The 41,882-nt window shown below is 69.3% G+C and carries 32 protein-coding genes and 2 pseudogenes; 17 read left to right on the forward strand and 17 right to left on the reverse strand.

What is annotated here, in order from left to right; all coding sequences use genetic code 11:
- The coding region (locus AB1634_04235; GenBank protein ID MEW6218729.1) for an ankyrin repeat domain-containing protein at window positions 1-457 on the forward strand (457 nt) is incomplete at its 5' end.
- A 20-nt stretch (window positions 458-477) separates the two neighbouring features.
- Here the strand turns inward: AB1634_04235 and AB1634_04240 are convergent.
- Together AB1634_04240 and AB1634_04245 are read right to left on the reverse strand one after the other, a co-directional pair.
- Entirely contained in the window at window positions 478-1,674 is a 1,197-nt protein-coding gene (locus AB1634_04240) for an ATP-binding protein (GenBank protein MEW6218730.1), read from the reverse strand.
- Between the two features lie 71 nt (window positions 1,675-1,745).
- A complete protein-coding gene (locus AB1634_04245; GenBank protein ID MEW6218731.1) occupies window positions 1,746-3,698 on the reverse strand; it encodes an ATP-binding protein in 1,953 nt (650 codons plus the stop codon).
- A gap of 208 nt (window positions 3,699-3,906) precedes the next feature.
- Here AB1634_04245 and AB1634_04250 point away from each other — a divergent pair, with 208 nt between their 5' ends.
- Window positions 3,907-5,613, forward strand: coding sequence for a glutamine--tRNA ligase/YqeY domain fusion protein (locus AB1634_04250; protein MEW6218732.1), 1,707 nt, complete (start codon window positions 3,907-3,909; stop codon window positions 5,611-5,613).
- A gap of 52 nt (window positions 5,614-5,665) precedes the next feature.
- On the opposite strand, the gene AB1634_04255 is transcribed toward AB1634_04250, so the two are convergent.
- Window positions 5,666-7,585, reverse strand: coding sequence for an ATP-binding protein (locus AB1634_04255; GenBank protein ID MEW6218733.1), 1,920 nt, complete (start codon window positions 7,583-7,585; stop codon window positions 5,666-5,668).
- A 275-nt stretch (window positions 7,586-7,860) separates the two neighbouring features.
- On the opposite strand from AB1634_04255, the gene groES reads away from it, so the two are divergent.
- The 6 genes and pseudogenes from groES to AB1634_04285 all read left to right on the forward strand — a co-directional run bounded on the left by groES (window position 7,861) and on the right by AB1634_04285 (window position 15,897).
- On the forward strand, window positions 7,861-8,148 hold the full coding sequence (gene groES, locus AB1634_04260) for a co-chaperone GroES (protein MEW6218734.1): 288 nt from the start codon (window positions 7,861-7,863) through the stop codon (window positions 8,146-8,148).
- 19 nt (window positions 8,149-8,167) lie between these two features.
- Window positions 8,168-9,793 (forward strand): chaperonin GroEL, encoded by a 1,626-nt coding sequence (gene groL, locus AB1634_04265; protein MEW6218735.1) that lies wholly within the window; start codon window positions 8,168-8,170, stop codon window positions 9,791-9,793.
- Window positions 9,794-10,127: 334 nt separating this feature from the next.
- Window positions 10,128-10,574 (forward strand): hypothetical protein, encoded by a 447-nt coding sequence (locus tag AB1634_04270; GenBank protein ID MEW6218736.1) that lies wholly within the window; start codon window positions 10,128-10,130, stop codon window positions 10,572-10,574.
- A 973-nt stretch (window positions 10,575-11,547) separates the two neighbouring features.
- On the forward strand, window positions 11,548-12,369 hold the full coding sequence (locus tag AB1634_04275) for an AAA family ATPase (protein ID MEW6218737.1): 822 nt from the start codon (window positions 11,548-11,550) through the stop codon (window positions 12,367-12,369).
- A 621-nt stretch (window positions 12,370-12,990) separates the two neighbouring features.
- Window positions 12,991-15,300 (forward strand): formylglycine-generating enzyme family protein, encoded by a 2,310-nt coding sequence (locus AB1634_04280; protein ID MEW6218738.1) that lies wholly within the window; start codon window positions 12,991-12,993, stop codon window positions 15,298-15,300.
- 261 nt (window positions 15,301-15,561) lie between these two features.
- Window positions 15,562-15,897 (forward strand): annotated as a pseudogene (locus AB1634_04285) (hypothetical protein).
- A 44-nt stretch (window positions 15,898-15,941) separates the two neighbouring features.
- Here AB1634_04285 and AB1634_04290 read toward each other — a convergent pair.
- Window positions 15,942-16,640, reverse strand: a complete 699-nt coding sequence (locus AB1634_04290) for a Uma2 family endonuclease (protein MEW6218739.1) — start codon at window positions 16,638-16,640, stop codon at window positions 15,942-15,944.
- A 134-nt stretch (window positions 16,641-16,774) separates the two neighbouring features.
- On the opposite strand from AB1634_04290, the gene AB1634_04295 reads away from it, so the two are divergent.
- A complete protein-coding gene (locus AB1634_04295; protein MEW6218740.1) occupies window positions 16,775-18,370 on the forward strand; it encodes an ATP-binding protein in 1,596 nt (531 codons plus the stop codon).
- 135 nt (window positions 18,371-18,505) lie between these two features.
- Here the strand turns inward: AB1634_04295 and AB1634_04300 are convergent, their stop codons facing one another.
- Complete coding sequence (locus tag AB1634_04300) at window positions 18,506-19,453, reverse strand: nitrous oxide reductase accessory protein NosL (GenBank protein ID MEW6218741.1); 948 nt, start codon at window positions 19,451-19,453, stop codon at window positions 18,506-18,508.
- Between the two features lie 521 nt (window positions 19,454-19,974).
- Between AB1634_04300 and AB1634_04305 the strand changes: the two genes are divergently transcribed.
- The 6 genes from AB1634_04305 to AB1634_04330 all read left to right on the forward strand — a co-directional run bounded on the left by AB1634_04305 (window position 19,975) and on the right by AB1634_04330 (window position 27,381).
- Window positions 19,975-20,916 carry a phosphate ABC transporter substrate-binding protein gene (locus tag AB1634_04305; GenBank protein ID MEW6218742.1) on the forward strand — a complete coding sequence of 314 codons (942 nt, stop codon included), beginning with the start codon at window positions 19,975-19,977 and terminating at the stop codon, window positions 20,914-20,916.
- 241 nt (window positions 20,917-21,157) lie between these two features.
- Window positions 21,158-23,410 carry an ABC transporter permease subunit gene (locus AB1634_04310; protein MEW6218743.1) on the forward strand — a complete coding sequence of 751 codons (2,253 nt, stop codon included), beginning with the start codon at window positions 21,158-21,160 and terminating at the stop codon, window positions 23,408-23,410.
- 68 nt (window positions 23,411-23,478) lie between these two features.
- A complete protein-coding gene (pstA, locus tag AB1634_04315; protein ID MEW6218744.1) occupies window positions 23,479-25,092 on the forward strand; it encodes a phosphate ABC transporter permease PstA in 1,614 nt (537 codons plus the stop codon).
- Between the two features lie 41 nt (window positions 25,093-25,133).
- Window positions 25,134-25,922 carry a phosphate ABC transporter ATP-binding protein PstB gene (gene pstB, locus AB1634_04320; GenBank protein MEW6218745.1) on the forward strand — a complete coding sequence of 263 codons (789 nt, stop codon included), beginning with the start codon at window positions 25,134-25,136 and terminating at the stop codon, window positions 25,920-25,922.
- Window positions 25,923-25,963: 41 nt separating this feature from the next.
- The gene (phoU, locus tag AB1634_04325) at window positions 25,964-26,665 is read left to right on the forward strand and encodes a phosphate signaling complex protein PhoU (GenBank protein ID MEW6218746.1); all 702 of its coding nucleotides are present in this window, start codon (window positions 25,964-25,966) and stop codon (window positions 26,663-26,665) included.
- Window positions 26,666-26,685: 20 nt separating this feature from the next.
- Window positions 26,686-27,381, forward strand: coding sequence for a response regulator transcription factor (locus AB1634_04330; protein MEW6218747.1), 696 nt, complete (start codon window positions 26,686-26,688; stop codon window positions 27,379-27,381).
- Here the strand turns inward: AB1634_04330 and AB1634_04335 are convergent.
- Both AB1634_04335 and AB1634_04340 read right to left on the reverse strand, forming a co-directional pair.
- The gene (locus AB1634_04335) at window positions 27,371-27,796 is read right to left on the reverse strand and encodes a TraR/DksA C4-type zinc finger protein (GenBank protein MEW6218748.1); all 426 of its coding nucleotides are present in this window, start codon (window positions 27,794-27,796) and stop codon (window positions 27,371-27,373) included. The two genes, AB1634_04330 and AB1634_04335, sit on opposite strands and share 11 nt — an antisense overlap.
- A 30-nt stretch (window positions 27,797-27,826) precedes the next feature.
- On the reverse strand, window positions 27,827-28,045 hold the full coding sequence (locus AB1634_04340) for a hypothetical protein (protein ID MEW6218749.1): 219 nt from the start codon (window positions 28,043-28,045) through the stop codon (window positions 27,827-27,829).
- A gap of 310 nt (window positions 28,046-28,355) precedes the next feature.
- Between AB1634_04340 and AB1634_04345 the strand changes: the two genes are divergently transcribed.
- A complete protein-coding gene (locus tag AB1634_04345; protein ID MEW6218750.1) occupies window positions 28,356-29,681 on the forward strand; it encodes a PhoH family protein in 1,326 nt (441 codons plus the stop codon).
- A gap of 194 nt (window positions 29,682-29,875) precedes the next feature.
- Here the strand turns inward: AB1634_04345 and metK are convergent, their stop codons facing one another.
- The 7 genes from metK to AB1634_04380 form a co-directional block, all read right to left on the reverse strand.
- A complete protein-coding gene (gene metK / locus AB1634_04350; GenBank protein ID MEW6218751.1) occupies window positions 29,876-31,099 on the reverse strand; it encodes a methionine adenosyltransferase in 1,224 nt (407 codons plus the stop codon).
- A gap of 24 nt (window positions 31,100-31,123) precedes the next feature.
- The gene (locus AB1634_04355) at window positions 31,124-34,207 is read right to left on the reverse strand and encodes an HAD-IC family P-type ATPase (GenBank protein ID MEW6218752.1); all 3,084 of its coding nucleotides are present in this window, start codon (window positions 34,205-34,207) and stop codon (window positions 31,124-31,126) included.
- Between the two features lie 6 nt (window positions 34,208-34,213).
- The gene (locus AB1634_04360; protein MEW6218753.1) at window positions 34,214-34,960 is read right to left on the reverse strand and encodes a hypothetical protein; all 747 of its coding nucleotides are present in this window, start codon (window positions 34,958-34,960) and stop codon (window positions 34,214-34,216) included.
- Between the two features lie 56 nt (window positions 34,961-35,016).
- Window positions 35,017-35,568 (reverse strand): HMA2 domain-containing protein, encoded by a 552-nt coding sequence (locus AB1634_04365; GenBank protein ID MEW6218754.1) that lies wholly within the window; start codon window positions 35,566-35,568, stop codon window positions 35,017-35,019.
- Window positions 35,552-35,905 carry a DUF5132 domain-containing protein gene (locus AB1634_04370; GenBank protein ID MEW6218755.1) on the reverse strand — a complete coding sequence of 118 codons (354 nt, stop codon included), beginning with the start codon at window positions 35,903-35,905 and terminating at the stop codon, window positions 35,552-35,554. Before AB1634_04370 ends, AB1634_04365 begins: the two co-directional genes overlap by 17 nt.
- Window positions 35,906-36,173: 268 nt before the next feature.
- The gene (locus tag AB1634_04375; GenBank protein ID MEW6218756.1) at window positions 36,174-36,545 is read right to left on the reverse strand and encodes an HMA2 domain-containing protein; all 372 of its coding nucleotides are present in this window, start codon (window positions 36,543-36,545) and stop codon (window positions 36,174-36,176) included.
- Window positions 36,546-36,549: 4 nt separating this feature from the next.
- Window positions 36,550-36,882, reverse strand: coding sequence for an Insertion element protein (locus AB1634_04380; protein MEW6218757.1), 333 nt, complete (start codon window positions 36,880-36,882; stop codon window positions 36,550-36,552).
- Window positions 36,883-37,090: 208 nt separating this feature from the next.
- On the opposite strand from AB1634_04380, the pseudogene AB1634_04385 reads away from it, so the two are divergent.
- A pseudogene (locus AB1634_04385) lies at window positions 37,091-37,210 on the forward strand (PIN domain-containing protein).
- Window positions 37,211-37,213: 3 nt separating this feature from the next.
- On the opposite strand, the gene AB1634_04390 reads toward AB1634_04385, so the two are convergent.
- The 3 genes from AB1634_04390 to AB1634_04400 are packed head-to-tail and all read right to left on the reverse strand — an operon-like array spanning window position 37,214 to window position 41,744.
- Window positions 37,214-38,269: a prolipoprotein diacylglyceryl transferase family protein gene (locus tag AB1634_04390; GenBank protein ID MEW6218758.1), complete on the reverse strand. Its 1,056-nt coding sequence runs from the start codon at window positions 38,267-38,269 to the stop codon at window positions 37,214-37,216.
- Window positions 38,266-39,309 (reverse strand): phosphatidylserine decarboxylase, encoded by a 1,044-nt coding sequence (locus AB1634_04395; protein MEW6218759.1) that lies wholly within the window; start codon window positions 39,307-39,309, stop codon window positions 38,266-38,268. Before AB1634_04395 ends, AB1634_04390 begins: the two co-directional genes overlap by 4 nt.
- A gap of 32 nt (window positions 39,310-39,341) precedes the next feature.
- Entirely contained in the window at window positions 39,342-41,744 is a 2,403-nt protein-coding gene (locus tag AB1634_04400) for a hypothetical protein (GenBank protein MEW6218760.1), read from the reverse strand.
- Window positions 41,745-41,882: the final 138 nt, after the last annotated feature.

Genomic DNA, 41,882 nt, shown 5'->3' on the forward strand with positions numbered 1-41,882 from the left:
GGAGGCCCTCACCGCCGCCGATCCCGGGGGCCATGCCGCCGCGGCCCGGGCGCTTCTGGCCAGCGGGCCACCGGGGCCGGCGTCTGCGCCGGCGACGGCTGAGGACCTGATCCAGGCGGTCCGGCAGCAGCCGGTGCCGGAGGTGGTGGCCATCCTTGCCCAGGGCGTCGATGTGAACGTGGCCGGGGAGGGTGGGCTCACACCGCTCATGGCGGCCGCCAGCCGCCGGCGGGTGGAGGTCATCAATCTGCTGCTGGCCTGTGGCGCCCGGCTGGACGCCCAGGATGATGCCGGCTTCACTGCCCTGATGCACGCTGCCCGGGCCGGCAATGAGACCGGGGCCGGAATCCTGCTGGATCGCGGGGCCAGGCGCGACCTCCGGGACCGGGCCGGCCGGACGGCCTGCGAGCTGGCCCTGGTCCACGGCCATCACGGCATGGCCGACCTGCTCCGGTAGCCGGTGCCGGCGAGGTGCCGTCAGGTCACCTGGAACCAGGGCCGGACCAGGAGATTTTCCCGCCAGTACAGCGCGTCCCCGCCGTGCACCAGCATCCCGACTTCTGCCGCCGGGGGCCCCAGGGCGATGAAGTACCTGAGGCCGTCGAACAGGGAGCGGTCGACGGTTTCGCTCGATTTCACCTCGATGGGGATGAGACGGGTGCCAGCGTCGATGACCACGTCGACCTCATGCCCTGCCTGATCCCGCCAGAAGTAGAGCGGTGGCACCTCCCCCCGGTGGGTGAAGGCCTTGAACAGCTCGGCGAGGACAAAGGTCTCGTGGATGGCCCCTTTCATGGGGTGGAAGACCAGGTCGGTCGGCTCCCGCACCCTGAGCAGATAGCACAGAAGACCGGTGTCCAGGAAATAGAGCTTGGGACTCTTGATGAGCCGCTTGGAAAAGTTGGCATGGTGCGGCGGCAGGAGATGGATGATGAATCCGGCCTGCAGGATGGATAGCCAGCTGCGCACCGTGGTGTGGGAGACACCGGTGTCCTGGGCCAGGGAGGAGAGGTTGAGCAGCTGGCCGCTGCGTCCGGCACACAGGCGCACAAAGCGCTGGAAGGTCTCCAGGTTGCCGATGGAGGCCACATCCCGCACATCCCGCTCCACGTAGGTCCGGTAATAGGCGGACAGCCAGTCCTGGGGGGTCAGGCCCTTGTCATGGATACGGGGATAGAGCCCCTGGTAGGTGATCTCTTCCAGACTGAATGAAGGCTTGGCCAGCGGGGCAGGCAGCTCAGGGAGCCGCCACGGGTCGGATCCTTGGCGCCCCAGCAGCTCGTCCAGGCTGAAGGGCAAGAGATTGACCAGCGCCGTCCTGCCGGCCAGGGTCTGGGTGACCTTTTCCAGGACCTGGAACTGCTGGGAGCCGGTCAGAATGAAGCGGCCGGGCGCGTCCTCGCTGTCGACGATTCCCTGGATGAAGGAGAGAAGGGCCGGCGCCCGCTGGATCTCGTCCAGGATCACCCCACTTGAGAAGCGGCGCAGAAACCCTTTGGGGTCAGCGCCAGCAAATTCCCTCTCGTGGGGATCCTCCAGACTCACATAGGCGTGCTCGGCGAAGACGGCCTTGGCCAGGGTTGTCTTCCCGGACTGGCGCGGGCCGGTGATGGAGACCACCGGGAACTGTCGCGCCAGCCCGGCGAGCTTGTCCGTGAGGGTACGCCTGATCATGGCTCCAGCCTAATGGCCAGCCGGGTGCCCTGTCAATTTGAACCTCCCACTTTCAATCGGTCAGGGTTCCGTCAGGCGCCGCGGTCCAGGATCCGGCGGACCATGGTGGCGAGGTCGGCCCGGGTCCAGGGCTTGGTCAGGAGATCCCGGGCGCCCAGGGCCCGGGCATGGCCGGCGTTCAGCTCCTGGCCGTGGCCGGTGGACAGAATGATGGGCAGGTCGGACCGCAGGGCCAGGAGATGGCGGACGAGGTCCTCGCCCCGCATCTCCGGCATGGCAAGGTCACAGATCACCAGGTCAAAGGCCTCCGGGTGGTCCTGGACCAGGGTGAGGGCTTCCGGGGAGCGGGTGCAGGCGGTGACCTGGTAGCCCAGCCGGCCCAGAGACAGCTGGCCCAGGGCGGCCAGGCTGGCGTCGTCGTCCACGAACAGGATCCGCTCGCTGCCGCCCTGGGTGGCCTCCTCGGTGGCCGGGACCTGGGCGCTCTCCGGCTCGGCGGCGGTGGGCAGCCACACCCGGAAGACCGAGCCCTGGCCGGGTGTGCTGTCCACGGTGACAAAGCCCCGGTGGCTGCGGGTGATGCCGCCCACCACCGCCAGTCCCAGACCGGAGCCCTGCCCGGCCTCTTTGGAGGTGAAGTAGGGCTCGAAGATGCGATCGCGGATGGCGGGGTCGATGCCGCAGCCGGTGTCAGCCACCGCCAGCTGCACATACTCCCCGGCCAGCACACCGTGGCGGCTGGCCTCCTCAGGCCCCACCTGCTGGGCCGCCAGGCTGATGGTCATGACCCCGGTGTCGCCCATCGCCTGGACGGCGTTGGTGGCCAGGTTGATGAGCACCTGGTGGATCTGCACCGGATCGGTGCGCACCGGCGGGCAGTCGGCCGTGATCCGCTCGACAATGGAGATCGAGGCCGGCAGGGTGGAGCGCAGGAGCTTCAACGCCTCCTTGACGATGAGCTGCAGCCGCAGGGGCAGCAGATCCGCCTGCGAGCGGCGGCTGAAGGTGAGGATCTGGCGGATGAGGTCCCGGGCCCGCAGGCAGGACTGGACCACCATGCGCAGATGGCCCCGGGCCGGGTTGTGGGCCGGCACCAGCTGCTCCGACAGCTCGGCGAAGCCCAGGATCGCGGCCAGGATGTTGTTGAAGTCGTGGGCGATGCCGCCGGCCAGGGTGCCGATGGCCTCCATCTTCTGGGCCTGGTGCAGCTGGCTCTCCAGCCGGTGCCGCTCCTCCTCGCTCCGCCGCTCCTCGGTGACGTCCCGGCCCACCGTGTAGACGGTACCGGTGAGGGGGTCGGGGGTGGCGGTCCAGGATACCTGGCGCGTGGAGCCGTTGGGGCAGCGGAGGCGGTTCTCGAAGCGGACCACCGGCTCCCCATCGGCCAGGGTCCTGATCTTGGCCGTTGTTGCCGCCTGGTCCTCGGGCAGAACGAAATCCAGCAGCGGCCGGTTGCAGAGCTCCTCGGCAGGGGCGCCCAGGAGCCCCTCCATGGTCGGGTTGACGGACAGCAGGCGGCCATCGAGATCGCACACTGCCAGGAGGTCTCCGGACAGGGCAAAGAAGTTGTTGAGCGTCTCTTCGGTGCGGCGGCGTCTGGTGATGTCCGAGCAGACGATGGCGAAGCGGCCGGGGGCGGGAGAGAAGGCGGAGATGTGCAGGTGCTTGTGCAGGGGCCGGAAATAGGTCTCGAAGACCGTGGGACCTTCGCCAGCGGCGACCTGGGCGAAGGTTTCGAGAAAGGGGGCGCTGCCGGTGCCGTAGACGCGGCTGGCCTTCTTGCCCACCGCCTGCCGCCGGCTCAGCCCGCAGATGGCCTCGAAGGCCGGGTTGACATCGTCGATCGAATAGTCCTTGGCCCGGCCCTTGGCGTCGAAGAGGATGGTGCTGATGGCCACCCCTTCCCGCATGGTGTCGTAAAGACGCTGGAAGGTGGTCTCCCGGGCGGCCGGCGGCACGGCGCCCGCAGGGCGGCGGTCAGGCGGCCGCGGGGAAGGGCCTTCGGGGATGAGGGGCTTGTCCATGACTCCTTGCCGGCATGACGGGGCACAGCCCCGGCTCGGTTGCGAGCAGCCTAGCGCAAAAGGCGGGTGCACGTCAAAGAACCTTTTTGCGAGCCCGCTTGCGGCTGGCCCAGGGGCGAGCGCCTTGCTGGCGGCGGGCCGATCCGCTACAATGCCGCCAGCCGCCGTCCGGCGGTCTTGGTTCGACCCTATCCCCAGGAGGGCTGTTATGAGCGAGCGCGAGCTGTCCCCGGCGGCCAATTTCATCGCCCAGATCGTGGCCGGCGACGTGGCGGCAGGCAAAAACGGCGGCCGGGTGGTCACCCGCTTCCCGCCGGAGCCCAACGGCTATCTGCACATCGGCCACGCCAAGTCCATCTGCCTCAACTTCGGCCTGGCCCAGGCCTTCGGCGGCCGCTGCCATCTGCGGTTCGACGACACCAACCCCACCAAGGAGGAGCAGGAGTACGTGGAGTCCATCCAGGAGGACGTGGCCTGGCTGGGCTTCTCCTGGGGCGAGCATCGCTATTTCGCCTCGGACTACTTCGAGGAGCTGTACCGCTACGCCGTGCTCCTCATCGAGGCCGGCAAGGCCTACGTCTGCTCACTTTCCGCCGACGAGATCCGGGAATTCCGGGGCACCCTCACCGAGCCGGGCCGGGAGAGCCCCTACCGGAACCGCTCCGTGGCCGAGAGCCTGGACCTTTTTACCCGGATGCGGGCCGGTGCGTTTCCCACCGGCAGCCATGTGCTGCGGGCCAAGATCGACATGGCCTCCGGCAACCTCAACATGCGGGATCCGGTCATCTACCGGATCCTGCACGCCAGCCACCACCGCACCGGCGATGCCTGGTGCATCTACCCCATGTACGACTTCGCCCACTGTCTGTCCGACGCCATCGAGGGCATCACCCATTCCATCTGCACCCTGGAATTCGAAGATCACCGGCCGCTCTACGACTGGATTCTGGACCAGCTGCCCGTGCCGTGCCATCCCCAGCAGATCGAGTTTGCCCGCCTGAACCTGACCTATACGGTGATGAGCAAAAGAAAGCTCCTGCGTCTGGTCGGCGACGGCCATGTGGCCGGCTGGGACGATCCCCGGCTGCCCACCATCTCCGGGCTGCGGCGGCGGGGCTATCCGCCGGCGGCCATCCGCGCCTTTTGCGAGCGGATCGGCGTGGCGAAGAAGGACTCCATGGTCGATCTGGCCCTCCTGGAGCACTGCGTCCGGGAGGAGCTCAACCGCACCGCCCCCCGGGCGATGGCGGTCTTAAGGCCGGTCAGGGTCGTCATCGAGAACTATCCGGAGGGCCAGGTGGAGGAACTGGCAGCGGTCAACAACCCGGAGGATCCGGCGGCCGGCAGCCGCACGGTGCCCTTCTCCCGCACCCTCTACCTGGAGGCCGAGGACTTCATGGAGGAGCCGCCCAAGGATTTCTTCCGTCTCGCCCCGGGCCGGGAGGTGCGGCTGCGCTGGGCCTACTTCATCCGTTGTGTGGGCGTGGTCAAGGATCCGGCGACCGGGGCGGTGGTGGAGCTGCGCTGCACCTATGACCCGGAGACCCGGGGGGGCAATGCCCCGGATGGCCGCAAGGTGAAGGCCACCCTGCACTGGGTGTCGGCGGATCAGGCGGTGCCGGCGCAGGTACGGCTCTACGACACCCTGTGCCGGGTCGAGAATCCGGCCGCCGCCGGCGACGGCACCGACTTCACCAGCCTGGTCAACCCCCGCTCCCTGGAGGTCCTGGACGGCTGCCGGGTGGAGCCCAGCCTGGCCGCCGCAGTCCCGGGCAGCCGCTGGCAGTTCGAGCGCCTGGGCTATTTTTGCGCCGACCGCCGGGACAGCCGGCCGGGTGCCCTGGTCTTCAACCGCACGGTCACCCTGCGGGATCCCTGGGCGAAGATCCAGAAGAAGGGAAGAACCGCAGAATAACGAACAAGGAATGTCCAACCGAAGAAGGGGCCGGCAGGACTGATCCGAAACGTCAACTACCGGTCCCTTCGAGATTCGAAATTCCTTGTTCGATATTCGACATTCGTCCCTCCCGGGGCAGCAGCACGGTGAAGGTGGCGCCCTGGCCAGGCGTTGATTCCACCTCGATGCGGCCGCCGTGGCGTTGGATGATGCCGTAGCTCACCGACAGGCCCAGGCCGGTGCCTTTCACCGCCGGCTTGGTGGAGAAGAACGGCTCGAAGATCCGGTGCTGGTCCTCGCTCCTTATGCCCCGGCCGTTGTCGGTGAAGGTGACTGCCACAAACGCCCCCCGGGTCTCGGCCCGGATGGCGATCCGACCATTCCCCTCGCAGGCATCCACCGCGTTGTTGAGGAGGTTGAGGAAGACCTGCTGCAGCTGATCGGCTACCGCCGGCACGGCCGGCAGATCGGCAGGGACGTCGCACGCCACCTGGATGCCGTGCCGCTTGAGATCCGCCCGGTACAGGCCCAGAAGCCCTTCCAGGAGCGGCGGCAGGGAGACCAGGGCCAGACGCCCCGAGCTGGGGCGGTGGAAGTCCTGGACGTCTTGCACGAGCTTGCGCATCCGCTCGCACTCCTTGAGGGCCATGGCCACCAGCTCGGCGTCCTCCGGCTCCAGCACCGCCCGCCGCTGGATGCCCCGGATCACCCCCATCACCCCCTGGAGCGGATTGTTGAACTCGTGGGCGAAGGAGGCGGCGAGCCGGCCCACCGCGGCCAGCTTCTCGGCATGGAGGAGCTGGCGGCAGGTGGTCTCCAGGGCCTCGGTCCGCTCCTGGACCATGACCTCCAGCTCGGCGTGGGAGCGCTGCAGGGCGGCCTCCGCCTCCTTGCGCTCCGTGATGTCGTAGGCGATCTCCAGGCGTACCAGCCGGCCGTCCAGCCAGGGGATGACCCGGTCCTGGGCGTCATACCAGCGGCCGTTGACGGAATTCCTGACCTCCCAGCGCAGGACCCCGGCCGGCCGGCCTTCGCTGTCCAGCAGGCGGTCGTTGGTGCAGAACGGGCAGGGGCCGCTTTGGCCGGCCTGCAGGACCTCCCAGCAGCGGCGTCCGGCCGGTTCGCCGAACCGGGCCTGCAGGTACCGGTTGGCGAAGAGCAGCCGATGATCCTGCATGTCCGCCACGTAAACGAGTGCCTCCAGGCTGTTGAGGACGGTGAGCAGACATTCCTGGGAGGCGGCCAGGGCGCCTTGCACGGCGGTCCGGCGGAGGATCTCGGCGCTGGTCTCCTGGCGCATGGCGTTGACGGCCTCCAGGAGCGCATCCAGCTCGTCGGGCTCGGAAGGCGCGCCTGGCCGCCGCAGGGTCAACGGCCGGGACAGACTGGCCACCCCGGTCTGCCGGGCCTGGCCGGCCAGCTCCTCCAGGTGTCGCCCCACCAGGCGGTGGTGGAGGACAAAGACCAGGGTCGCCACGCACAGGACCAGAACCCCGTTGCTGGCGGCGATCTCCAGGGCCCGGGTCAGGGACAGGTGCACCACCTCTTCCAGATCCGCCTCCACCACCAGACGGCCCAGGGGCACCACGTGGTCCCGGTACGGGTAGGAGAGGGGATATTCCCGGCGCAGGACCCGGCCGGCGGGGCGCGAGCCCACCGCCAGGACGGCCGCGTCCGAGTCGCCGGTCAGCTCCAGATAGCGCAGATGGGGACTGGCCAGGAGGCCCTCCATCTGGGCCTGCAGGAGCTGCCGGTTGGACAGCCACAGGGAGGTGCTCATGGCCGGGGCGTGCACCAGGCGGATTTCTTCCAGATGCTCCTGCACCCGGCGGATGCCGGCCCGGATATCCATGGCCACGTGCACGGCGGACAGGGCAGAGGTGAGAGCCAGGCTGGCCAGGAGGATCTGCCGGAGGAGGCGGCCGGCCAGACGGCGGGGGTGGCGGCTGCCAGGGGCCTGGCTCACGGGACTGGTGGGGCTCGCTGCCATCGTCTCCGGCATCTCCCGGCCCATGGCCGAACAAGGTGAGGTCCGCCTTCAGGGACCTGAAGGCCGCGGTGCAGGGCGCTGCCCCATGGACAGAAGCCTCATCATTGGTAAGCCATGGACCCGCTGGCCGTCAAGGCGGAAGCCAGGGCCTGCCTTGACATCCGGCAAAAGCGGTTTATCGTTTCGCCGATTTTTTGTGGCCGGCCCCGGTGCGGTTCCTGGCACCGCAGGCTCGGGCCAGTCCTGAACGGAATCCATCGCAAGGAGAAGAAGGCATGAAGCTGAAACCGTTGAACGACCGCGTCGTGGTGTCCCGGGTAGAGAAGGAGGAGAAGACCGCCGCCGGCATCATCATCCCGGACAGCGCCAAGGAGAAGCCCCAGGAGGGCAAGGTCATCGCCGTCGGACCCGGCAGCCGGGACGAAGCCGGCAGGCACATGGCCCTGGACGTCAAGGAGGGGGATCGGATCCTCTTCTCCAAGTACGCCGGCACCGAGGTGAAGATCGAGGGCGAGGAGCTCTTGATCATGCGGGAGAGCGACATCCTGGCGGTTCTGGACTGATCGAAAGGAGGAAGACGAGATGGCAGCCAAGATGATTGCTTACAGTGCCGAGGCCCGGGAGCACATCCTCAAAGGGGTCAACGTCCTGGCCGACGCGGTGAAGGTCACCCTGGGTCCCCGGGGCCGCAACGTCATCATGGAGCGCTCCTTTGGCGCGCCGGTGATCACCAAGGATGGCGTCACGGTGGCCAAGGAGATCAGCCTCAAGGGCAGGTTCGAGAACATGGGCGCCCAGATGGTGCGGGAGGTGGCCCAGAAGACCAACGATGTGGCCGGCGACGGCACCACCACCGCCACGGTCCTCGCCCAGTCCATCTACAGCGAGGGCCAGAAGCTGGTGGCCTCCCGGGTCAACCCCATGGATCTCAAGCGGGGCATCGACGCCGGGGTGGCGGCGGTGGTGGAGGAGCTGAAGGCCATCTCCAAGCCCATCCAGGACAAGACCGAGATCGTCCAGGTGGGCACCATCTCCGCCAACGGCGAGGAGACCATCGGCCAGCTCATCGCCGACGCCATGGACAAGGTCGGCAAGGAAGGGGTGATCACGGTCGAGGAGGCCAAGGCCATGGAGACGACCCTGGAGGTCGTCGAGGGCATGCAGTTCGACCGGGGCTACATCTCGCCCTACTTCGTCACCGATGCCGAGAAGCTGGAGGCGGTGCTGGAGGATCCCTACCTCCTGCTCTGCGAGAAGAAGGTGAGCGGCATGAAGGATCTCCTGCCTCTCCTGGAGGAGATCGCCCGCTCCGGCCGGCCCCTGGTGATCATCGCCGAGGATGTGGAAGGCGAGGCCCTGGCCACCCTGATCGTCAACCGGCTGCGGGGCACCCTCAAGGCCGCCGCTGTCAAGGCCCCGGGCTTCGGAGACCGGCGCAAGGCGATGCTGGAGGATATCGCCATCCTCACCGGCGGCACGGTGATCAGCGAGGACCTGGGCATCAAGCTGGAGAACGTCCGCACAAACGACCTGGGCACGGCCAAGAAGGTGCGCATCGACAAGGACAACACCACCATCGTCGAGGGTGCCGGCGCCCGGGACAAGATCGAGGCCCGGGTGAAGCTGATCCGCCGCCAGATCGATGAGACCACCTCCGACTACGACCGGGAGAAGCTCCAGGAGCGCCTGGCCAAGCTGGCCGGCGGCGTGGCGGTGGTCAAGGTGGGCGCCGCCTCGGAGACCGAGATGAAGGAGAAGAAGGCCCGGGTGGAGGATGCGCTCAATTCCACCCGCGCGGCGGTCGAAGAGGGGGTGGTGCCCGGCGGCGGCGTCGCCCTGGTCCGGTGCCTGGCGGCCCTGGACCGCCTGGCGGCGGCCGGCGAGCAGCGCTACGGCCTGGACATCCTCCGTAAGGCCCTGACCTCCCCCTTGCGGCTGATCGCCGCCAACGCCGGCTACGAGGGCTCGGTGGTGCTGAACAAGGTCGTGGAGGGCAGCGCCGACTTCGGCTTCAACGCCGCCACCGGCGAGTACCAGAATCTCTCGACCGCCGGCATCGTTGACCCCACCAAGGTGGTGCGCTCCGCCCTGCAGAATGCCGCCTCGGTGGCCGGCCTCCTGCTCACCACCGAGGCGGTGGTGGCCGAGCAGCCCAAGAAGGAGAAGAAGGGCGCTCCGGCAGCGGAGGACATGGACGACGACTACTAGGCCCACCGGTCTTCCCGTGGTGGCCCGCGGCCCGGGTCAGGCAGCCCCATGCCTGGTCCGGGCTTTTTTTTGCCTCCGCACCTCCCCCCTCGGTCTCGGTATCGGTATCGGTCTCGGCTTCTGGCATGTATTCCCCATGGCCCCTGCCCCCCGTCGGTTGGCCCCTTGTTGCCGCCGGCATCCCCCGGGTCGAGATGCCGAGCAAAATCGTTGAGCGTGTCCCCGCCCGTCGGCTACAGTGGAGCCGGCAGCCAACCGCGCATTGCCCCCATTCCCGCCCCCGTTGGCACTGGGCTGACACGCCGTCAGGCGGATGCCCCTTTGGGAGGAGCCCATGGCCCCATACCGAGTTTCGGCAGCCGAAAAGGAGGCGATCGTTGCGTCCATCCGCGCGGTTTTGCTCCAGGAGCAGTGTGTCGTGGGACTCCTCTTCGGCTCCTTTCTCACCGGCGACGAGCTCAGGGATAATGACCTGTGTGTGGCCTGGGACCAGGCGCCGGCGGCCGACTCCACAAGGACGTCCGAACTGGCGGCGGTCCTGGAAGCCGCGCTCCCCTTCCGGTTCGATGTCGTGCCCCTGAACGTTGAGGACGTGCTCCTGCGCGCCTCCATCGCTACCCGCTTCCAGCCCATCGTCGATGTGCGTCCTGATCTGATCGATGCCTTTGTCTTCGAGGCCTGGATCGACATCCAGGACTTCCGTCCCAGGATTGAGGCCTTCTATGCCGAACGTTTCGGGGTTGAACAAGGACAAGCTGCTGCGGCTTTCCGGGACTCTTGACGAGGCCTTGGGGGAGCTGGCCGAAATAGCCAGGATCGAGAAGAAGGCCGTGCTGGCATCCCGGGACCGGTTTGCCCTGGAGGATCTCTGGTACCGCGTGGCCATGGCCACCATCGACCTCTGCTTCCATCTGGTGGCCAAAGGCTACGGCAAGGTTCCTGGCAGCTACCGGCCGGTGCCGCCTATCAGGGCAGCAGGTGGGCCCAGCATTTCGCCTTCTTCCGCTTCGATCTGGGCGACTCCCGGATCCTGCCCACGGTCTATGCCTACAACAAAGACGCCGGCTGCTGGGATCCGCAGCCGGGCCCTTCCAAGGATCTGGTGACCCGGCTGCCGGAAAGGCCCAGGCGCACAACCGTCACCCATGTGCCAGCCACCGGTTTTGATGAGGTCATCAAGAAGAACATCCGTGAGGCCCTGGCAGAGCAGGAGCAGACTACCCTGGCGAATCTCCTGTGTCGGGAAGCCGAGCGGGACGGGGCTTCCCTGGGCACCGGCGATCTGGCCGACCTGCTCTGTGCGCCCGGGCAGGCCCTGGACCGGGCGATTGCCTGGCTCACCCTGACGGCCCGGGAACGGTTGAAGGGGCTACAGAGTCGGGAGCCCGGCGCAGTCCCGGCCTGGCGGCAGCAGCTGCGGGAGGTGCTGGGCTGGCTCGTGTTGCGGGCGGTGGCTCCCGACTGGCTTGCCACCCATCAGGCGGCCTTGCAGCGGGCTGGCGGTGTGCGGGTGGAGGTGTTTCTCCGGAAGCCCAGCTGTATCGAGGTGATGGTGGCGCGGCTGGAAACCAGGGCCGCTTGCTTCCGGACCGTTGCCGACGACGGCAGTCGGTTGGGGGAGTGTGCCATCTCCCTGGGCGGCGAGGCAGATCCCGAGCCCGGGGCCACCCTCCAGGAGGCCTACAAGGCCATCTGGCGGGTGGTGGTCCGTCGGGCCGTGCCCGAGCCAGCTGGCCCGGGCCGCGGCCCAGCAGATGGGGCGCCTGTTCGTGGCCGAGGTGGTGCATGCCCGCAGCGAGAGCCAGGACCTGCAATGGCATTTCGACGCCATCGGCCGGCTGGGGGATGCCCAGGCCCTGGGGGCGGCATGCCGCCCCGGGCTGGAGGTGGACGTGAAGGCGATGCTGGCCCCGGCACAGTATCTCGCTCCAGGCGCGCTGTGGTGGGTGTTCGACTGGCAGGGTGCCCTGGGCCAGGCCGCAAACTGCAAGTGCAAGCACCGGCAGCCGGTACCGCCTCTTGGCTGGGAGCCGGGCAAGGGCAGCGTGCTTCTCATCGACGAGATCGACAAGGCCGAGGCGGATCTGCCCAACGGCCTCCTGGAGACCCTGGGCAACGGCGGCTTTGCCGTTCCCTACCTGGACGAGCCGGTGGCAATCCCGGAAGGGGTGCCGTCGCCCCTGGTGGTCATCACCACCAACGAGGAGCGGGAGCTGCCGGCTGCCTTTGTTCGCCGCTGCCTGGTGCTGCACCTGCGGCTGCCGGACGGCGATCCCGCCCGCCGCGATCAGCCGGAAGCGGTGCGCCGGCAGGACCTGGTGGACTGGCTGCTGGCTCGGGGAAAGGACCATTTCGGCCAGCGGATTGACTGCGAGGTGCTGGAGCAGGCCGCCCAGCAGCTCTGGACCGACCGCCAACAGGCCCGGAATCTCGGGCTCTCTCCGCCCGGCCAGGCGGAGTACCTGGACCTGCTGCGGGCCCTGGACAGGCTGGCCCACGCTGATGCCGCCGGTCAGAAGGACCTTCTTGTCCGCATCCAGGGCTTCGCCCTGCGCAAGTTCGCCGGCCTGTGCTGAGCCAGCCCCCGCTGCCGGACCATCCCTTGCCCACGGCCGAACGGCTGCGGCGCGCCGCCGTCTCCCGGGCAGAGCTGCTCTACTTCGCCGACGCCAGCGGTCCGGAGGCCTTGCGCCGGGCCGCGGAAATCTTCGGCTTCCGGGCGCCGGTGGAGGAAGAGGAGGAGACGGCCCCGCCAGCTGCTGACCGCTCGCCGAGGGTATCTCCGACTCCAGCCCCCGCGCCGGTCCAGGCTCCGGAAACAGCGATTCCCGTTGCGGCTGCGCCGTACCTGCGGCTCTGGCGCCGCCAGCGGGTCCCGGACCAGGAGCGGCGCACCGAGGCGCCGGCCCGGCTTGCCGCCACGCCGCCCCTCAGCCCCGGGTCCGGCCCGCGGGACCTGCCGCCGGACCCGCCCCCCCTCACCCCCTGGCGGCGGCTCTGGCCCTTCCTGCGGCTGGCCCTGGGCAGCTGCGGTCCGGGCCGCGCCCTGGATATCCCCCGGCTGGTGGCCGATCTCAGCCAGGGCCGCACCTGCCGCCAGCTGCCCCGGAAGGTCCGCCGCTCCTGGGCGCCTTTGGCCCAGGTCATCGTGGACCAGGATCTCGGCCTCTTCCCTTTCTGGCAGGATTGCGAAGCTGGTGGCCGGCCTGCGGGGCCTCAGGGGCAGCTCCGGTCTGTCGGTGGTGGGCTTTCCCGAGGGGCCGGACCGGGAGGCCATTCCCTGGGCGCGGGACCGGGAACGGGCGCGGCGGCGCCGGCCGGAGCCGTACCGCCTGCCCGATCCCGGCACCCCGATCCTCATCCTCGGCGACTGCGGCTGCCTGGCCAAGAGGCCCGGCCCCTGGCTGGCCTTTGGCCGCCGGCTCAAGGCGGCCGGCTTCCGGCCGGTAGCCCTGATGCCCTGTCCGGCCCGTTACTGGGACCAGGAGCTGGGCCAGCTCTTCCTGCCGGTGCTGTGGGACCGCCAGGCGCGGCTGCCCCGCTGGCTGGACGCCGGCCAGCCGCGGCCCGAGGCTGCCGCCCCGGATCCGGGCCTGGAGCAGCTCCTGCGCCTGGTGGCCTGGGCGGTGCGGGTGGAGCCCGGCCTCTTGCGGGCGCTCCGCTTCCGCCTCGGCGCCAGCAGGGCCGACGTGGGCACCGAGGCCGCGGTGTGGCGGCATCCGGATGTCCGGGATGACGGCCCGACCTGCACCATCCGGCCGGAGCGCCTGGCGGCCATCCGCCAGCAGGCGGTCAAGGAGCTGCAAGAAGGAGGGCCGGAGGTTCAGGCCCTTTACGCTGACGCGCACCGCTTGCTCACTGCCTTCCACCAGGGGGCGCATCCCACCATCCAGGCCCTGGAGGAGATCGTGCGCGCCCAGGCCCTGGCCGTGCCCCCCGCCCCCGAGGCCCTGCACCGCCTGTGGCAGGTGGCAGCCACCCTGGACCGGCCCGGGGGGTATCCCTATCTGGCTCGGCTGCAAGCCTGGGTGCTGCGCATGCAGGAGCGTCTGGAGCCGGCCTTCTGGGGCAGTGACACCGCCGAGCCGGTGGCTATCGCCCTCGCCACGGTGAAGACGGCCTTGGCAAGGCGCCAGATCGAGATTGCCCTTCCGCCTGGCTTTGACATCAAGCGAGTGCTCTGGGCCCTCGGTGCCACAGGGCTCCAGTCCTACGAGCTGCGCCAGGAGGTGACCCCCCAGGGCGAGCGGCGGCTGGTGCTCACCCCCCCGGGACCGCCGGCAACCGATGGCCCGTCGGGTCGTGGGAACATCCTGGTGGCGCCCCTGTCCCTGGCTGCCTCCAGCCTGGAGTGGCAGCATCAGGATGACGCCGGCCCGGCCGGCCCCGTCCAGGTGCTCGATATCCGGCAGGAGCAGGCCATCCCGGTGCCGCCAGCCGGCCGCCTCCGGATCGACAGCGACTACGAGCACCTGGAGATCGATCTCCTGGACAAGCCCGCCTGGGCGCTCCGCATCGAGCAGGGCCGCAGCCCAACCGGCGAGGACCGGCTGATCCTCACCCCCCGGGACCGCCCCGACCGTCCCCTGTGGTGGCTGCCACCGGCGGACTATCCTGTCCTGGACCGAGCCAACCGGGTAGTGGGTCAGCTGCCGATCACCGAAGGCCGCTGGGTCAGTTCTGAGACGTACCAGGAGCTGCGGGGCGTTGGCCTGCGCCAACCCGACTGGGCCCAGGCCATCGGCCAGGACCAGTACGGCCTCTTTGCCGATTGGGTGTACCAAGGCGTCACCCAACGCTTCCGCTGGATCCCGCCCGGGCAGTTCCGGATGGGCTCACCGGAGGATGAGCCGGAGCGCTGGCAGGACGAAGGCCCCCGGCACGAGGTCTTGCTCACAGAGGGCCTCTGGCTGGCGGACACCGCCTGCACCCAGGCCATGTGGCAGACGGTGATGGGGAAGAACCCGAGTCGTTTCCAGGGCGCCGACCGGCCGGTGGAAAAGGTGAGCTGGAATGACGTGCAGCGGTTCCTGGAGCGGATCAACAGGGAGTGGCCGGGGTTGGAGCTGCGGCTACCCTCCGAGGCGGAGTGGGAGTATGCCTGCCGGGCCGGGACCGAGACGCCCTTTCCCTTCGGGACCACCATCACCCCGGAGCAGGTGAACTACGACGGCAACCGCCCGTATGCAGGGGGCGAGAAGGGGCTGTACCGGCAGGAGACCGTGGCGGTGCAGGCCCTGCCCGCCAACGCCTGGGGGCTCTACCAGATGCACGGCAATGTCTGGGAATGGTGTGCCGACTGGTACGGAGCCTATCCGGCCGGGCCGGTGATCGACCCCGCGGGGCCGGAACGAGGCACCGAGCGGGTGCTCCGTGGCGGCTGCTGGATCTTCTACGCCAGGAGGTGCCGTTCGGCCCTCCGGTACTGGTTCGGGCCCGGCAGCCGCTTCGTCATTACCGGCTTCCGCCTTGCCCGAGGTCAAACAGGGAAGCAGGCAGGGCGGTAGCCGGGGGCGCAGGGCCGCCGGACAGCCGCCGTCGCGGAGCAGGCGGCGGTCAGGCGGGCCGGCGACCCCGGCGGAGCGGCTGGGCACGGAGGGCTTCGCGCGGGGCGCACCCGAATGGGTGCAACGCCGGAAGCTGGCCATGGTGGCCTCCCATAAGTCCCATAGGTCCTGTAAGTCCCATGGGTCCAAGAGAGCCATGGGAGCTATGGGAATCATGGGATTTGTGGATTGCCATGCGCGGGGCGCACCCGAAGGGGTACCATGCCGGAAGTCCGCCCTGAAGGCCGTTGTTTCTTGAGAGCCTCGCGCAGCGAGAGCAGATACGGTAGCCGGGGGATTCATCCCCCGGCAGGAGGCGCCGGCGACAACCTCGACCGCCGCACCCCCCCGGTGCCGGACACACCCCCTTGCGGCCGGACACCCTGGCGGGCATCCGCCGCACAGGCCGAAACCGCGGCGGCTGCCGGGGGGCGTGGCCGGTGCTTCCCGGCCGGCCTTGAAAGGCCGGCCAACCACGCTGGGGGGAAGAAGGGGCGTTACCGGCAGCAAACCGTGCCAGTGCAGGCCCTGCCCGCCAACGCCTGGGGCCTCTACCAGATGCACGGCAATGTCTGGGAATGGTGTGCCGACTGGTACGGAGCCTATCCGGCCGGGCCGGTGACCGACCCTAATGGGCCGGTGGGGCTCATCCCCACCCGCGGCCGCTGCGGTGGCCCGGGACAGTGGCTGGCAGCTGTGCCCTCCCCGCGGCCGGCGCAGCACAAGCCCTGGCAGGCCATCAGGACCCCCGGCAGGCGGTCCTCCAACCAGAGGTTGGCCAGGTCGATGTCGATCTCGGAGAACGGCTCGGCGCGCACCTTGTCGTCTTCGGCAAAGTCGCCAAGGGACAGCCAGCGCCCGGCTTCGAGCTTGAAGACTTGCAGCAGCCGGTCCCGCGGATCGATCAGCCACAGATACGGAATGCCGTGCCTGGCGTAGCTTCGGGCCTTGGTTATGCGATCATGGCGAATACTGCCCGGAGAGAGAATTTCGCATATCCAGTCGGGGAACGGCAATCCAGTTCTGTCCTTTCTCCAGCCGGAGATGTCGGGAGCAAACAGATCGTCCTCAAGTCTCACTTCCACTTCCCCGAGGATGATCCAGCCGCCTGGCCCGCCTTGACCGAACCGGTACGGCGGCACCAGGGCGCCACCGAGATTTGAAGCAGCACCGCAGTCGCTCCCCTGCGGCGCATCTTCCGCTGGCGGCGGGGTCACCAGGATGCGAGCCTGGCAGGGACAATTAACCCAATTCTCACATTCCCCCTCCATAATGGTGGTGTGCTTCTGTGCCAGGGCCAAGCCAGGCCCGCCGGCAAGGCTCTTCTGTTGTCGAGGCGAGGAGCCGCCGCCGGGCCCGGTTCCGGCAGCCCGGACCGGGTGGCGATGCCCGCCGCCGGGCGGACCAGCGCCGCCTTTGTCCAGGGGAGACCTCGATGGACCACCTCGATCTCGCGCCATACATCGCCGCCGTGCGGCCCATCTCCGCTGCCATGGACATGCACGAGGTCTTCGCCCGCTTCCGCAGCGACAAGACCTCGTCCTTCTTCCCGGTGGTGGACCTCACCGGCCGGCCCCTGGGCATCGTCCGGGAGCTGGAGCTCAAGGACTACGCCTACGGCATGTTCGGCCGGGAGCTGATCAAGCGGGAAAGCGTCACCGCCTTTGTGCGGGGCTGTCTGACCGTCGAGTACCAGACCCCCATCGATGAGATCCTGATCCGGCTGGGTAGCCAGCCTCTGAGCGACGGCATCCTCATCACCAGGAATGGCATCTACGCCGGGGTCGTGTCCAACCTCTCGCTTCTCGCCCTCTATGAGCAGGTGCGCATCCGGATGCAGAGCCAGCTCTCCCAGGTCCAGAAGATGGAGGCCATCGGCACCCTGGCCGGCGGCATTGCGCACGATTTCAACAACATCCTTCTGCCGATCATGGGCTATGCCGAGCTGATCAAGAAGCTGTTGGGGGTGGAGCAGCCGGCGATTGTGGGCTACGTCGATCAGATCCTCACCGCCTCGAAGCGGGCCAAGGAGCTGGTGCGGCAGATCCTGACCTTCAGCCGCCAGCGGAGCAGCGAGCGGGTGCCGATCAGCCTCGCTCCCGTGGTCCGGGAGGTGATGCAGCTCTTGCGCTCGTCGCTGCCGGCCACCATCACCATCGCCACCGAGGTCCTGATCGAGGAGGCCACGGTGGTCATCGATCCGGCCGAGGTGCACCAGATCCTCATGAATCTGTGCACCAACGCCGCCCACGCCATGCGGGGGGGGGGCGGCCGGTTGACGGTCTCCCTCCGGGAGGCCAGCGGCCCGATGGTCGATCACGATGGCGGTGCGCTGCTGCAGGAGCGGCCCTGCGTCCGGGTTTCGGTGCAGGACACCGGCCACGGCATCGAGCCGGCGCATCTGGCCCGGATCTTCGAGCCGTTCTTCACCACCAAGGGGCCTGGCGAGGGCACGGGCATGGGGCTGTCCGTGGTGCATGGCATTGTCACGGGTTGCGGCGGCGGCGTCAGAGTCGAATCCGCACCAGGCCAAGGCAGCACCTTTCACATCTACCTGCCGCTGTCGCGGCGCATGACCGACCATCCCGCGCTCGTCACCAGCGGCCGGCCGACCCATGGCGGCGGCATCCGGGTTCTCCTGGTGGACGATGAGCACATGATCACCGAGCTGGCCTCCGCCTACCTGGCGGAGGTTGGCTTCCGGGTCACCGTCAAGAGCAGCAGCCTGGAGGCCCTGGTGCACCTCCGGGCGAGGCCTGGGGACTTCGATGTGCTGGTGACCGACCAGACCATGCCGGAGCTGACCGGGATCAAGCTGGCCCAGCGGGCCCTGGAGGTCCGTCCCGACCTGCCGATCATCCTGGTGACCGGCTACAGCGACATGGTGTCCGAGGATGTGGCCAGGGCCTGCGGGGTCCGGGAGTATATGCTGAAGCCGTACACCTTTGGTCTCCTGGCCTCCAAGGTGGTTGCCCTGGCCGGGTCCGACGGGGCGAAGGGAGGGGCAGCCGTAGCCGGCGCCCGGTGCTGATCGCCTGGCCGGGCGGGCGGCGGTGCCTGGCGCCACCGGGGCGTCTCTCGCGCCCAGCGCGCCGATGCCGGCAGCCCCCGGTGCACAGGGCCTGCCGGCATCGGGCCGATCGCCCGCAAAGGACCGGGGCTTGGCCTACTTGCCGTTCCGGATCATAAGCGAGGTGAGATCCTGGAAACGGACCACCTGGCCGCCTTTCTCCTTGGCCAAGGCCTCGGCAGCGGCCTTGAGGCGGAAGGGCAGGGCCTCCGGACCCATGCTGCCCATGACCGAGGAGCCGACCAGGTAGTAGAGCCCGGACGCGTAGTCAAAGCCGCCCTCCGGATAGACGGTGACCCAGGCGTCACCAACCTGCTCCTTGGCGCCGCCGAAGTCGGCCGGGTTGTCCAGGTAGCGGACCAGGCAGCTGGTGGAGCAGAAGTGCAGGCGCTGGCCATCCCTGGTGATGAGCTGGCAGCTGTGCTTCGGGAACTGGGCGGGCTTCATGCCGCAGGTGACGCAGGCGTCCTGCAGGGTCGCCTCCACGATCTTGCCCTTCTTGAGCCGGTTGGCGGCAATGGTCAGCCGCTCCTCGGGCAGCGTCGTCATGGCCTTGTCCAGGGTCGCAGCGAAGCCCTGCACCTCCCCTCCGTACTCCTTGCTGAAGGCCTCGGCCTCGTCGCGGCTGGCAAAGGCGATCTTGGAGACCATGCTCATGGTGCCCCTGGCTGTTGAGCCCACCACGTAGCTGGCGCTGGCGGCATCCACCATCTTCTCCGGCGCCAGATAGACCGCGGCCATGACCGCCTGCGGCTTCTCCCCGGCCTTGGCGGAGACGTCGGCCAGACAGTGCAGGGAGCAGACGTGGTGCTCGCCATCGGCGATCCTGAAGCTGTGCCTGGTGCGGGCCCACATGTTGAGCCCCATGCCGCAGTTCTCGCACTTGCCTTTGTCCGTGAACATGGCCGGCTTCATGATGGGGTGCTCCACATCCGGCACCCTGGGGTCTTCGGCCTGCACCCAGGTGCCGGACAGCACCGCCAAACCCACCACGAGCAGCACGGTCACGACCATCCCCACCAGCCTTCCGTTCCAGTCCGTCATCGTCATCGCCCTCCCTCATTGGCTCTTGTTGCCGCCCCTGGGGCCTGTCCCCCTTCCGGGCCCACCGGCGCCGTGCGGCCGCCGGGCATCGGGTGACCCGGCCAGCGCTCCGCCGTTCGAGATCATCGCCAACGCGGGGGTTGGGTGTCAATGGCAAAACAGGGCAGACGGCCCGTTGTGCCCCCATCTGCTCCGGGATGCTGGCGGCTTTTTGGGCCGGGTGGGGGCGACGCATGCGTCGCCCTGCGGACTGGACCTCTGCTTATCGAATATCCGGACGCAATCCCGGCAAGCGGCGGCCGGGGCCAGCCGGGCCGGCACGTGGCTGCCGCTTTTACGGAATGCTCACAACATCTTCATCAAATCGTAACGGATCCGGTCTATCCTTGTCCCAGGCACGACACGGGTGCGGGTGGCGCGGGCACGCGGCTCCCGGCCCGGGCACCCATCCATTCACCCTGTTGGAGGAATCGATCATGATGAAAAGCGTGTTGGCGAGAACGGCGATGGTCGCGGGAGCCATGCTCCTGACCGGCCTGGGGGGAGGCGCCGCCCAGGCGGCCGAGGTCAAGGTGGATGCGGCCATTCCGGCGTACCAGCAGGCCACCGGCGTCGCCGGCAACCTCAACTCCATCGGCTCCGACACCCTCAACAACCTCATGACCTACTGGGCCGAGGGCTTCCGCAAGGTCTATCCCAACGTCAACATCCAGGTGGAGGGCAAGGGCTCCAGCACCGCCCCCCCGGCCCTGCTGGCCGGCACCGCCCAGCTGGGCCCCATGTCCCGGCCCATGAAGGCCTCGGAGATGGAGGAGCTGGAAAAGAAGTACGGCGCCAAGCCCACCAGCATCGGCGTGGCCCTGGACTCGCTGGCGGTGTTCGTGCACAAGGACAACCCGGTGCAGGCGCTGTCCCTGCCAGCGGTGGACGGCATCTTCTCCAAGACCGGCAAGAGCGGCCATGCGCCGGTGAATACCTGGGGCGAGCTGGGGGTGACCGGCGAGCTGGCCGGCCGGCCCATCAGCCTGTACGGCCGCAACTCTGCCTCCGGCACCTACGGCTATTTCAAGGAGCACGCCCTGGCAAAGGGTGACTTCAAGGATACGGTGAAGGAGCAGCCGGGGTCGGCGGCAGTGGTCATGGCGATCACCGAGGACAAGGCCGCCATCGGCTACTCGGGCATCGGCTATCTGACCTCCGGCGTCAAGGCCCTGGCCCTGTCGGCGGCCGACGGCAAGCCGGCCTTCGAGCCCACCTACGACAACGTCCTGTCCGGCAAATACCCTTTGAGCCGGATGCTCTACATCTACGTGGTCAAGGATCCGGCCAAGCCCCTGGACAGCCTGGTGAGCGAATTCCTGCGCTACGCCCTGTCCCAGGAAGGCCAGCAGATCGTGGTCAAGGACGGCTACCTGCCGCTGCCGGCCGCCGTGGTCACCAAGGAGCTGGCCAAGCTCCAGTGAGCGGGGCCGGAAGAGGCGCCGGCCCGACCCTTGCTGCCCTTCTTCCCACCTTGCCGGAGCATCCCCCCGGGGCTTTCCCGGGGGGATGCTTTTTTTGCCCGCACCTGCTTGCCGTCCTTCATCGAAGCCAAATAGAATCGTAATCAAATCTTAACAAGAGACATCTATTGTGGCCTTCGGCCATCGGCCGGCTCGGCTTTCGAGCGGCTTTGCACCGCATCAGCCCCGGGACCTTCCACTCTTGCCCCAGACACCCTTCGACCCGTCCCTGTTCACGGACCGCCGCCAGATCCAGCGCCGCCAGCGCCTGGATCGCCTGGCCCGCCAGGTCATCACCCTGGGCGGCATCCTGGTGATCGGCTGCGTGCTCGCCATCATCGTGCTCATCGCCCGGGTTGCCCTGCCGCTCTTTCTGCCGCCTGCCACGGAGCTGGTCCGGGAAGGCGCCGTCTCCCCGGAGCCGGGGGGAGGGGATGTCCTTCTGGCCGGGGTGGACGAGACCATGGCCCACGCCTATCTGCTGCGGGCGGACGGCGCTTTTCTGACCTTCCGGCTGGCCGATGGCCAGGAGACCCACCGGGAGCGGCTCCGCCATCCCGGCGGCGACGAGGCGGCTACGGTGCGCCTGGCCCGGGCCGACCGGCCGCGGCAGGTGGTGGTGCTCTGGAGCGACGGGGCGATCTCGGTCCTGTCCTTGTCCCTGGCGCCTGTTGGCGAGCGCCCCATCCTGGCGGAGGCGGTGTGGCTGCTGCCCGGTGATGGCGCCGGTCCGGCGGCGGTGCGGGCGGCCGCTGCCGGCAGCGTCGAGGAGGGCCTGACGGTGGCCGTGCTCCGGGCAGACAACCGCATCCTGGTCCACCGCCGGGGCGTCAAGACCGACCTCTTCGGCGACCAGCAGGAGGTGCTGGAGACGGCCGAGCTGGCCGTGGAATCGGCGGCCGGGGCGGTGACGGAGCTGGTCCTGAGTGCCGGCGGCGAGGCGCTTTACGCCGGCACCGCCGGCGGCCGCCTGCTCCATTGGCCTCTGGACGATCTCGAGGATCCCCGGCTGCAGGAATCGGCCGCGGCAGGACCGGATCGGCCGATCACGGCCCTGGCCCTGGTGCTCGGCTCCCAGTCCCTGGCCGTGGGCGACGGCCAGGGGGGGCTTGCCACCTGGATGCCGGTGCCCTTCGGCGATGCGCCGGGGGAGGGCAAACGGCTGCAGCCGATCCACCGCCTGTCCGGCCATGACGGCGCTGTCACCCGCATCATCGCCTCGGAGCGGGACAAGAGCCTCCTGAGCCTGGATGCCAGCGGCGCGGTCCATCTCGATCACATGACCAGCGAGCGCCGGCTGGTGCGCCTGGACTCCCAGCCGGGCCTCAGCCTCTGGGCCCTGGCGCCCCGCAACAACGGCCTCCTGGGGGTGGCGGCCGACGGCCGTTACCGGCTGTGGACCGTGGAGATGCCCCACCCGGAGGTCAGCTGGCGGACGCTCTTTGCGCCGGTGTGGTACGAGGGCTACGACCGGCCGGCCCACGCCTGGCAGTCCTCGGCAGCCAACGACGACTATGAGCCGAAGCTTGGCATTGTGCCCCTCATCTTCGGCACCTTCAAAGGCACCCTCTACGCCATGGCCCTGGCCGTGCCTTTGGCCCTTTTGGGCGCGGTCTACATCAGCCAGTTCGCCGGCCACCGCACCCGGGCCCTGGTCAAGCCGGTGGTGGAGGTGATGGCCTCGGTGCCCTCGGTGGTGCTGGGCTTTCTGGCGGCCCTCTGGCTGGCGCCCCTGGTGGAAGGATCCCTGGTGGGCGTGATCCTGGCCACGGCTCTCCTGCCTGCCGCCTTCTTTCTGATCATGATGCTGTGGCGGCTGGCCCAGCGGCATGGGGTCGCCAGCCGGGCCCGCCCCGGCACCGAGTTCTTGTGGGTGATGCCGGTGATCGTCGCCGTGGTCTGGCTGGGCATCGCTGCCGGGCCGCGTCTGGAGGCGGCCTGGCTCGGTGACTTCAAGCTCTGGCTCTACGAGCACCTCGGGGTGCGCTACGACCAGCGCAACGCGGTGATCATCGCCTTCGGCCTGGGCTTTTGCGTCATCCCCATCATCTTCTCCATCGCCGAGGACGCCCTGTCCAGCATCCCCGGCAGCCTGACCGCCGCCTCCCTGGCCCTGGGCGCCAGCCGCTGGCAGACGGTCTGGAAGGTCATCCTGCCCTCGGCCAGCCCCGGCATCTTTGCCGGCCTCATGATCGGTCTCGGCCGGGCGGTGGGCGAGACCATGGTGGTGCTGATGGCCACCGGCAACACAGCGATCATGGATCTGGCGCCCTGGAACGGCATGCGGACCCTGGCCGCCAATATCGCCGTGGAGGTGCCGGAGGCGCCCTTCGGCGGCACCCTGTATCGGGTGCTGTTCCTGTGCGCGGTGATCCTCTTCCTCCTGACCTTTGTCATCAACACCACGGCCGAGCTGGTGCGCGAGCGGCTGCGGCGCAAATACGTGCGCTATTGAGCGACCGCCGCCGCCGGCCGCTGGCCCGGAGGCGGTGGGCCAGCGGCGTCATACCCGGGAGGGTCGTTATGGACGGGCGACAGCAGAGCCGGTACTGGCGGGAGGGGGAGCCTTGGGTCTGGCTGAGCGCCACGGCCGTAAGCCTGATCCTGCTCATGGCCACCTGCCTCCTGCTGGTGGTGCTGGCCAACGGCCTGGGGGTGTTCTGGCCCCACACCCTCACCCGGCTGGAGATGAGCGGCGGGCCGCCGCTCCTGGGGGAAATCCTCCAGGAGGAGGAGCGGCCGGACGGCGGCCGGCGGCTGCAGCTCAAGATCGGCAACCGGGACCTCTATGGCCTGGACTTCCGCTGGGTGCCCGCAGACCAGGTGCAATCGACCGCCACGCCACCGGAGGCCCTGGTGCTGGAGCGGCAGGAGTACGGCAACTTCTACGGCTTCATTGCCGGCCTGCGGCTGCCGGCGCTGGGAGCCGCCGCCGCCGGCCAGGACGGCTGGCCGGGGCTTGCGGCCGCCCTGGCGCGGGTGGCCAGGGAGCGGCAGGAGCTGACCGCCCGCAGCGAGGGCCTGTCCAAGCTCAACCGCCGGTTGGCTGCCATCAAGGATCGCCGGCGCTCGCTCCTCTTTGCCGGCCAGAGCCCCGACCAGCCGCAGGTCCTCGAGCTGGAGCGCCAGGAGGCGGAGCTGGCGGCGCTCTTTGCCAGCCAGGCCGGCGAGCTGTCCCGGCGGACCGCGGCCCTGCGCCAGGACGTGGTGCTCATGCAGGATGCCGCCGGCCGGGAGCGCGAGGTGCCCCTCCTGGACATCGTCCGGGCCTACCGGCCCAACGCCATGTCGCTGACCGCCAAACTGGGCCTTTACCTGGGCAAGCTCAAGGAGCTCCTGCTGGACGATCCCCGGGAGTCCAACACCGAGGGCGGGCTCTTCCCGGCCATCCTGGGCACGGTGATGATGGTCTTTCTCATGAGCCTGTTCTCTTTCCCCTTCGGGGTCCTGGCCGGGATCTACCTGCGGGAGTATGCCAAGCCCGGGCCGCTCGTGCGGCTGGTGCGGGTGGGGGTGAACAACCTGGCCGGCATCCCCAGCATCGTCTACGGCATCTTCGGCCTGGGCTTCTTCATCTACGGCCTGGGCGCGGCCATCGACCAGGCCTTCTTCCCGGAGCGGCTGCCCACGCCCACCTTCGGCACCGGCGGCATCCTCTGGGCCAGCCTGACCCTGGGCCTGCTGACCGTGCCGGTGGTGATCGTGGCCACCGAGGAGGCCCTGGGCGCCATCCCCACCGGCATCCGCGAGGGCTCCCTGGCCCTGGGCTCCACCCGCTTCCAGACCCTGACCCGCATCCTCGTGCCCATGGCCTCACCCGGGATCATGACCGGCTTCATCCTGGCCATGGCCCGGGCTGCCGGCGAGGTGGCGCCCCTCATGATCACCGGTGTCGTCAAGCTGGCACCGGCCATGCCCGTGGACGGGGTCTTCCCGTATCTGCACCTGGATCGCAAGTTCATGCATCTGGGCTTCCACATCTACGACATCGGCTTCCAGTCGCCCAACGTCGAGGCGGCCAAGCCCATGGTCTTCACCACCACCCTGCTCCTGGTGGGCATCGTGGTGCTCATGACCAGCGGCGCCATCCTGCTCCGCAACCGCATGCGGCGGCACTACTACGTGAGCGGGGTCTGAGGACCGCCAAGCGCTCCCCGAGCGAAGGTACTGTTATCGCCATGGCAGAAGGAACAGTCCGTATCGCCACTGTGGGCGATCCGATCATCGTCGTCGACCGCTTCAACCTCTATTACGGCCAGGCCCAGGCCCTGTTCGACATCGCCTTCGGCATCCCCCGCCACGAGGTGACGGCCTTGATCGGGCCCTCCGGCTGCGGCAAGTCGACCCTTCTGCGCTGCTTCAACCGCATGAACGATCTCATTCAGGGGGTGCGGGTGGAGGGCAGTATCCGCATCGAGGGCGAGGATGTCTTCTCCCCGGAGATGGACGTCATCCGCCTGCGCTGCCGGGCCGGCATGGTCTTCCAGAAGTCGAACCCCTTCCCCAAGTCGGTCTTCGAGAACGTGGTCTACGGCCTCCGGGTGGCGGGGATCAACGACCGTGCGACCCTGGAGGCGGTGGCCGAGCAGAGCCTGAAGCGGGCGGCCCTGTGGGATGAGGTCAAGGACCGGCTGCGGGAATCGGCCATGGGGCTGTCCGGCGGCCAGATGCAGCGGCTGTGCATCGCCCGGGCCATCGCCGTGGCGCCGGACGTCATTCTCATGGACGAGCCCTGCTCGGCCCTGGACCCCCGCTCCACCAGCCAGATCGAGAACCTGATCGCCGAGCTGCGGGGCAGCTACACCATCGTCATCGTCACCCACAACATGCAGCAGGCGGCGCGGGTCTCCGACTACACCGCCTTCATGTACCTGGGCCGCCTGGTGGAGTACGGCGAGACCAAGCAGGTCTTCACGGTACCGGCCTGCAAGGACACCGAGGACTACATCACCGGCCGCTTCGGCTGAGCCCGGGGCAGGCTGGCTCCACAGCACAAGGGGGATGGCGCGTGGGCAAGACGCTGAGCGCAAAGCTTGAGGGGCTGCGGCGGCAGCTCCTGGTCGTGGGGGCCCTGGCGGGCGAGAGCCTGGAGCAGGCCCGGCGGGCCTTCCTGGCCGGGGACGTGGCCCTGGCCCAGGAGGTGCGCGAGAACGACCGGCTGCTCAACCAGGCGGAGATCGCCCTGGAGGAGAGCTGCCTGGCGGTCCTGGCCCTTTTTCAGCCGGTGGCCGGGGATCTCCGGCAGGTGATCACCATCCTCAAGATCAACAACGACCTGGAGCGGATCGGCGATCTGTGCGTCAAGATCGCCTTGAAGGTGGCGCCGATGGCGGCGGCAGCCCGGCTCGGCGGCCAGGCCGGGCCGGCCCAGACGCCGCCGGAGCTGGTGCAGATGTTCGTCAAGGTGGCGGCGCTTCTGAGCCAGAGCCTGGACGCCTTCGTGCACTTCGACGTGGATCTGGCGCACCGGGTTCGGCTCTGGGATGACGAGGTGGACCGGATGAAGGGGGCGATCCGGGCCCGGATCGAGGAGATCATGCAGCGCTCGCCGGAGCGCTATGCCCAGCTCAACATCCTCCTCGGCGTCTCCCGGGGCCTGGAGCGGATCGCCGACCATGCCACGAACATCGCCGAGGATGTCATCTACATGCAGCAGGGCGCCATCGTCCGCCACCGGCCGGAGCCGGGCGACGCTGCCGCCGGCGCCTGAAAGAGAGAGGGAGGAGCGGCATGGCCAGGGAGCCCATCCTCCTGGTGGAGGATGACGAGAACATCCAGCAGCTGGTCACCTACAACCTGGTGAAGCAGGGCTACCGGGTGCTGTGCGCCGACTCCGGCGAGGAGGCCCTGGCCATCCTCGGCCGGGAGCGCGCGGCGCTGGTGCTGCTCGACATCATGCTGCCGGGCATGGACGGGCTGGCGGTGTGCCGGGGCATCCGCGCCGCCGAGAGCACCAAGGCCCTGCCCATGATCATCCTCTCCGCCAAGGGCGAGGAGGAGGATATCGTCACCGGCCTCAACCTGGGCGCCGACGACTACCTCACCAAGCCCTTCAGCCCCAAGATGCTCCTGACCCGCATCGCTGCAGTCCTGCGCCGCAGCCAGCAGGAGGGCCGCAAGGACGCGCCCAAGCAGGATCTCCTGGTGGTGGGCCGGCTGACCGTCGACCCCAGCCGCCATCTGGTCACCCACGAGGGCCGGGAGATCCATCTGACGGTGACCGAGTTCGCCATCCTGGAGCTTCTGGTCCGCCGGCCGGGCTGGGTCTTCACCCGCCAGCAGATCATCGACAAGGTCCGGGGCTACGAGTACGCGGTGACCCCGCGGCTGGTGGATGTGCAGATCTTCGGCCTGCGGAAGAAGATGGGGGAGGCCGGCAAGCTCATCGAGACGGTACGGGGCATCGGCTACCGCTTCAAGGAGTGACGCCGGCTGGCCGGCGGCCGGCGGCCGGCGGCCGACAAGGGAAGGCGCGCCCGCCCGGGGCCGTCTCCGTTTCCTCCTGGCATTCCCGGCACAGGACGGCAAAGGGCAGCACCGCCAGCCGGCGCCGGTCGATGGGATTCTCACATTCCCGGCAGATCCCGTAGCCACCCCCGGTCAGGCGCGCCAGCGCCTCCTGCACCTGCTGCATGCGAGCCCGGCAGGCCTCGGCATGACGGATGCTCACATGGTGGATGGAGTCGACCATGGCGCACTCCGCCTCCTCCATGCCGTTGCCCAGCCCGCGGTCACTCCGGCCACCCTCCTTGATCTCTTCCCTGAAGGCGTCGATCCGGGCAGAAAAGGCCTGGGCGGCCTGCCGCAGCTCTTGGAGCTTCTCCGCGATGTCAGGCTCCATGGAGACGTCTCCTCGTGGTCTGGTGGGCATTCAGGCCGCCACCGGGTCGGTGTGGCCTCCGGTCGGGGGGATAGGCGACGCTTGCGGGCGGGCCATGGCCGCCGGCCGGAAGGGACAGCCGCTGCCGCTGCCACAGCGCCGGCTCAGCTCAGCGAGACTGGGGATGTAGGTGCAGCTGCGGGCGGTGCAGCACGAAACAGCCCAGCCGCCCTCGCCGGTGTCGTAGCGCTTCAAGAATCGGCATTCCATGGCATTCCTCGCAGGATGGCTGGGGATGGGGAGGCCGGCAGCCTCGACGATTCGTGTCCAGCATACGGCCCTTGTGTCAGGATTGGGCAAGGAGGTGGTGAGGATTTCGTTAATGCCCCTGGCCCCTACCGCGGGTCCTTCACGGACAATTGATCAAACCTTCATCCCTCCTTCATCTGGCCCGGGCATAGTGAGCCATGGCCGATTCCTTCCCGCCCGCCATTTCCCGGCCTGACCGCCTGGTTTTCCCGCCCTGCTTTCGTGTCGAGCCGCGCCGTCCGACATCGCCGGCAACCCTCCAGGAGACCCCATGCCCAAGAGACGCAAGATCTTCGTCCTGGACACCAATGTCATTCTCCACGATTCGTCGTGCTTCCACCGGTTCCAGGAGCATGACGTGGTCGTGCCCATCACCGTTATCGAGGAGCTGGACGGGTTCAAGAAGGGTGGTCAGGCGGTGAACTACCATGCCCGGGAGTTCACCCGGGCACTGGATGCCCTGGATGCCGCCAGGCTGTTCAACGGCGGCGTGCCCATCGACCGGGGTGCAGGGCGGATCATGGTGCGCCTGGAAAAGCCGGTGCACCGGGATCTGCGTCCCCATTTCCATACGGACAGCGCCGACCATCGGATCCTCAACGTCGCCTACCGGCTGGCCGGCGAGCATCCGTCCCGGCCGGTGATTCTGGTCTCCAAGGACGTCAACCTGCGGATGAAGGCCCGGTCCCTGGGGCTGGCCGCCGAGGACTACACCAGCGATCACGTCAAGGATCCGGCCACCTTGAACCGGGGCTGCACGGCCGTCGATCATCTGACGGCCGGCGTCATCGAGCAGCTCCACGCCGGCGGGCGCCTGGAGCCAGGCGAGGCGGGACTGAGCCGCCAGCCGGCGGCCAACGAGTTTCTGATCCTGCGCAACGGCAAGCAGTCGGCCCTGGGCTTCTTCGAGGCCGCGGCCGGCACCGTCCGCCTGGTCCGGAAAGGGAGCGCCAGCGGGATCACGCCTCGCAACGCCGAGCAGGCCTTTGCCCTGGATGCCCTTATGAACCGGGATATCCCCCTGGTGGCCATCACCGGCAAGGCAGGCACCGGCAAGACCCTTCTGGCCCTGGCCGCTGCCCTGGAGCGGCTCCATGACTACCGCCAGATCCTCCTGGCCCGGCCGGTGGTGCCCTTGTCCAACCGGGACCTGGGCTTCTTGCCCGGGGATGTGCAGGCCAAGCTGCACCCGTACATGCAGCCCCTTTACGACAACCTGGCGGTGATCCGGGGCCAGTTCCCGGAAGGCTCCGACCGCCACCGGGCCCTGGGCCGGCTCCTGGCCGAGGGCGGGCTGGTCATCGAGCCACTGGCCTACATCCGGGGGCGCTCCCTGGTGAAGCTCTTCGTGATCGTGGACGAGTCCCAGAACCTCACGCCCCACGAGGTGAAGACCATCGTCACCCGGGCCGGGGCTGGCACCAGGATCGTCCTCACCGGCGATCTGTTCCAGATCGACCACCCCTATCTGGACACCCAGTCCAACGGCTTGTCCCACCTCATCGACAAGCTGGCCGGCCAGCCCCTCTTCGCCCATGTCCATCTGGCCAAGGGCGAGCGCTCGCAACTGGCGGACCTGGCCTCGGACCTGCTCTGAGGGCGGGCGGTCTCTCGCAGGAAACAACGGCCACCAGAGCGGACTTCCGGCGTCTCACCCAGTTGGGTGCGCCCCGCGTATGGCAAGCCACAAATCCCATGGACCCATGGACCCACGGGACCTATAGGACCTGCAGGACCTATAGGACTTATGGGAGGCCACCATGGCCAGTTTCCGGCTGGCCGTCCCTTCGGCTAGCCCCCCGCCCGTGCCGCCAGGCCGGCCTCGGCCCGCAGGGCGGCGAGCCGATCCGTGACCTCCCAGGGCAGGCCCATGTCCATCCGGCCCACCTGGCCGTAGGCGGCCAGCTTCCGGTAGAAGCCGCCCTTGACCGAGGCCGGCAGGTGCCGCAGCCGGAACTGGCGGAGGATGGCGGCGGGCCGGAAATCGAACTGCCGGCGCACCAGGTGGCCGAGGGCCTCGTCATCCAGGTGACCGGTGCCAAAGCTTTCCACCTGCACGCTCACCGGCCGGGCCACCCCCACCGCATAGCTCAGATGCACCTCGCACTCGCCGGCCAGCCCTGCCGCCACCAGATTCCTGGCGGCGTACCGGGCCGCATAGGCGCCGGTGCGGTCGATCCGGTTGGGGTCCTTGCCGGAGAGCGCAGCGCCGCTGTGGCGGGCGTATTCGCCGTACGTGTCGATGGCGTTCTTGCGACCGGTGAGCCCGGAATGGGCGGTGGGGCCGCAGGGCAGGAAGGAGCCGCCGCTGCGGACCATGACCAGGGTGGTGCCGTCGGGCTGGATCTCTTCGCCAAAAAAGGCCGGCTCGATCACCGCCGCCCGCACCTCGTTGCCCAGACGATCGGGATCCACGGCACCGGCGGTGGCGCGCAGGCAGACCTGGAGGTTGACGCTGTTGACCCGCACCGGCCGGCCCTGCCGGTATTCCACCCCCACCTGGGCGCGACCGTCCGGGGCCAGGTAGGGCAGGATCCCCTGGAAGCGCACCGCGCTCAGGCGGCGGGCCAGCTTGTGGGCCAGCCAGATGGGCATCGGCAGCAGCCCGGGGCTCTGCCGGCAGGCGAAGCCGAAGACATTGACCTGGTTTCTCGCCCCCACCGCCTCGACGCCGGCCTCGTCCAGGCTGTGCTCGTCGTAGCGCCGGCTCGGGTCCAGGGGCACGTCATTGAGGCTGGTCAGGACCGTGCAGGTCTTGCCGTTGAAGCCCTCCTCGTTGTAGCCCACCTGGGTGATGACGTCCCGCACCACCTGGGGGATGTCGATGAGGGCGGTGGACGAGAAGTGGGCGGCCACGAAGACGATGCTCTGGGCCAGGGCGCACTGCGCGGTGATGCGGGCACAGGGATCCTGCTGCAGGAAGCGATCGACGATGGCGTCGCTGATGAGGTCACACAGCTTGTCCGGATGGCCCTCGGTCACCGATTCGGAGGTGAAGATGAAGTTCTGGCGCATGGGCCTTCCTCACGGGTTGTGGCCTCAGCAGGCCGGCACCGGCGGCAAGGGGGTGGCCGGCGGCCGCCGGGCCGTGGTGGCCTTCTTCACGGTTTCGTTGACGACAAGCGGCAGGCCAGCGGCGGCCCCCACCACCAGAAGATCGCTCACCCCCAGGGCGGCCACGCCCAGGAAGGAGCGCAGGCCGGGCACCAGAATGGCCGCCCCTTGCAGGGCCAGGGATCCCAAAAGGGCCCGGGACAGGTGCCGGTTGGGCGCCAGGTGGCCATAGTCCAGCACCGTGTGGCGGTCGGAGCGGCAGGACAGGGCGTGCAGGAGCTGGCCGATGGTGAGGGACAGGAAGGCCAGGCCGCCGGCCCGGGGGCCCCGGCCGTAACGGGCCAGCCCGTAACCGTAGGCGGCCAGGGAGGAGGCCCCCAGCACCGCTGCCTCCCGGCCCAGCCGCGCCAGGTGCGCCCGGTGGACGATGGGCTCCCGGGGGTCCCGGGGCGGCTGCCAAAGAACGTCTGCCTCGGCCGGCTCCAGGGACAGGGCCAGGCCCGGGAAGATGTCCGTGACCAGGTTGATCCACAAGAGCTGCATCTCGGTCAAGGGCTGGCCCAGGCCGGCGGCATTGGCGGCGAAGACGACGATGATCTCGCTCAAGTTGGTGGCGAGGAGGAAATGCAGGGCCTTGCGCACGTTGCCGTGGATGGTGCGGCCCTGGGCCACTGCCTCCAGCATGGTGTCCAGCTGGTCATCCTCCAGGATGACATCCGCCACCTCCCGGGCCACATCGGTGCCGGTGCCACCCATGGCGATGCCGATGTCGGCGGCCTTCAGGGCCGGGCCATCGTTGATGCCGTCGCCGGTCATGGCCACCACCCGGCCGCTGGCCTGCAAGGCCCGGACGATCTCCAGCTTGTGGGCCGGACTCACCCGGGAGAAGACCGCGGCCTGGGCCGCCAGGGCCTGGAGGGCCTCGGGCGGCAGATGGCTGAAGGTGGTGGAGTCCAGGATGCCAAGGGGCTCCGAGCCGGAGATGTCCAGGGCCTTGCCCACCGCGTAGGCGGTGGGCGACTGGTCGCCGGTGATCATCACCGTCTTGACGCCGGCCCGGTGGAAGCGGGCGATGAGGGCCCGCACCCCGGGCCGCACCGGATCGGCCATCCCCACCAGGCCCAGCCAGGTGAGCTGGCAGCCGGCCAGGGCCTCCGCGTCGGTGACGGAGTCGTCCTCGTCCAGGAGGGCGTAGGCCAGACCCAGGACCCGCAAGGCCTTGCCGGCCATGACCTCGTTCTCCTGGCGCAGGAATTCCCGGGTCTCGTCGTCCAGGGGCCGGACCTCGCCGCCTTGCATATGGCAGGAGGCCAGTGCCAGGACCTCCAGGGGGCTGCCCTTGACGGCTGCCAGGCGCGGGCCACCGCCGTTGGTGTGCAGGGTCACCATGAGGTTGCGGCCCTCGGCCCGGTGCAGGATGCTCGCGCGGGGCAGGGCCAGGAGCATGGCCGCCACGTCGAGACCGGCATCCATGGCCATGTGCACCAGCGCTTTTTCGGTGGGCGAGCCGCTCACCACCACCTCGCCCTCGCCGGGGATGACCTCGCTTTCGGTGCACAGACAGGCCACCGCGGCCAGGGCCCGGGCCTCGTTGGCCAGTCCCTCGCCATCGCCCAGGGACAGGGGGGCACGCGGCCCGTCCAGGGCATGGCTGCGGCCACCCACCAGCACCTCCACCACGGTCATGCGGTTGGCGGTGATGGTGCCGGTCTTGTCCAGGCACAGCACCTGGGTGGCGCCCAGGGCCTCGATGGCGTCGAGGTGGCGGACCAGCACCCCCCGGCGGCGCATGGCGCGCACCCCCAGGGCCAGGGTGGTGGTGGCCACCGTGGGCAGCCCTTCAGGGACCGCGGCCACGGCCAGGGAGATGGCGGCCTTCAGCATGGGGATGAAGCCCTGGCCTCGCAGGAGTCCAAGGACAAAGACCAGGCCGCACAGCACGCCCGAGACCACCGACATCTGGGTGCCCAGCCGGTCCAGCTGCTGCTCCATGGGGGTGGCCGGTGCGGTCTCCCGGCCCACCATGGTCTGGATGGCACCCACCTCGGTCTGGCTGCCGGTGGCGGTCACCACCGCCAGGCCCTGGCCCCCGGTGACCAGAGTGCCGAGATAGACCATGTTGCAGCGGTCCGGCAGGGGCATCGCCGCCTCCACCGTCACCTCGGCCTGCTTGGCCGCGGGCACGCTCTCACCGGTCAAGGCCGACTCGTCGATGGACAGCCGGGCGCTCTCCACCAGCCGGGCGTCGGCGGCGACGTACTGGCCGGGGCGCAGGACCAGCACATCCCCTGGCACCAGCTCCTCGACGCCGGTGTCCCGGACCTGCCCATCCCGCAAGGTCAGGGCCCGGGGCCGCACCAGATCCTTCAGGGCATGGATGGTGCGCTCGGTCTGGCTTTCCGTGACGTAGCCGATGGCGGCGTTGATGCCCACCACCCCCATGATCACCACCGCGTCCACCAGGCCGCCGGTGGCAGCGGACAGGACCGCGGCCCCGGCCAGGAGCGCCACCGGCACCGAGGCCAGCTGCTCGGCGAGGACGCGCCAGGGCGACCGGGGCACTGCCTCGGGCAGCAGATTGGGGCCGTAGCGGGCCAGCCGGCGGTCCGCCTCCTTCTGGCTCAGGCCGGCCGGAGAGGTCGTAAGCGCCTGCACCACCTCCTGGCGGTCCAGGGCATGCCAGGAGAGGGCGGGGGTCGCGCTGGCCGGTCGGGGCACGCTGGCCCCTGGCGGCCGGGGTCGGGGAGCGGCCACCTGCGGCACCGGGGACGGCGGAGCCGGGGTGCCCTTTCCAGCGGCCGCCCCCAGCACGGCCTCGACGCAGGATTTCACCGACCGGCTGGACTGAAGGGAGTTGTAGAAAACGAGGAGGTGGCCGGTGACCGTGCTGGCCGACACCGGACCGATGCCGGGAAAGGCGAGCAGCCGGCTTTCCAGATGGACCTTCAGGGCCTTGCTGCGCCGCAGCCCCGGCACCCGGAAACGGGCTCGGCCCCTGACCGCATCGTGGATGGTGGCGACCACGGACGATGCGGCCAGGGGCCGAGCAGGCGAAGCGCCGGGCGGCATGGGCGGCTACTTCTTGACCAAGGCCTTGCGGGCACCGCCCTTGTCTTCCGCGGCCTCGCCTTCAGAAGCCTCGGGAGCGACCGGAGGCACAGCCGCGGCCGCCGCGGCCTTCGTCGTCTTCGGACTCGGGGCGGAGGGCAGGGCAGCGACGAGCACCTCCTTTGCCCCGCCAATGGCCCCCACCAGCACGTCGGTGACCGTGCGGCTGGCGGTCTTGCCAATGGCACCGGCGGCCTCGATGGCTCCCACCACCGCGGTGCGGCCGACCTCCTCGATGTTGCCACCCACCTCCCGGGTGGCCTCCAGGACCCCGTCCACCGTCCGGCGGGCCACCAGGCCCACATCGGCCCCGACCGAGGCCGCGGCCTGCACGGCCCCCCGGGCGGTCTGGCCGGCCGCGGTCACCAGGTCGCCGCCCACATCGCTCACCCCCATGATCACGCCCTTGGCCACACTCTTGGTGCCCAGGATGAGGCCGGCCCCCACCTCTTCGGTGGCCTGGATGGCGCCCTTGATGACATCGCCGGCCACGTCGACGGTGCCCTTGGCCACCTCGCCGGTGCTCTTGGCCACGTCACCCGTGGCCCGCAGGGTGCTGCAGACCACGTTGCGGGCCAGGGCGACGATCTCGGCCTCGATCTCGTTCAAGCCCTTCAGGCTGTGGATGATGCCGTTCTTGATCTGGGTGCCAGCCTGCTGCAGGCTGGGGCCACTCGCCGTCGCTGTCTGGGTGTCGTCTTCCACGATGACCATCGGCTTGCCTCCTCGTCCCTTCGGATGTTCCTCTTCGCCCCCTGGACAAGGGACACTCAGTCCCGGGAGACTCCCGTCGCAGGACCCTGCGCGCCTGCCGCCTCCGGCCTCCTCCCGCCCACCTGGACCCCGGACAGGAGGGTGAGGCCGTACCAGAACAGGGTGTACCAGGCCGGAGCCCGCAGATTGCCCCGCAGGATCTGCAGCACGCCGGCCCCCAGAAGGCCGATGCCCGCCAAGGTCGGCAGGTCAAAGCGGCCGCCGGTGGCCCGGCGCACCTGCTGATCGGCGGCCCGGACCTCCTGCCGCAAGGCCACGGCCACCGAGACCGGGCCCTGGGCCCACGGGCGCTTGGCCTCCGGCCCGGCGGCAAGATCGAACAGCCCGGCCTGCCGGGCCTGGCGAGCCAAGGCCTGCAGACTGCCGGTGTGGTGCACCACCAGGCTGCCTCGGGGGGCATGGCTTACGACGGCCAGGCAGCCGGGCAGGGCCAGAAGCTGCGGCTCCAGGCCGGCGAAGAAGACCGGATCTCCCTGCCGGGAGGGGATCCGCAGGCGAGCACGGCCGGGGAGCTGGTGGGCAAGCCGCGCCTCAGGCAGGCTGCCCACTGTCGGCCTCGTCCACGGCCAGTCGCCCCGCCTCCGGCTCCGGCTGCTCCTGGGGACAGGCAGCTCCGGTCCCGGCCATGCCAGCAGCCAGGGCGTGCTCCTCCTCCACCTCGGCCTTGGCCTCCGCCCACAGGTCCTCGACGATCTCGCCGGTCTCGGCAGCCAGCTCTTTGCCCTTTTCGAACAGCACCAGGCCGCTCTTGATGGCCGCCTTGGCCACCGGCTTGGCAGCCTGGGCCAGCACCGGCAGAAGGCGTGGCGCCAGCACCGCCGCCCCCAGGCCAACCGCCAGGCCCACCAGCGTCTTGCCCTTGAGAAGATCTCCCACCATGCCCATGCGCACCCCCCTTGCTCTGCAGCGTTCCGGTCAGCCCCGGCAGCACGACGCTACCCAAGCCCGAAGGTCGGGTCGGCCACCGGATCGGTGCCTCGTCTACGGATGCCCTATGGTACGGAGGCGGTTCGGCCCTGGCAAGGACGGATGGCGCCCAGGTAGCAGGTAAATTCATTACTTCCCTGCTCAGGGCACACCTCATCCTTGCCAGCCCGGACCCGTTTTGAAGGCCTGCTGCCATGATGGCAGCGGGCCGGGCAGGGGAGGGGGGTCAGATCAGGGCGGAGAGGAAGGACAGGCCGGTGCCGGCCAGGGCTCGATCCATGGCCAGGCTCATCACCACCTTGCCCACCAGCTCTCCCATCCTGCCGGAGGTGTGGGCCAGATGCTGGTCGTGGCTCATGGCCTGCTTCGGATCGAAGAGGCCTTCCCGCTCCAGGAGGCGGAGGATGGCCACCGGGGTGAGGCGCTCCCGATCGTATTGCACGGTGACACTGCCGGTGACCGGGTTGGCCTGCACCGAGCGCACGCCAGCCAGCTGGCTGATGAGCCGTTCGGTCTCCTGGGCCGCGGCCTCGTTGCGGCGCACCCTTGGACTCCTGATGCGCAGCCGTCCCGGAACGTGATGCTTGTAGTAGCCCATGGTGTCAGTCCTCGCAAAGCTCGATCCTGTGATAGGTCCTGCAGATCGGATAGGCGGCGCAGCGGAGCACCAGGCCCCGTGCGGCCCGCTGACAGATGTGCATCCGGCTGCCACAGACAGGGCAGGCCGGGCGGTCGTCCATTTCCGGCCGGGTGTGGCCGAGGCTGAACTGGCGGCCGCAGACCTGGCAGCGGCAGCGTCTGGTCCCGTGGCGGTCATGGCCGTAGCGGTAGACCGCGCCGCCGCCGCAGCGGGGGCAGGCCGGCAGCTCGCTTGCGGCACCGCCCGCAGCTCCCCCCTCCTCTGTCGGCTCGCCGATCCTGCTGTCAGCGTCCATGGATTCCGGCATCTGTTTCATCGGTCATCAGGATAGGACAGCAGTGTTTGTTTCCGGTTTGGCAAAGATGAGGATTCGGTTAGGCCCCGGGTGACCGAGCTGCGGCCGGTATCGAGGAAGATCGCTGCCAGCCAGCCACGGCGCGGACATCTCAAGCGATGAAGGACCGCATCTTCCTCGATACCAGCTATCTGCTCGTCCTGGTGGGGGGCTGGTTGATTGCTTTTCCTTCCTGGTGATGGAGCAGATGGGGTGCAGACCAGCGCTCACCCTTGATCAGCATTTCCGTCAAGCGGGGTTCATCCTCCTTCCGGAGACCATGCCTTGACCGCTACACCCGCTGGCGCACCACCTCGAAGGCGATACTGGCCCGGGTGACCGAGCTGCGGCCGGTATAGAGGAAGATCGCTGCCCACAGGCCCTGGAGGGCCAGGATGGCGCCGGGCTGCCAGAGGCTGGCCAGGCCGCGGCGGATGACCGGTGGCGGCATCTGCAGGTCGGCGCCCAGGAGAACGGTGGTCAGGACCCCGTAGAGCAGACCGGCGGCGGCCATGATCTGGTAGGCGGACAGGCGGCCGCCGCCCCGGAAATCGGCCCGCAGCTGCTCGGCCAGGCAGCGCCAGCCGAGGCTCAGCCCCAGGGCCACCAGATAGGCGCTGGCATGGCGGCCGGCCAGGAAAAGCCCGGTGCCCGCCAGGGCGGCCAGGGTGTTGACCGCAGCGGACAGGGACTGCACCGGCACCAGCGGCACCTGGCAGCATCCCCCTTCGTAGGCCGCCTTCTTGGTCTCGCCGGCAAACACAGTGCCATAGCCCCGCAGGAGCCCGGCCAGCCAAGGCGGCAGGTCGGCCATCCTTTTGCCGTAACAGCAGCCGAAGGACAAACAGGCCAGGCGGCCGACCCCCTCGCCCAGGGCCAGGGCGATGGCCAGGGCCGCGAGCACCGGCATGACCGGCACCGCCTGGCCCCCCATGTGCCTGGTCACGGCATTGACGCTGCCGATGACCCAGGGGGCGGCGACGATGCCGCAGAACGAGGCGCCGCCCACCGTGAAGGTGTGGGCCTTTTTTTCCACCAGCCGGGCGACCAGCCGGGCCGCCGGCACGGCCAGGCCGAGGATGAGGGCCATGACCGTGGCCAGCCAGAGGAGCGGGATGTCCAGGGAGCGCAGCAGCACCAGGGCCAGGGCCACAGCCAGGACCAGGGCGGTGGCGGTGAAGAAGCCGTAGAAGGTGTAGTTGACCCCTTGCCACGAGCCGCCGGCCTCCTTGCGGCGCGGCGCCGCTGCAATGATCTGCCAGTTCTCGGCCGGCAGGGCATACGCCCCCCAGGCCTGCAGGGTGAAGAGGCTTGCGCCCAACAGGGCCAGAAACAGGGCATTCGTCATGACCGGGTCTCCCGGGGTGTGCAGGGCGGCCGGCGCGCCCGGCCGATGTCGGAGCGCACCTTGACGTCGGTCTCCACCAGGCTGCGGGAAAAGCCGGCACTGAAGCGGCTGGCCACGTCCTGGCGATGGAGGTTGCGGGTGAGATCCTCGGCAAAGGCCACCCGGCCGGGCTGGAAGAGCAGCACATCCGTCGAGCTCCCCGGCCGGTAGCGGCTCTTGGGCTGGCCTTTCCGCAGGAACATGCCGGGCCGAGCCGGCCGGGGCAGGTCATACCGGTGGGGGCTGTAGCACTGGACGACCTCGCCGATCATGAGGGCCACCACCTCGATCATGGCCACCAGGCCCACTCCGGTGCCGCCCTCCACATCGGTGTCGATGATGGTCACCGTGCGCTTGTTTTTGGAATACGGCGTGGCCATGGCCACCACCGCGCATGGATTGCACGAATGGTAGAGGCCGTCCACGGTGTAGAAATCCCGCACCACCCCGGCCACCGGGGTGTGGCTGTAGTGGTACTTGTCCGGGGTCAGCCGGAAGATGGCCCAGTCGCCGCCGGCAAAGGCACTCACCCAGACCGGCCGCGACCGGTCGACCAGTTCCGCCAGGTCGAAGAACTTCTCCTTCAGAAACAGCAGAGAGGTCTCGGCCAGGGAGCCCAGCAGCACCCGGCTGTCGGCCGGGGAGACCACCGCTCCGGGGTCGGTGCTCATGGGCCGGCAGTCCCAGAAGCGGATGCGGCGCTCGAAGACCTTTTGCGGCGTGTCCAGCTCGTCCGGATGGCCGAGGCACTCCGCAAGATCCACCCCCACCTGGCTCAGGAAGCGGCGGCCCACCGGCAAGAGCTCGGCCAGCCGGCGGTCGTAGTGGAGGTAGGCCAGAAGACGCGACATGCGGGCCGAAGTGAGGGCGCGGAACAGGGCCGGCGTGCGCTCCCTGGTCTCATCGTAGAAAAAGCGTATCAGGCCGTCCCCGAACAGGTGCTCGGTCCGGACCAGGCTGGTCTCCCGGTCGATGTACTGGTGGACCATGCTGCTGCTCATGCCGGTTTCATCCTCTGGTCACGGGCGGGGGCCTACGCCGCCCGTCCAAGGGCTGCCGCCGGCGGCCCGTCCCGATGCATCCGCCGCTGGTCGTGGTCCAGGGAGACCAGCAGCAGGCCGATGAGCCGGCGCAGGACCGGGGCATCGGCCCGGCCGTTCGGCACCACGTGGCGGCAGGCGGCCAAAAAGGCGCTGCCGCTGTCACCGGCCAGCGCCTCGGCCGCGGTCCGGACGCTCGCATCGCCGGCCGCCAGGTCCTGCGCCAGGATTTCCAGGGCCTCGCCGGTCTGGCGGCTGCGGAGCTGGTGGCGGTAGAAGCCTTCCGCCGCCAGATTGACCTCCTCGGCGGGCAGATCCAGGGGCGAGCGGCCGCCGGCCAGCTCCAGGATCGCGGCGGTCAGGCGGCCGGCGGCCCCCAGTCCGGCAGGGTCGCGGCTGGCGGCGGCCAGGGCATCCAGGTCCGGGCCGCTGCCGGAGGCTGCCACCAGTTGGCCGGCCTCTCGGCGCACCAGGCGGAGGAGGGCCTGGCGGTAGTCGTCCAGGCGTACCCGCAGATAGCCGGGGTAGCGCCGGCTGGGCCGGGTCTCTCCGGTCAGGGCCAGGATCTGGCGCAGCAGGAGGTTGCCGGTGTCCCGGCGTACGAAGAAGGTGGGCAGATCGATGGCCGCGGCGAACACCACCTGCCGCCGCTCGCTTTCGGTGAACGGATCGTCGGGGAGATCGGCATGGGTGATGCGTCCCGACAGGGCCAGCTGGCAGGCGAAGGCCGTAAGCAGGGCCTGGAGGTCGGCGGCCACGGCCAGGTCGGCAAAGGAGGGAAACAGGCTGTAATGCCGGCCTTCGAAGCCAAAGAAGCCGGCCTGACCCACCTCCCGGGCCCGGAGCAGAAGATAGGTGGCCATCCGGGGATCGAAGACCCCGAGTCGGGCCAGGTCTTCCTTCAGCCGCTCGTGGTTGCCGGGGGTGCCGTCCAGGGCCGGGCAGCCGTCGGTGGACAGGAGGGCCACCAGGTAGTCCAGCAGGCGGTGGTCCGGGACAAAGTCGCCCTTGAGGCCGAAGAGCCGGCTGAGCAGGCGGTCCAGCCAGGGCGGCCCCAGGGGGGTGCACGGCTGGCCCAGGATCTGCAAATGCGCCTTCTTGCGCCAGCGGCGCCAGAGCATGCGCAGGTGGGTGTAGTGGAGCTCGTGGGGCAGGAAGCCCAGCACCCGCTCGGGATGGAAGTCGGTGAAGGCCAGCCGGTACGGGGCAGCGCTCAGCAGCCCGACGAAGAGGGGCAGGAAGTGCTCGACAATCTTGATCACCAGGTCGGCCAGGACCTTCTCGGCCAGGGCGCCAAAGCCCGAGCCCCGCTCCTGGCGCAGCGCCGTGAGCCGGCGGCTGCCCAGGGAGATATGGACACCGTTGTTGGCCAGGCTGACGTTGGAGGTGTTGGGCAGGACCACCAGGTTGTTGGTGATGATGCCGGCCTCCCTGAGCTTGATCACCGCGTTGAGCTGGCTGCGGGACAGGGTCTGGTGGCACAGCCCCATGTAGCGGTGCTTCTCCTCACCCCGGTTCCAGCCGGACAGGCAGGGGCTCATGAACAGCTCCCGGTAGAAGCTGTCCGAGATGAGGTCGTTGAGCCTTTTCTGCCGCACCGGCGGGTGGGGCGAGAAATAGACCACCGCCTCCTGGCCATGATCGGCCAGCCGGAACTGGCGGTTGGCGTACGCCACCAGGAGCTGGCTCAGGAGGTAGCGCTTGGCGGTCTCCCGGGCGAGCTCCTGGCCCACCCGGGACTGGCCCTGCACCACGTGGCAGGAGAGGGTCTCCGGCGAGGTGTTGTCGGACAGGAAGTGATCCAGCAGCCGGAGGCCGGTCGCCCGCACCGCCGGCAGCCGGCCCTCCTCATGGTCGACGGCATCGGCCAGGGCCAGCTTGAGGAGGTAGCTGAGCGGGATGCGCAGCCAGGGCTCGCCGGCCTCTTCGAACAGGAAGCGGTGGGCGTCGTCGCGCAAGGGGCTGCCCGGCTGTCCCTTGTCCGCCCTGAGGTCCTCCCGGAGCACCTGGCTGGCCAGGGGCGAGAGGGCATGGCGGGGCAGGCGTACCCAGGAGTTGTCCCAGGCCACCGTGCCTTCGGCGGCCAGGAAGGCATCCAGCTCGGCCAGCATCCGGGGCGAGGTCTCGCCGGTTTCCATCCGCCGGCGGGCCTGGCGGTAGAAGCTCGACTGCAGGATCGCCTGGGGCAGATCCACATCCCGCGCCCGGCCACACACCACGGCCTGCAGCTCGTTCTCGGCTCCGGCCGTGAGGTCCTCGCCCAGGAACGGCAGGCGGTCCAGCGGCGACCCGGTGTCCGGGCCTGTCAGGCCCAGGGCGGCCCGCACCCCGGCCAGGGCGGTCTCGACGCCGGACTTGCCGGTCCGGGAGGCAACAAGCGGTGTCCTGTCGGCCATCGGGACGTCTCCTTGTCCCGGCGTGTCCGGGACCGATGCAGCTTGCCGCGTGCGGGAGCTGGATACGGGCGAGGGCCGCCTCTGGCTGGGGCCGGGGGGGGGAGGGCACAGTCGTCGGGTGGTCCCCCGCCCGAGGCG

The sequence above is a fragment of the Thermodesulfobacteriota bacterium genome (genome assembly GCA_040755095.1).
Lineage (GTDB): Bacteria > Desulfobacterota > Desulfobulbia > Desulfobulbales > JBFMBH01 > JBFMBH01.

Coding starts and splice junctions, on each gene's coding strand:
- AB1634_04240 (MEW6218730.1), bottom strand. CDS start 1,674: ATGATCAGGCGTACCCTCACGGACAAGCTCGCCGGGCTGGCGCGACAG.
- AB1634_04245 (MEW6218731.1), bottom strand. CDS start 3,698: ATGGACAAGCCCCTCATCCCCGAAGGCCCTTCCCCGCGGCCGCCTGAC.
- AB1634_04250 (MEW6218732.1), top strand. CDS start 3,907: ATGAGCGAGCGCGAGCTGTCCCCGGCGGCCAATTTCATCGCCCAGATC.
- AB1634_04255 (MEW6218733.1), bottom strand. CDS start 7,585: ATGGCAGCGAGCCCCACCAGTCCCGTGAGCCAGGCCCCTGGCAGCCGC.
- groES (MEW6218734.1), top strand. CDS start 7,861: ATGAAGCTGAAACCGTTGAACGACCGCGTCGTGGTGTCCCGGGTAGAG.
- groL (MEW6218735.1), top strand. CDS start 8,168: ATGGCAGCCAAGATGATTGCTTACAGTGCCGAGGCCCGGGAGCACATC.
- AB1634_04270 (MEW6218736.1), top strand. CDS start 10,128: ATGGCCCCATACCGAGTTTCGGCAGCCGAAAAGGAGGCGATCGTTGCG.
- AB1634_04275 (MEW6218737.1), top strand. CDS start 11,548: ATGGGGCGCCTGTTCGTGGCCGAGGTGGTGCATGCCCGCAGCGAGAGC.
- AB1634_04295 (MEW6218740.1), top strand. CDS start 16,775: ATGGACCACCTCGATCTCGCGCCATACATCGCCGCCGTGCGGCCCATC.
- AB1634_04300 (MEW6218741.1), bottom strand. CDS start 19,453: ATGACGGACTGGAACGGAAGGCTGGTGGGGATGGTCGTGACCGTGCTG.
- AB1634_04305 (MEW6218742.1), top strand. CDS start 19,975: ATGCTCCTGACCGGCCTGGGGGGAGGCGCCGCCCAGGCGGCCGAGGTC.
- pstA (MEW6218744.1), top strand. CDS start 23,479: ATGGACGGGCGACAGCAGAGCCGGTACTGGCGGGAGGGGGAGCCTTGG.
- pstB (MEW6218745.1), top strand. CDS start 25,134: ATGGCAGAAGGAACAGTCCGTATCGCCACTGTGGGCGATCCGATCATC.
- AB1634_04330 (MEW6218747.1), top strand. CDS start 26,686: ATGGCCAGGGAGCCCATCCTCCTGGTGGAGGATGACGAGAACATCCAG.
- AB1634_04335 (MEW6218748.1), bottom strand. CDS start 27,796: ATGGAGCCTGACATCGCGGAGAAGCTCCAAGAGCTGCGGCAGGCCGCC.
- AB1634_04340 (MEW6218749.1), bottom strand. CDS start 28,045: ATGGAATGCCGATTCTTGAAGCGCTACGACACCGGCGAGGGCGGCTGG.
- AB1634_04345 (MEW6218750.1), top strand. CDS start 28,356: ATGCCCAAGAGACGCAAGATCTTCGTCCTGGACACCAATGTCATTCTC.
- metK (MEW6218751.1), bottom strand. CDS start 31,099: ATGCGCCAGAACTTCATCTTCACCTCCGAATCGGTGACCGAGGGCCAT.
- AB1634_04355 (MEW6218752.1), bottom strand. CDS start 34,207: ATGCCGCCCGGCGCTTCGCCTGCTCGGCCCCTGGCCGCATCGTCCGTG.
- AB1634_04360 (MEW6218753.1), bottom strand. CDS start 34,960: ATGGTCATCGTGGAAGACGACACCCAGACAGCGACGGCGAGTGGCCCC.
- AB1634_04370 (MEW6218755.1), bottom strand. CDS start 35,905: ATGGGCATGGTGGGAGATCTTCTCAAGGGCAAGACGCTGGTGGGCCTG.
- AB1634_04375 (MEW6218756.1), bottom strand. CDS start 36,545: ATGGGCTACTACAAGCATCACGTTCCGGGACGGCTGCGCATCAGGAGT.
- AB1634_04380 (MEW6218757.1), bottom strand. CDS start 36,882: ATGGACGCTGACAGCAGGATCGGCGAGCCGACAGAGGAGGGGGGAGCT.
- AB1634_04390 (MEW6218758.1), bottom strand. CDS start 38,269: ATGACGAATGCCCTGTTTCTGGCCCTGTTGGGCGCAAGCCTCTTCACC.
- AB1634_04395 (MEW6218759.1), bottom strand. CDS start 39,309: ATGAGCAGCAGCATGGTCCACCAGTACATCGACCGGGAGACCAGCCTG.
- AB1634_04400 (MEW6218760.1), bottom strand. CDS start 41,744: ATGGCCGACAGGACACCGCTTGTTGCCTCCCGGACCGGCAAGTCCGGC.